At 64.9% G+C, this 52,035-nt stretch carries 48 protein-coding genes and 4 pseudogenes; 9 read left to right on the forward strand and 43 right to left on the reverse strand.

Annotated elements, in window-relative coordinates:
* Positions 1-62 precede the first annotated feature (62 nt).
* The 25 genes and pseudogenes from AWC25_RS22965 to AWC25_RS23080 all read right to left on the reverse strand — a co-directional run.
* Positions 63-740 (reverse strand): annotated as a pseudogene (locus AWC25_RS22965) (DDE-type integrase/transposase/recombinase); the annotation flags it as partial.
* A gap of 400 nt (positions 741-1,140) precedes the next feature.
* Entirely contained in the window at positions 1,141-1,434 is a 294-nt protein-coding gene (locus tag AWC25_RS22970; protein ID WP_244899586.1) for a DUF732 domain-containing protein, read from the reverse strand.
* Positions 1,435-1,612: 178 nt separating this feature from the next.
* Positions 1,613-2,281 carry a hypothetical protein gene (locus AWC25_RS22975; RefSeq protein WP_142279007.1) on the reverse strand — a complete coding sequence of 223 codons (669 nt, stop codon included), beginning with the start codon at positions 2,279-2,281 and terminating at the stop codon, positions 1,613-1,615.
* Positions 2,282-2,325: 44 nt separating this feature from the next.
* Entirely contained in the window at positions 2,326-2,979 is a 654-nt protein-coding gene (locus AWC25_RS22980) for a mammalian cell entry protein (RefSeq protein WP_244899587.1), read from the reverse strand.
* The gene (locus AWC25_RS22985) at positions 2,946-4,379 is read right to left on the reverse strand and encodes an MCE family protein (protein ID WP_085167784.1); all 1,434 of its coding nucleotides are present in this window, start codon (positions 4,377-4,379) and stop codon (positions 2,946-2,948) included. The genes AWC25_RS22980 and AWC25_RS22985 overlap by 34 nt, the downstream gene beginning before the upstream one ends.
* A 1-nt stretch (position 4,380) precedes the next feature.
* On the reverse strand, positions 4,381-5,517 hold the full coding sequence (locus AWC25_RS22990) for an MCE family protein (protein ID WP_085167786.1): 1,137 nt from the start codon (positions 5,515-5,517) through the stop codon (positions 4,381-4,383).
* Positions 5,517-6,845, reverse strand: a complete 1,329-nt coding sequence (locus tag AWC25_RS22995) for an MCE family protein (protein WP_085167789.1) — start codon at positions 6,843-6,845, stop codon at positions 5,517-5,519. Before AWC25_RS22995 ends, AWC25_RS22990 begins: the two co-directional genes overlap by 1 nt.
* On the reverse strand, positions 6,842-8,203 hold the full coding sequence (locus tag AWC25_RS23000; RefSeq protein ID WP_085167791.1) for an MCE family protein: 1,362 nt from the start codon (positions 8,201-8,203) through the stop codon (positions 6,842-6,844). Before AWC25_RS23000 ends, AWC25_RS22995 begins: the two co-directional genes overlap by 4 nt.
* Positions 8,200-9,228, reverse strand: coding sequence for an MCE family protein (locus AWC25_RS23005; RefSeq protein WP_085167792.1), 1,029 nt, complete (start codon positions 9,226-9,228; stop codon positions 8,200-8,202). The genes AWC25_RS23000 and AWC25_RS23005 overlap by 4 nt, the downstream gene beginning before the upstream one ends.
* 23 nt (positions 9,229-9,251) lie before the next feature.
* Positions 9,252-10,706, reverse strand: a complete 1,455-nt coding sequence (locus tag AWC25_RS23010) for an MCE family protein (protein WP_085167793.1) — start codon at positions 10,704-10,706, stop codon at positions 9,252-9,254.
* Positions 10,707-10,709: 3 nt separating this feature from the next.
* Positions 10,710-11,564: an ABC transporter permease gene (locus AWC25_RS23015; RefSeq protein WP_085167794.1), complete on the reverse strand. Its 855-nt coding sequence runs from the start codon at positions 11,562-11,564 to the stop codon at positions 10,710-10,712.
* The gene (locus AWC25_RS23020; RefSeq protein WP_085167855.1) at positions 11,561-12,271 is read right to left on the reverse strand and encodes an MlaE family ABC transporter permease; all 711 of its coding nucleotides are present in this window, start codon (positions 12,269-12,271) and stop codon (positions 11,561-11,563) included. Before AWC25_RS23020 ends, AWC25_RS23015 begins: the two co-directional genes overlap by 4 nt.
* A gap of 599 nt (positions 12,272-12,870) precedes the next feature.
* Positions 12,871-13,461 (reverse strand): CAP domain-containing protein, encoded by a 591-nt coding sequence (locus AWC25_RS23025; RefSeq protein ID WP_372513604.1) that lies wholly within the window; start codon positions 13,459-13,461, stop codon positions 12,871-12,873.
* Positions 13,462-13,772: 311 nt separating this feature from the next.
* On the reverse strand, positions 13,773-14,615 hold the full coding sequence (locus AWC25_RS23030; RefSeq protein ID WP_085167796.1) for an alpha/beta hydrolase-fold protein: 843 nt from the start codon (positions 14,613-14,615) through the stop codon (positions 13,773-13,775).
* A gap of 78 nt (positions 14,616-14,693) precedes the next feature.
* Positions 14,694-14,804, reverse strand: a complete 111-nt coding sequence (locus AWC25_RS26705) for a hypothetical protein (protein ID WP_244899588.1) — start codon at positions 14,802-14,804, stop codon at positions 14,694-14,696.
* A gap of 417 nt (positions 14,805-15,221) precedes the next feature.
* Positions 15,222-16,196, reverse strand: coding sequence for a tetratricopeptide repeat protein (locus tag AWC25_RS23035; RefSeq protein ID WP_158089777.1), 975 nt, complete (start codon positions 16,194-16,196; stop codon positions 15,222-15,224).
* Positions 16,197-16,210: 14 nt separating this feature from the next.
* Positions 16,211-17,752, reverse strand: a complete 1,542-nt coding sequence (locus tag AWC25_RS23040; RefSeq protein WP_085167800.1) for a class I adenylate-forming enzyme family protein — start codon at positions 17,750-17,752, stop codon at positions 16,211-16,213.
* Positions 17,753-17,796: 44 nt separating this feature from the next.
* Entirely contained in the window at positions 17,797-18,201 is a 405-nt protein-coding gene (locus AWC25_RS23045) for an SCP2 sterol-binding domain-containing protein (RefSeq protein WP_085167802.1), read from the reverse strand.
* Positions 18,202-18,300: 99 nt separating this feature from the next.
* Complete coding sequence (locus AWC25_RS23050) at positions 18,301-19,533, reverse strand: cytochrome P450 (RefSeq protein WP_244899589.1); 1,233 nt, start codon at positions 19,531-19,533, stop codon at positions 18,301-18,303.
* Positions 19,534-19,582: 49 nt separating this feature from the next.
* Positions 19,583-20,413: a mycofactocin-coupled SDR family oxidoreductase gene (locus tag AWC25_RS23055; protein WP_085167806.1), complete on the reverse strand. Its 831-nt coding sequence runs from the start codon at positions 20,411-20,413 to the stop codon at positions 19,583-19,585.
* Positions 20,414-20,535: 122 nt separating this feature from the next.
* Entirely contained in the window at positions 20,536-21,543 is a 1,008-nt protein-coding gene (locus AWC25_RS23060) for an acyl-CoA dehydrogenase family protein (protein ID WP_244899594.1), read from the reverse strand.
* Positions 21,544-21,548: 5 nt separating this feature from the next.
* Positions 21,549-22,682, reverse strand: coding sequence for an acyl-CoA dehydrogenase family protein (locus AWC25_RS23065; protein ID WP_085167809.1), 1,134 nt, complete (start codon positions 22,680-22,682; stop codon positions 21,549-21,551).
* Positions 22,679-23,494: an enoyl-CoA hydratase/isomerase family protein gene (locus AWC25_RS23070; protein ID WP_085167811.1), complete on the reverse strand. Its 816-nt coding sequence runs from the start codon at positions 23,492-23,494 to the stop codon at positions 22,679-22,681. The genes AWC25_RS23065 and AWC25_RS23070 overlap by 4 nt, the downstream gene beginning before the upstream one ends.
* A 2-nt stretch (positions 23,495-23,496) precedes the next feature.
* Positions 23,497-24,660 carry an acyl-CoA dehydrogenase family protein gene (locus tag AWC25_RS23075; protein ID WP_085167813.1) on the reverse strand — a complete coding sequence of 388 codons (1,164 nt, stop codon included), beginning with the start codon at positions 24,658-24,660 and terminating at the stop codon, positions 23,497-23,499.
* Positions 24,661-24,797: 137 nt separating this feature from the next.
* Positions 24,798-25,496, reverse strand: a complete 699-nt coding sequence (locus AWC25_RS23080; protein ID WP_142279009.1) for a TetR/AcrR family transcriptional regulator — start codon at positions 25,494-25,496, stop codon at positions 24,798-24,800.
* Positions 25,497-25,631: 135 nt separating this feature from the next.
* Here AWC25_RS23080 and AWC25_RS23085 point away from each other — a divergent pair, with 135 nt between their 5' ends.
* Positions 25,632-26,441 (forward strand): alpha/beta fold hydrolase, encoded by an 810-nt coding sequence (locus AWC25_RS23085; protein WP_085167815.1) that lies wholly within the window; start codon positions 25,632-25,634, stop codon positions 26,439-26,441.
* A gap of 16 nt (positions 26,442-26,457) precedes the next feature.
* On the opposite strand, the gene AWC25_RS23090 is transcribed toward AWC25_RS23085, so the two are convergent.
* Both AWC25_RS23090 and AWC25_RS23095 read right to left on the reverse strand, forming a co-directional pair.
* A complete protein-coding gene (locus AWC25_RS23090) occupies positions 26,458-27,576 on the reverse strand; it encodes an acyl-CoA dehydrogenase family protein (RefSeq protein WP_085167859.1) in 1,119 nt (372 codons plus the stop codon).
* Positions 27,576-29,069: a carotenoid oxygenase family protein gene (locus AWC25_RS23095; protein ID WP_085167817.1), complete on the reverse strand. Its 1,494-nt coding sequence runs from the start codon at positions 29,067-29,069 to the stop codon at positions 27,576-27,578. The genes AWC25_RS23090 and AWC25_RS23095 overlap by 1 nt, the downstream gene beginning before the upstream one ends.
* A 380-nt stretch (positions 29,070-29,449) precedes the next feature.
* Here AWC25_RS23095 and AWC25_RS23100 point away from each other — a divergent pair, with 380 nt between their 5' ends.
* The 4 genes from AWC25_RS23100 (at position 29,450) to AWC25_RS23115 (ending at position 35,033) form a co-directional block, all read left to right on the forward strand.
* A complete protein-coding gene (locus AWC25_RS23100) occupies positions 29,450-31,276 on the forward strand; it encodes an AMP-dependent synthetase/ligase (RefSeq protein WP_085167819.1) in 1,827 nt (608 codons plus the stop codon).
* A 150-nt stretch (positions 31,277-31,426) separates the two neighbouring features.
* On the forward strand, positions 31,427-33,406 hold the full coding sequence (locus AWC25_RS23105; RefSeq protein WP_244899590.1) for a flavin-containing monooxygenase: 1,980 nt from the start codon (positions 31,427-31,429) through the stop codon (positions 33,404-33,406).
* Positions 33,403-34,143, forward strand: coding sequence for an enoyl-CoA hydratase/isomerase family protein (locus AWC25_RS23110; RefSeq protein ID WP_211281070.1), 741 nt, complete (start codon positions 33,403-33,405; stop codon positions 34,141-34,143). Before AWC25_RS23105 ends, AWC25_RS23110 begins: the two co-directional genes overlap by 4 nt.
* A 92-nt stretch (positions 34,144-34,235) precedes the next feature.
* Positions 34,236-35,033 (forward strand): enoyl-CoA hydratase/isomerase family protein, encoded by a 798-nt coding sequence (locus AWC25_RS23115; RefSeq protein ID WP_085167821.1) that lies wholly within the window; start codon positions 34,236-34,238, stop codon positions 35,031-35,033.
* Between the two features lie 27 nt (positions 35,034-35,060).
* On the opposite strand, the gene AWC25_RS23120 is transcribed toward AWC25_RS23115, so the two are convergent.
* The 8 genes from AWC25_RS23120 to AWC25_RS23155 form a co-directional block, all read right to left on the reverse strand.
* Positions 35,061-36,131: an acyl-CoA dehydrogenase family protein gene (locus tag AWC25_RS23120; protein WP_085167823.1), complete on the reverse strand. Its 1,071-nt coding sequence runs from the start codon at positions 36,129-36,131 to the stop codon at positions 35,061-35,063.
* Entirely contained in the window at positions 36,128-36,910 is a 783-nt protein-coding gene (locus AWC25_RS23125) for a crotonase/enoyl-CoA hydratase family protein (RefSeq protein ID WP_085167825.1), read from the reverse strand. The genes AWC25_RS23120 and AWC25_RS23125 overlap by 4 nt, the downstream gene beginning before the upstream one ends.
* A complete protein-coding gene (locus tag AWC25_RS23130) occupies positions 36,907-37,674 on the reverse strand; it encodes an SDR family NAD(P)-dependent oxidoreductase (protein ID WP_085167827.1) in 768 nt (255 codons plus the stop codon). The genes AWC25_RS23125 and AWC25_RS23130 overlap by 4 nt, the downstream gene beginning before the upstream one ends.
* A gap of 34 nt (positions 37,675-37,708) precedes the next feature.
* A complete protein-coding gene (locus AWC25_RS23135) occupies positions 37,709-38,905 on the reverse strand; it encodes a thiolase family protein (RefSeq protein WP_085167829.1) in 1,197 nt (398 codons plus the stop codon).
* A 96-nt stretch (positions 38,906-39,001) separates the two neighbouring features.
* Positions 39,002-39,388, reverse strand: coding sequence for a PaaI family thioesterase (locus tag AWC25_RS23140; protein WP_085167831.1), 387 nt, complete (start codon positions 39,386-39,388; stop codon positions 39,002-39,004).
* An 82-nt stretch (positions 39,389-39,470) separates the two neighbouring features.
* The gene (locus AWC25_RS23145; protein WP_085167833.1) at positions 39,471-40,616 is read right to left on the reverse strand and encodes a CaiB/BaiF CoA transferase family protein; all 1,146 of its coding nucleotides are present in this window, start codon (positions 40,614-40,616) and stop codon (positions 39,471-39,473) included.
* 1 nt (position 40,617) lies between these two features.
* Positions 40,618-41,007 (reverse strand): nuclear transport factor 2 family protein, encoded by a 390-nt coding sequence (locus tag AWC25_RS23150; protein ID WP_158089779.1) that lies wholly within the window; start codon positions 41,005-41,007, stop codon positions 40,618-40,620.
* Positions 41,008-41,044: 37 nt separating this feature from the next.
* On the reverse strand, positions 41,045-42,589 hold the full coding sequence (locus tag AWC25_RS23155; protein ID WP_142279010.1) for an aldehyde dehydrogenase family protein: 1,545 nt from the start codon (positions 42,587-42,589) through the stop codon (positions 41,045-41,047).
* Positions 42,590-42,858: 269 nt separating this feature from the next.
* Between AWC25_RS23155 and AWC25_RS23160 the strand changes: the two genes are divergently transcribed.
* Positions 42,859-43,434, forward strand: a complete 576-nt coding sequence (locus AWC25_RS23160; RefSeq protein WP_085167839.1) for a TetR/AcrR family transcriptional regulator — start codon at positions 42,859-42,861, stop codon at positions 43,432-43,434.
* On the opposite strand, the gene AWC25_RS23165 is transcribed toward AWC25_RS23160, so the two are convergent.
* Positions 43,431-44,603, reverse strand: coding sequence for an NAD(P)/FAD-dependent oxidoreductase (locus AWC25_RS23165; RefSeq protein ID WP_085167841.1), 1,173 nt, complete (start codon positions 44,601-44,603; stop codon positions 43,431-43,433). The two genes, AWC25_RS23160 and AWC25_RS23165, sit on opposite strands and share 4 nt — an antisense overlap.
* Positions 44,604-44,780: 177 nt before the next feature.
* On the opposite strand from AWC25_RS23165, the gene AWC25_RS23170 reads away from it, so the two are divergent.
* Both AWC25_RS23170 and AWC25_RS23175 read left to right on the forward strand, forming a co-directional pair.
* A complete protein-coding gene (locus AWC25_RS23170) occupies positions 44,781-44,975 on the forward strand; it encodes a ferredoxin (RefSeq protein WP_085167863.1) in 195 nt (64 codons plus the stop codon).
* Positions 44,975-45,163, forward strand: a complete 189-nt coding sequence (locus tag AWC25_RS23175; protein WP_085167843.1) for a hypothetical protein — start codon at positions 44,975-44,977, stop codon at positions 45,161-45,163. Before AWC25_RS23170 ends, AWC25_RS23175 begins: the two co-directional genes overlap by 1 nt.
* Before the next feature lie 114 nt (positions 45,164-45,277).
* On the opposite strand, the gene AWC25_RS23180 is transcribed toward AWC25_RS23175, so the two are convergent.
* The 7 genes and pseudogenes from AWC25_RS23180 to AWC25_RS27570 all read right to left on the reverse strand — a co-directional run.
* Positions 45,278-45,640, reverse strand: coding sequence for a cytochrome C oxidase subunit IV family protein (locus tag AWC25_RS23180; RefSeq protein WP_085167845.1), 363 nt, complete (start codon positions 45,638-45,640; stop codon positions 45,278-45,280).
* An 88-nt stretch (positions 45,641-45,728) separates the two neighbouring features.
* On the reverse strand, positions 45,729-46,163 hold the full coding sequence (locus AWC25_RS23185) for a cytochrome c oxidase subunit 3 (protein ID WP_142279011.1): 435 nt from the start codon (positions 46,161-46,163) through the stop codon (positions 45,729-45,731).
* Between the two features lie 96 nt (positions 46,164-46,259).
* A protein-coding gene (locus AWC25_RS23190) for an IS3 family transposase (protein WP_142279012.1) occupies positions 46,260-47,554 on the reverse strand; the annotation gives its coding sequence in 2 pieces (ribosomal slippage) (positions 46,260-47,281 and positions 47,281-47,554; 1,296 coding nt in all).
* Positions 47,555-47,775: 221 nt separating this feature from the next.
* Positions 47,776-47,988: pseudogene (locus AWC25_RS27565) on the reverse strand (alpha/beta hydrolase-fold protein); the annotation flags it as partial.
* A gap of 11 nt (positions 47,989-47,999) precedes the next feature.
* On the reverse strand, positions 48,000-48,773 hold the full coding sequence (locus AWC25_RS23200) for a hypothetical protein (RefSeq protein ID WP_142279013.1): 774 nt from the start codon (positions 48,771-48,773) through the stop codon (positions 48,000-48,002).
* A gap of 937 nt (positions 48,774-49,710) precedes the next feature.
* A complete protein-coding gene (locus AWC25_RS23210) occupies positions 49,711-50,964 on the reverse strand; it encodes an IS30 family transposase (RefSeq protein ID WP_425320236.1) in 1,254 nt (417 codons plus the stop codon).
* A 176-nt stretch (positions 50,965-51,140) separates the two neighbouring features.
* Positions 51,141-51,438: pseudogene (locus AWC25_RS27570) on the reverse strand (transposase); the annotation flags it as partial.
* A 211-nt stretch (positions 51,439-51,649) separates the two neighbouring features.
* Between AWC25_RS27570 and AWC25_RS23220 the strand changes: the two are divergent.
* Positions 51,650-51,961, forward strand: a pseudogene (locus tag AWC25_RS23220) (3-deoxy-7-phosphoheptulonate synthase); the annotation flags it as partial.
* Between the last annotated feature and the right edge of the window lie 74 nt (positions 51,962-52,035).

A 52,035-nucleotide genomic window follows, 5' to 3' on the forward strand; every position in this document is an offset into this window, starting at 1 on the left:
ATCGATTACGGTCAAGAACCGCACGAAAACGGCGTGTCGCAGTTGATCCAATATCACTATTAGCCGGTTAAGAGGGGATCGGCTCCGTGGCAGAAGTCGGGGCTAAATCCATAGTGGGAGGCGAATCGCACGTAATCCGGAGTGGGGACAACGACATTGGCGACGATACCGCCTTTGAGGCAGCCCATCCGGTCAGCCAGGATCTTGGCCGGAACCCCGCCGATCACCTCGAGCGCTTCGGCGATCATCGCTAGCGTGGTGGAGGCCTTCTCGTCGCGAGCGAAGCGCACGAACCGCCACCGCGAATACGCCAGCACTGCGCAGAACACCATCACCCCCGGTGCGGCTTGGGCCCAGTCCATCACCAGATACTCACCCGGTGACCACACCGCAGGACGGCGTTGATGCCGGTTAGCGTTGCGCCACAACACTTTCTGCTCGGCCACAAGCCGGCGGAAGTTGCGTGCCGAGCCCTGATAGCCGGCAGCGCGGGCGATCGGCAACATCCGTTTCGCCGACATCTTGCCGTTGGAGTTCTTCACTCGGGTGGCGACCAGCTCGGTGAACGCGTCAACATTGCGTGGTCGTGGTTCCCGCGCCGGCGGCCCACCGGCCTCGGCTCGCTCGATAACCCGCTTGACCGTTTTGTGGGTGGTGCCGCACAGTTCGGCCGCGCCGCGATAGGACCCGACCTGGTGATACGCAGAAATGATGTTCATACGCTCCCTTGCAGACTTCAATAGAGCTCCCTGGGCGGTGCAGTGACAGTTGGCGCTATCACCGTCACCGCCCAGGCCCTCAGCTCCCGGAAATGACACGACGAGCCCGCAAAGGAGTGGGGACTTCTACTTGGCCACCAGTGGGGACTTCCTACTGGCCACAGATGGGGACTTTCTCATGGCCATGGACACGTGGTCTGCGTGCTTCCGTGGTGCATCAGAACAAACGGCATCACCGTCCAAATGCCTTTCATCCACGGGTATTTCGGCTCCGCATACCGAATGCATCAGAACGCGCCATTGAGGTTCGTGTCGATCGCGTCGACCGACGCACCGTATCCGCAAGCTCATCGGTCGAGAGCCACCTCGTCAGCTGCGTTCAGTCCGCGGGCGGGCAAGTTTAGACAGCGTTCCTGACCGCCTACGAGGATGGTTGGTAGCCCGCCGCCGAGTTGCGTAATTGCCAGATCCGCGCCGGACAGAGAATCCCCACCGCGTTCGACACCACGTAATTGGCAGACTGTTCGTCGTTCGGGAAGACGTCACGCTTGGTATCCGCCATCACGTCGGCGTACGCGACGCCCCGAGTCACCTTGTCGCAGATACCCCAGCCGTATCCCAGGCCGTCGTTGTTCGGAAAATCGAAATGCCGCCGTACCGCGATGTTGTAGGTGTACTCGACCTCCGGAGCCGGAACCGCCTGAGCCACGGGCACAACGACTAAGCTTGTCGACACCGAGATGGCTGCCACGACGAGGGTGCGAAAACCGGATTTGGTCAAAGTTCAAGCCTCTCATGGCTGTCTTGCGCGAAGCCCTTCAACACCGATTTGGAAGCACGGAGGCGCGGAGCCTTCGCCGAAGTGGACCTCATGGCATCCTCTTTCGCGAATTTCAGACCGGCTCGAAATTCGCTATCAGCCAACGGTTATCGACCTTTTCCATCGTGAGACGGACGCTGGACGCGGTATCGGTGGGCGACGTGTTGCCGATGGTCGTCGTCTGATTGACGTAGGCGAGCACGATGACGTGCCGCGCGTCCGCTGAGACGGGAGCCGCAACGGGAACCGTGGCGACCGCGGCGATGCGCTTCTGCTGGGCCCCGGGAATGACCACCTCGTTGATGAGCTTCGTGTATTCGTCGCGAAAGCTGCCGGTGAGACGATTGCTGGCCGCCTTCAGGTCCTTGCCCACGGAGTTGGGTTGATACGACAGCATGGCGATGGTCGATTCCATTGCCGCAGAGGTGGCTTGCACCGCAGCGGTTTGTGAGTAGTTGTACGACTGAATCTGCCATTTCATGTAACCGGCGACCAGTGTGAGAACGAGCGCCGCGGCGGGAAGGACTCCGTATACCAGGATACTAGACCTCGAAACGCGCCCTCGCCGGCCGGCTTTCGGTGACCCGTCCTCCTTGTCGTTCAATCCGCCATCCGCAGGGTCTGCGGGTACCGCGGGGTCCGGTTCCCCGTCCCCGGACGGTGGCGTGTCTGCCACCGCGGTGGAATCCGGATCCATTGCTTCGATCGGCCGGACTTCATTGTCGTTGTCATTGTCGTGCATCGCATACTCCAAATCACCTCGGCGTGCAGCGAATAGCCGCCGGATCATGGTACGAACCGGACGTCGGATACCTTGGTCGAATCCCCCTGCTGCTCAACACCGATTTGCATGCGCCACCCCCGCGGCGTCGTATCGTTCGTGTTCGTACTCGTCATGGTCATCGACACGTTCACCAGTACTTTCGCCTTGTCGCCGTCCTCGGAAAGCAGCGCTGCCTCCGTCACCTTGCCAACCGACTTCGACTTCACCTTCTTGACGACCTCGGCGAACGACGCAGACCTCCGCTGGAAGTCGTCGTGGAAGACGCCCGTCGACGAATCGAGAACCCGTTGGATGTCGCTGTCGACGGTGGCGAAGTCGATCGTCGTCAGGTTTATCGCCCCCTGGCGCGCCGCCTCGACGAACTGACTCCTCTTCGCAGCAGCGTGGCGGTCCTCATAGGTCTGATAGCCCAACCACGCGACGAGGGATCCGATTGCCCCCACGATCCCCATGCCCGCCAGTGCAGCGATACGCAGGCGGGAGGGGCGAACGCTGCCATTTTCTCGTTCGGACCCGTCCTTTTCACCCCCAGCTGAGGTGAACTCGTCGAAATCCGCGGCCGACGACTGGGCGTCAGCACCGGTCAGGGCGACCCCGCCCTCCGGCAGCGCGCCTTCGACGCCTACTTCCCCGCAGGGACTAACATACTTTCCCACGTCTTACCTTCCGTGTGCTGTGCGAGATCGGCCTGTGTATAGACGTTTCCGTCGGGTCCGACGTAATTGCCGGTTGCCGGGTCGTATTGCGCGACGGCGAGCGGCGGCGGCGGTGCTTGAGGCGCCGGGGCGCCGGGTGGCATCTGCGGGATGCTCTGGCCCGTCGTAGTCGCGTTGGGATCTCCCTTCCAGTAATTGCCCTCGTTGAGCGGAACGTACTGCTCGTCGCTCTCGCACATGGTCACGGTCGGGGCGCGTTTACCCGGCCTGGTGATGCACGGGTAGTTCCGCGCGCCGCGGACGACGTTCGGAGCGTCCTGCGGTATCCGGCAATAGAGATCACCGTCGGGTCGGTCCGGGATGTTAACCGCGTCGGGGCTGAACTGCTGCTGCGCGGGCAGGAATCCTGTGGTGCAGCCCGGGGGGAGGTTGAGGTTCAGATTGAACGACACGTAGACGCCGGGCCGCGGGTTCTTGGAATCCTTATTGGCCACCTCGGCGCCCTGCACCTCGGAGATCAACTGAGGTTCCAGCACGAGCATTTGTTCGATCGCAGGTTGATACACCACCGCAACCTTTCCGACGCTCACCAGATTGGCCAGCAACACGGGCAGAGTGGGTTTAAGGCGCTCGACCAACTGGCGGGCCTGTTCGGCCCCGTTGCTGCCCTGCTGGATGAGGCCGGCCAGATCGCCGTCCTGCGTCTTGACCTGTTGCGAGAGGTCAGCCAAGTGCGACGCCCACCGTTGGATGGAATCAGCCGAATCGGCCTGAGAATCGAGAATTGGCCCGCTCTTGTCGATGAAATTCAACAAAGGGTCGAGGTTCTTCCTGGCATCGGTCGCGAGGGCGGTGGAGCCTTGCACGATGCGTGAGATCTCCGGTCCCAGACCACCGATGGCAGCGTAGCTCTCGTCGACAACGGTCTTGACGTTGTCTCGCGGAATGGCCTGTATGCCGCGGTTCGCGGCGTCGAGAAGCGAGTTGATCTGCGGCGGTTCGGTCGTACGGTCTTCCGGAATCACGTCGCCGTTCTTTAGCGGCGGACCGTCACCGCTGCGTGGCAGCAGGGCGACGTACTGCTCACCGATGGCGGACGTGCTGTGCACCTCGGCGACGAGGTTCGCGGGGATTTTTATACCCGATTTCAACGACAGCACGGCGTCGACGCCGTCGCGTGTCAGGCGCACGTCGGTGACCCGGCCGACTTCGGTGCCCCGGTAGGTCACGTTGCCTGATTTGTAGAGGCCACCGGCGCTCGGCAGCTTCACCGTTACCGTGTAGTACCCGATCCCGAACATCGCCGGCACGCGGATGTATCCGAACGCCATGATGGCGCCCGCAGTGATCGCGACGGCGGCGAATGCGGCGAGTTGCAATTTGATTCGTTTCGACAACATGTCAGTGCCCCTCCTGGTGGTAGGGAGCCACCAGGGGGTTCCCGGCCGTGTACGGACTCGGGAGCTGGCCGATCGTTCGTCCCCACTGCATCTCGAGTTCGGTGAGATTTCCCTCCCATCGGGTCCCGACGAGAAGGCCGTCGAGGCGGCTGAGTGTGAGATCGATGATGAAATCCGCGTTCACCGCGTTACCGCGGACGATCTTGTCGATGTTCTCCAGCGGGAAGGGCAGCGTGAGAAGGATGCTCAGCGCGCGAGTCAGGTCGGGCCCCGCGTCGGCGAGTGACTTGAACACCGGGCCGAGTTCCTTGATCTCGGCGACCAGGTTTTGCTTGGTCTTATTCACCGAGTCAGCGGTGATGGCGCTGAGCTTTCCGAATGCGTTTACCGCTTCGACGAGGTTCGCGCGCTGGTCGGACAGTACCTTCAGCGCATCCGGCAACGTGTGTAATGCCTTGTCCAGCACGGGTTTCTGATCGGCGAACTGCCCGACTAGATTGTTGAAACTCTGATTCGCCGCGATGATGTCGTTCGTCTGCTCGTTGAGTCGGCTCACGAACAGGTTGATCTGCTCAGTCAGACTGCGCAGCTCCTGCACCCGACCACCGAGGGCTTTCGCGAAAGCCACGTTGATGTCCTGAAGCTGCCCGATCCCCCCACCGTTGAGCAGTAGAGACACCGCGGCCAGCGTCTGGTCGGTGGTCGGGTAAGTCGCGCCGTTCGACAGTTTGATGAGCGATCCCTCGTGCAGTCGACCCTCTGGTGGTATGCCCGGCGTCGGCCCCAATTCGACGTGCAGGGAGCCGAGCAGACTCGTCTGCCCGATCTTCGCGGTGGCGTTGGCGGGGAGGTCGACGTTCCCGTTGAGCGTCATCGTGACCAGAGCGTGCCAGCCCTGCCTCTCGATCTTGGTGACCGTGCCGACATTGGCGTCGCCGACACGTACCCGGGAGTTGCGCTCGATCGTGCCGACATCGGGGAGTTGGGCCTGAATGGTGAAGGACCCGTCTCCACGCCCCTCCGTACCGGGCATCGGCAAGGAGTTCGGACCCTGCCACTGGCAACCGGTCACGGTGAAGCCGACCACCAGCAGTGACGCGGACACCCTGCGATGCAGACGCGTTCGATGACTGCGCATCACGATCCCCCGTCGGGGGGTAGCAGCATTCCGGGCAGTCCCGCGGCGGGGTTCGTCGTGGTCGTCTTAGATTGGTCGGCCGCGGGTGTCGCCGACGCGGGGTCCTGGGGTTTCGGCGCCGCGACCGAATCGCCCGGTGCTACAGGTGCGGCCGGAGGAACGAAGTCGGGGCGAAGCCACTGCTCGCTCCAGTCCATCTCGTTCGGGCGTGCCGAGGCTCCGACGAACAGGTTCTCTCCTAGGGGCGGGAAGTTGTACTGCCGGTTCTTGAAGATCGGCGTCAAGTACTGCACGCACAACTTCGCCGATCGCGAGGCACCCACGCGCGACGCTGCGGCGACCGAACCGCACAACAGCGACACCGGATCGGCAAAGTTGTTGACGGCGAGCGCTCCAGTGAGGGCACCCTGCGCGGGCTGGTACACGTTGGCGAAGTTCGCCGCCGCGTTCGGGAACACGTGCAGCGCCTGTTTGATGCCGGGCAGGCTGTCGTTCACCGACGTCGAAATAGACGCCAGCTCGTCCGTGGCAGTACCCAGCGCCTCGCGGTTCTCGCTGATGAACCGGGTGGCGTCGCCGACGACCGAGTTCAGATCGCGGATGGCGTTGCCGACCGCGTTGGGGTCGTCAGCCAGTAGTCCGGTGACCGCCGCCAGATTCCGATTCAGTTGGCTCAGCAGGGTGGAGCTGTTTTGCAACGCGGACACCACGAGCGAAAGGTTCTTGACCGTCAAGAACAGGTCGTCGCTGTGATCTCCGAGTGCGGACAGCGCCTTCGACAACTGGATGACCGTTTCCCTGATGTTGGCGCCTTGCCCTCGGAGATTGTCCGCGGCGGTATTGACGAACGCTCCGAGCGTGCTGACGCCGCCGGGCTGGGTCGGCTGCAGCGCTTCGGTCAACTTCTCGAGTTGCGCCCGTAGGTCGTCGTATTCGACCGGGACGGCGGTACGGTCCTCCGGAATCGTGGCGCCATCGGTCATCACCGGTCCGGAGGTGTAGGCGGGCGTGAGCTGAATGGTGCGCGCAGTGACGAGCTGCGGCGACACGATGGCGGCCTTCGCGGCGGCGGGGATCTTGTACCTGTCCTTCACCCAGAAGGTGACTTTGGCTCGAGTGGCCTGAGGCTCGATCGCGTCGATTCTCCCCACCGGGACTCCGAGGATCCGAACCTCGTCACCCGTGAACAGACCGTTGCTGTTGTCGAAGTAGGCGACGATGTGGGTGCGGTTGAGCTTGTCCATCGCGCCGAGCGCCACGGCTCCGCCGCAGACGAGCAGCAGCACCAAAGCGAGGGCCAAGCCGGCCTTTGCTCTTGTCGACTTCACGATCCGCCACTTCCGTTCTGCGCGTGGGGCTCATGGGCCGGTTCACCCGGAACGGGAACAAATACCGGCGTTGGGGTGGGTTCGGTCCTGGGCGCGCCCGCGGCGCCCGCCGCCGGTGGGCCAGGAGGGGGGCCGCCGGGGGCTGGTGCGGGCCCCGGGTCGCGATAGGGATAGCAGCCGGTGGGACCCGGAAGGGGTATTCCCGGCGGGCCGCATCCCTGGTCGCCCGGATTGCCGGTGATCGCGTCGGGGATGTTCAACCGGGGCTCGCCACCCTGACCCGTGCGCGGCATCGGCATCGGCAGCGGAGGTGTTCCCGGCTGACCCGTTTGCGGATCCGTCCGATCCGCCGGTGCAAGGACGTTCGGGTCGAGCCCGAGGTCGGAGAACGCGGCGTCGATGAAGGGCTGCACCAACTGGCCGGGGAGGTTGTCGAGGTAGGCCTTGAAGAACGGGCCCGATCCGACTGCTTCGCCGAGTGACATCGCGTACTGGTTCAGGTACTTGATCGCCAGCGTCAACCTGTCCTTGCGGTTGTCGACCAGGGTGAGAACACCGTTGAGCTTGTCGAGCGCGGGGCGCAACTGCTGTTCGTTCTCGCCGATGAAACTTTTAAGCTGTTGCGCGAACGCCGACAGATTGGACGAAATCTGTTGCAACGCGGAGCTTTGCGTTCGCAGCTTGGGCAACAGGGAGTTGGTGTCCGACACCAGCTTCGCGATCTCGTCGGCGCGCTCGGACAGCACGGCGGTGGACTTGCTGGCGTTGGCCAGCAGTTTACGCAGCTGTGCGTCGCGGTCACCGAGTGTCTGCGAGAACCGCGCGACACCCTGGACCGCATCGCGCAGCGCGGGCGGCGTGTCCCGGAAGGTGTTCGCCAGGGTCGACAGCGCGTCGGAGACCGAGTTGGTATTGAGCCCGTTGATCGTCTTGGATAAGTCGCCGAGCGCGTCAGGTAGCTGGTACGGGCTTCTGGTCCGCTCGAGCGGAATGGCGGACTTTAGTTCGCCGTCACCGCGTGGCGTCACCTCGAGCACTTTCGCTCCAAGCAGACTTTTGGTGCGCACGTTTGCTTCGGTCAGGTCGCCGAGGTGTACGTAATCGTCTACCTTGAAGGTGACTAGCACGCGGTCGCCGTCGAGATCGACCGAGTTCACCTTCCCGACACGGTATCCCGCCACCTGCACGGGCGCGCCGGCGCGTAACCCGCCGGCTTCGGCGAAGTAGGCGGAGTAATCGTTCTCCGAGTCGAAGCCGGGGAGACGGTCGTAGTTGAGTGCGACGGCCACTACCACGAGGGTGACCGAGATTCCGGCGAGACCTATGAGGAACCGGTTGCGTTCGGTGAAGGATTTCATTTCGGTGTGCACCGCCCCGTGTCCTGATTCACCAGTCTCACGTAGACCGGTTGGCCGCCCTTTCCGTTCAACTTCACCGAGAGCGAGCAGAGGTACTCCGGGATGAAGTCCCCGCGAGTGCCCAGTTTGGCGAGTGACCGGTAGGCGTCAGGCAGGGTGTTGAGCACACCGTCGATGTACTCGTGATCCGCGACGACGATCGACGACACCCGATCCGACTGCGCCACAACGCTTTTGAACGGTTCACGCGTCTGAGCGAGGAGATCGGCTATCGTCGCCGTGGCCGCGTTAGTATAGGCGACCGCGTTGGTGACGTCGGTCTTGCGTTCGGCGAGACTGCGAACGAGCGACGACAGCGAATCGACCGTCTTCGCTAGCTGACCGCTCTGGCCCCCGAACGACGCCAGCACCGTCTTGAGGTTTGTGATCACCTGCCCGAACAGATTGTCGCGATCCGCGAGTGTGTTGGTCGCGATCGCCGCTTGGCTCAAAAACGATCCGATCGTGGCGCCCTCACCCTGAAACGCCTCAATCAGTGCGGATGACAGTGTGTTGACCTGCTGCGGGTCGAGTGCCCGGAACAGCGGACGGAATCCGCCGAGCAGCGTGTCGAGATCGAGGGCCGGCTCGGTGTGGGACGCCGGAATGGTGCCGCCAGCGCGGAGTTTCGCGGTGTCGCCGGGTCCGTCGAGGAGTGCCATGTAGCGATCGCCAATTGGGTTCGCCCAGCGGATTGCGGCCTTGGATCCGCCGGTGAGGACGACCGAGGGATCCGTCGAGAACTCCACGACGGCTTTGGCGTGCTCGTCGATGGTGATGCGCTTGACCTGCCCCACCTCGACGCCGGCGATGCGAACGAAGTCGTCCACCTTCAAACCGCTGACGTCCGTGAACTCGGCCTTGTACAGGGTCTGGTCGCCGAATCTGTAGTTGGCGAAGATCGCCAGTAGGGCAAGGATCCCTACGACGCAGACCAGGACGAACGCCGTCAAGTTGACGACGACGCGTCGCAAGTTGTCGTGCACGATGTCTCAGCCTCTGTCGATGGTCAAGGAGCGGACAAAACGTCGGGCGGTGCGACCGGGCCGGGGACGGGCGCGGGTGCGGCTTGATCCGGGAGCGGCCCCGTCGGCGACGCCGGGTCCGGCGCTGCGGGGGCCGGCCCCGGTAGCGGACCGGGGGCTGGCGGCACGCCCGGCCAGAGCGGAACACCGCCCGGTCCGTAGAGCGGTGCGCCGTAGGGGGCGCCTCCGGGGTACGCGGGCGCGGGCCCGGGAGCGGGTCCACCCTCGTACCGGATCTTCGGCGGCTCCGGGATCGCCTTCGTCACGGGGAAGTAATTCGCCCAGCCGGGGAAACCGATGCCCGGGTTGGGCCTGACATCCAGGCCGGTACCGAAGCCCGTGTTGGTGACGAGGTAGGGCACGGGGAATTTTTTACTGGCGTCCGGAAGCGAGCCACAACCCGGCTGACCGCCCGGCCCGCCCTTCGCCGCGACGATCGGCAGATTGTCAGGATTGCGGTAGGGGTCGTCGCCCAACAGGACGGCGACGTCCTGGATAGCACCACGTCCGTTCCCGCCGAAATTCTGATACAACCCGTGGTCCAAAGCCCATTTCGCACCCGTGAAGAGGCACGTGAAGGAGGGGCTGTACTTGAGCAGCAGGTTGGTCGTGGGCTCGAGCGAGTTGATGCCTTCGATGAAGTTGGCTTGATTCGGTGCGAGCAGATCGGTGCCGGCGTTGGCGAAGCCGGTCGTGCTCAGTAGGAGCGCGTCGAGCGTTTTCGCGTTGTCGGTGATGGTCTTGCCGGTGGTGCTCGACGCGTCGAGGGTCTTGAGAATGTCTTGGGCCGCGGCGCTGTAAGCGTCGCTGAAACCTTTGAAGGACCGCCAGTCTCGATCCACGGTATCCATACGCGGGTTGATCTGCGCCAGAACTTGATTGGCGTCCGTGATGGCTTCACCCATGCGGTCGCCCTGTCCGCGAACACCGTCGGCCAAGGCGGTCAGCACCGAACTCAGCTTCCTCACATCGATCTGGTTGAGGAGACGCACCAGATTGTCGAAGACGGTGTTCACCTCGGTGGCGACGTTCTGCGAGTGCAGCACGGCGCCGGCCGACAACGGCTTGGGGCTCGGATGCGCGGGATAGATGAGGTCGACGTACTTGGCGCCGAAGGCGGTCGTCGCCAGGATCTGAGCGCCGACGTTTGCCGGGATGTAATTGATCTGGTCGGGGTAGATCTCGAGATTGAGGCGCACCGAACGCCCTCCGCCGGAGAAGCCGGCGACGCGGCCCACCTCGACGCCGCGAAGCATCACTCGCGAGCCCGATTCCATCACCAGACCGGCGCGATCCGAGGTCAACGTCACCGGGATGTAGTTGTGGAAGAACCCGGCGAATATCGCCACACACAGCAGCATCAGCGCGACGATCGTCGCGAACAGCGTGACTGTCCACCACAGGGGATGAATGCGCCCAACGCGCCTTACGTGTTCCATGCGTCACCCAGCGAGTCGGAAGTTGCCGGACTGGCCGTAGATGGCCAGCGAGAGGAAGAGCACGACGAATACGGCTGCGATCAGCGAGGTGCGGACCGCGCGGCCGACCGCCTCGCCGACGCCGGCCGGACCGCCGGTCGCGGTGAAGCCGTAGAAGGTGTGCACGATCATGATGACGACCGCCATCATGATCGCCTGGAAGAACGACCAGATGATGTCGGTGGGATTGAGGAACGTGTTGAAGTAGTGGTCGTAGACGCCGGACGACTGTCCGTAGATCGCGATGGTGCCGAATCGGGCGGCCCAAAAGGCGGACAGGATTGCGACGCAGTAGAGCGGGATGACCACGATCACCCCCGCGACCACGCGCGTCGATGCGAGGTAGGCGATCGAGCGAATACCCATAACCTCCAGGGCGTCGATCTCCTCGTTGATACGCATCGCGCCCAGCTGGGCTGTGGCGCCGGCTCCGATGGTCGCGGCCAGCGCGATTCCTGAGATCACGGGGGCGATGAGACGGACGTTGAAGTACGCCGATGCGAAGCCTGTGAGGGCTTCCACGCCGACGTCCGCGAACTGGTTGTACCCCTGCACCGCCACCAGTGCACCGGTCGACAGAGTCAGGAACCCGACGATGACCACGGTGCCCCCGATGACCGCCAATGCGCCGACACCGAGGCTCATCTGGGCGATCAGACGCACCAGCTCCACCTTGTAGTGGATGAATACGTCTTTAGTCGCCGCGAGCGTCCGGAAGTAGAACTGCGCTTGTGCGCCGATCCGCGTCATGCCGCCAAGCCAGTTCTGCATGAGGCGGTTTACGCGGGAATAGAGCTTACTGGGCGCGCTGGCCGTCATAGCGTGGCCTTGATGCCGACGGCGGACGCGATGATGTTGATGGCGAACAGCGCGACGAAGGTGAAGACGACGGTCTCGTTCACGGCGTTGCCGACGCCGGCCGGTCCACCGGCAACAGAGATGCCCTTGTAGCAGGCGATCAGCCCTGCGGCCAAGCCGAACAGCGCGGCTTTGATGAGAGAAATGATCACATCCGGCGCGCGCGTGATCGTCGTGAGACCACTGACGAAGGAACCGGGTGTCACGTGCTGGACGAATACTGAGAACACGAATCCTCCGACGAGACCGACGAGGATCACGACCGAGGACAGGAGCGTCGCGACGACGGTGGCCGCCAACACTCGCGGGACCACGAGTGACTGAATCGGGTTGACGCCCATCACCCGGAGTGCGTCCAGTTCCTCCCTGATGGTGCGCGCCCCGAGATCGGCGCACATCGCGGTGGCGCCGGCTCCAGCCACGACGAGCACGGTGACGACCGGGCCGATCTGCGTGACCGTGCCGTACGCGGCGCCGGTGCCGGAGAAGTCGGCCGCGCCGAACTCGAGCAGGAGGATGTTGAAGGTGAAGATGAGGAGCACGGTGAATGGGATGGCGAGCAGCAAGGTCGGCACGAGTGACACTCGCGCCACAAACCACGTCTGCAAAAGGCACTCACGCCACGCGAACGGGCGGCGAGGGATCAGCACCAGCGTGTCCCATGCCATGGCGAAGAATCCGCCGACCGCGCTGATGGGCTTGGCCGCCTTCGACGATGACGCCCACAGCAGGCCGCCATTGATTCTGCTGCCGAGTGACCGTTGGGCCAGCGGCGGAGCGTCGGCTTGAGTCATCGGGCACCTCGGCCGATCACTCGCCCGGGCCGATCGGACCCGAGGGAAGCGGCACACAGCGCTCGCGACGACTCTTGCCCCGACCCCCCACGCATCACTCTGGCAATGATGTTGCCTCTTGCAATCATCACGAATCCTCCGTCGTGTATGTGCCGTCAGGGGGCGTTGACTTGTTGAGCCGCTTGGCGTGGTGGGGCAGCCTGGGTCCCGCGTCATCCGTCTTATTAATACATGCCGTCTCAATATCCGAACGTAGACTAGAGGCGTCGGTCACACATTGTCAATGAATGCGGCTCCGACCACAGCCGGTCGCCAGCGACTTCCAATGACGGTGCAATGTCGACCCCCGAACGGCCGAACGTCTGCCGTCGCGTATCGGCGGAAAGAAGCCCGAAATCGGAGTCCGCGGAACGGTTCTCAGCGGGACAACCGCGCCGCGGACCGCTCACGACCGGACGATCACCGGGGTACCATCAGACACATTGTGCTCGTTGATTTCCGCGATCGCGTTCAGGACGCACAACGGAAACGTCCGAAAGGACAACACTGGTCGACGACGGCCGGGCCGGTGCACCGTATACGGCGACGACGACCGAACGATCGAGACTGTTCACCGACCACACCCCCATCTGCGTGTAGCAGCAGTCCCGTATGATCGAGATGGCGACCGGGTCGTAATACCACTGGTTCATGATCTCGATGCCGTTGATCGCCAGAGCGGGGTTGATGGCCACCGTTTGAGCGACTTCGCCTCGGTAGCCGGCCGCCTGAGCGCGCGATACTACGGTGGACCCGTCCGAGCCGAGATCGCCGCCGAGATCGCGGTTGTTCAGCACGTCGGTCGCGTGCCACTCCGCAGCGAGTTGCAACTGAGCGTTCTTTACGACGTTGTTCGTGCATCCGGCCTGGTGTTGAATCGTGTAGACATTGGCGACCACGCTGTTGTTCAACCGGGTGTTGTCGGCATGAGCGAATCCAGCTGTGGCTACGGCGATTGCAGCTGCAACCAAGACCGCTGTCGCATGGCCGGCGAAACTTCGCAGCTGACTTGCAGCCCTTCTCACGAGCGCGATCCCCTCCTTCGACGAACGGCGCCGCGACTGACGTTCGTGGAATCGGCCAACATTGTTGGCCTGATCGTCTCAAAATAATTTAGTGGCCGGCGTCGCATCTTGTCAACGGCGAACCTGCCGGCTCGAGTGCCCGTCACGGCCCGTCCCCCGAACCGACCGCGGTGACCGGCGTCCGTCGTGATCTGATGTCGTCGAGGATCAGCGTCAGCTCGTCCTCCAGATCTGCTGCATTCCAAACGATTTTGCCAAGGCCTCGACCTGAGTACCGGTGCCCATGCGAGGTCCACTCTGCTAGTCGTCGATCATCTCAGGGTCGCGGCGAGGTCACCGGCCATCGCCGCCAGCTGCGGTCCCCAGCTGGACCAGTCGTGCTGGCCCCCCGTTGGGAAGTCGAAGTGCGCGTTAGCTCCACCGACGTTTCGGTAGTGGACATAGAACGACTTATTACTCCCCTGTGCCTGGTCGCAGTAGCCGATCATCGCCGCGGGATCGCTGCATGTGAGCGTCGATGGACTGAAGATCCAGAGCCGAGTGTTGTTCTCCACCAGTAGTTGGGCGTGGACATCGGGGTCGTGCCACTTCCAGCGGCCGAGCTGCGCGGCACCCCACATCGCCTGCGTATTGACGCGCCCGAACTGCGCCATCCCCGCGGTGATCGCGCCGTTCATCCACGTCGCCGACGGGGTCATGAAACCCGACAGCGAGCCTGCGTAGCGGTAGCGGTCGGGGTGGAACGCCGCCAGCGTCACGGCCGCGGTGCCACCCTGCGAGGCGCCGACCACGCCGTGCCCGCCCGGCGCCAGGCCCTTGTTCGCCACCAGCCAGTTCGGCAGCTCGTCGGTGAGGAACGTCTCCCACTGCTTGCTGCCGTCGGCTTCCCAGTTGGTGTAGAGGCTAAACGCGCCGCCTGCCGGAGCCGCCACCGAGATGCCTTTGCCCGCCAGGGTATTGAGCGCACCCGCCCCGACCCAGTTACTGATACCGTCGCCGCCGTTGAACGCGTCGAGCAGCACGACCGCGTGCAGGCCGCCGCCCTGGAACGCCACGGGAATGTCGCGGCCCATCGCCGCAGACGGCACCCTCAGCATCTCGACGCCGTCCGCCCGTGCAGTGGGCGCTGACCAAAGACTCGCCGCGATGATCATTGCGAAGAGGACCCGCAGACCACATATCGCCCTCACGCGGACGTCCTTACGACGGGGTGTTTCGGCATCATGCACCTCTCAGTCGGGAGGGTAGGCGGGAGGCGGGTACACGCCGCGCAGGGCCCACGGCAGGAAAGAGAAGAAGTGTTCGATTTCGTCGCTGGCGTCGTAGTCGGGATTCGGATCCACGGCCGCACCTTCCCCTCGCATGAAATGGATCCCGCTGCAACGGCGAGCGCCGCACCGGCGCCGGGTCGTTCATTTGAGATTACGCGTGTCAAAACTAACACTTCGGACAGAGTCTACGCAACGGAATCATGATCACGGGCGCGGACGGGCAGGCATCACGTCAGGGCACTTTCGCATCGATCCGAAAGTCGCTCTAGCGGCTTTTATTTGACCGGCGCAGAATTACGAGATGCCTCGTCTCGAGAGGCTGCACCAGCCACGCCCTGACACTTACGGCGGGCGAGTACCGCTACGCCATCGAACGCCTGGTCGCGCTGCCGATCGAGTGTAAGCGTCTGCCCGACAATGTCGTAGCCGAACTCGCTCGTTCGGTGACCCAATCCGCGCGGTCGAGTTGACCCCGACCGAACACCCACGTTAGGTCGCGTCGCCGCGTCGGACGGCACGGGGCGTCGCCGTGGGCGAGCCGATGCGGCTCCGCTGCAGCCCCTGCAAGGCGGTGCGAGCCGGGCCGTGGCCCGCTGCAGCGGCCACGGCGAGCCACCGCTTTCCCTCGTGGACGTCGTTCTCGCCGCGGTTCAAGATGGCTACAGCCAGATGGAACGCCGCGCTCACCTGTCCGAGCTGTGCGGCGGTGCGCCAACAACGCTCGGCCTGCTCGAGGTCGTCTCGGTAGTAGTGCAACGCGCCGAGGTCGTGAAGTGCGTCGGCGTGACCGGTGCGGCCCGCGCGCACCCACCAATAGCGCGCGATTTCTACGGAGTCGGGCGAATCTTGCTGATAGGCGAGCGATCCCAGCAAGTGTTGCGCATCGGCGTGCCCTTGTTCGGCCGCTGCGAGCAACCAGTGCTTCACCGCCGCTGCCGATCCGCCCGTGCGGTCCTCCTGTCTCAGGACGTTCGCGTGATTGAATTGGGCGTCCGGATCCCCCGCCTCGGCGGCTTCGGCAAATAGCCTGCGTGCCTCGGTCCTGCTCTGTTCGTCGCCCCGGCCGTAGAGGAGGGCTCCAAGGCTTACGCGAGCACCCGGATGTCCGGCTTCCGAGGCGACGCGCCACCAGTATTCGGCCTCAGGATCTGCGCGCCGATCGAGGTTCGTGGCGAGATTGTGGGCGGCACCGCCGTGTCCCCTCTCAGCAGCCCGCCGCCACCACTGCTCGGCCTCGACCCGTGACGCGTCGTCGCCGGTCTCGTCGAGGAGGACGCCCAAATTGCACTGGGCTCCGACATGCCCGGAGACGGCGGCGGTGTGAAACCAGTGCTTTGCCGTTTCGCGGTCCTCGCAACAACCTCGTTCGGTGAGAAGGATCGCCAAATTGAACTGAGCGTCGACATCGCCGGAGATCGCTTCATCCCGCAACGCCTTGATCTCCCCCGGGCCGAGGGTTGGCAACGACTCGGGCTGTTCTAGCACGGTGTTGCCGTCTCCTCTTCGGCGTGCGAGAAACTCGACATCGCGGCGCGCAGCAGATCCTTCTGCACCTTGCCGGTGGAATTCCTTGGCACGTCACCGAATACGACGGTGCGGGGAACCTTGAAGTCGGCGATCCACTCCCGGCAGTGGTCGCGCAGTCGCTCCGCATCCACGTCGGAATCCGGCACCGTGGTCACCATGGCGACCACGGTGGCGCCCCACTCGGGGTGCGGCCGACCGATGACGGCGACGTCGGTGACATCAGGGTGTGAGGCGATGGCCTGCTCCACTTCGGCCGAGTAGACGTTACGTCCGCCGGTGATGATCACGTCCTTCAGACGGTCGACCAGCCGCAGCGAGCCGTCGGCACCGACCTCCATGAGGTCACCGGTGTGCAGCCACCCGTCTCGTACGGTGTCCGCCGTGGCCGAGGGCTGCCCCCAGTACCCCTTCATGACCGCCTCGCCCCGGAATACCAGCTCCCCCACTCCTCCCGGTTCGGTGTCCGTTCCGGCGGCGTCGATCACCCGCGCTTCCATGAAGGGCTGCGCCGTGTGCCCCGATGAGTCCGGCCGGGCCAGGATCTGGTCCATCGTGGAGTAGACGCCGGTGGGCCCGGCTTCGGTCTGACCGCACTGTTGGAACATCTGGACGTCCGGAAACGCGCCGAGCAGCTCCTCCGCCACGGCGGGCGGCATCGCAGCGGCACCAAATACGCCCACGCGCCATGACGACAGATCGCGCTGCCGATTCGAGCGATGGCGCAGCAACTGCTGGTACATGGTCGGAACACCGAACAGCCAGGTGACGCGATTCGCCTCGACGAGGTCCAGTGTGGTGGTTGGATCGAATCTTCCTGCGATGACGTGCGTTCCGCCGAGAAGGGTCGTCGCGTTGAGAAACGTGGTCCCGCCCGAGTGGTACATCGGCGTCAGGTGCAGGTACCGGTCACCGTCTCGCAGGCCGAGTGAGACGATCTGCGCCATGGCCGCCCACACGGCGCGATGGTGATCCAGCAGCACGCCTTTCGGCCGCCCGGTGGTGCCGGAGGTGTACAGGATGAACGCATCGTCGAATTCGTCGGCGAGATCGACCGTAAGCGTTTCGCCGCTGCCGTCGTCGAGGAGATCACCGGTGCCGTCGTCCCATCCGACGGCGCTTGGTCGTACCGACTCAATTGTGCTGCAGGCCGTTCGGGCCATGTCCGCGTGCGCTTCGTCGTGGGCGAGGACCGCCGCCCCGCTGTTCTCGAGGATGAAGCGGATCTCGGGAGGTGCCAGCCGGGTGTTCACCGGCACCATGATGAGGCCCAGCCGAGACCCGGCGTGGCACATGATGATGTACTCGGCGGAGTTGGAGCACAGCACCGCCAGGCGGTCGCCCTTGCGGAGCCCGTATCGGGACATCGAGCCCGCCGCAACCGCGATCGCGTGATCGAGCTCCGCCCAGGACCAGTGTCGGCAACCATCGAGCACGGCGTCGCGAGTGGGTACGCGCCGTCCGTTGCTCAGGGCGATGCCGCCGATCGTGGGCACTCGTCATCCCCTTCCAACAGCCAGCTGGACCGTCGCCCCGCGAATTAGACCAATCCGCTCTTGGCCGCGTGGCCGCGGTAGATCGGGTACGCCTTCTGGAGCGTGGGAAGTAGTCCCACCAGCTTGGTGACCTCGCCCTTCGGCTTCACTTTGCGACGAGCCAGGGCGCCCATCAGGTTGAGGTCGCCGAGCCAGAACTTGTGTCCGTCGTCCGCCGACATCGTCAACTCCACGGCGGCCTCCCCGTTCAGCGCCGTGTCACCGCTGACCACGGTCACAGGGTCGGACGTGCAGTCGACGAGGTAAGCGGCGGCGGGATCGGCGAACACGATCTTGAAACTCGTGTTCGCCGCGATGAACTTGTCCTTGAGTTTTGGATCCGAGGTGATCTCGGTGAGGAACGGGACGAAGATCCCGTCGGCTGCGGCGGCGTCGGCGAAGACTGGCATGGTTCGTCTTTCTGGTCGAATGGGGAGCACGGTCGTGCGTTCCGTGCCCGGGGGCCGGTGTGTGGGTTTGTCGTGGCCACACACCGGCCGGTCCGTGGGTCAGGCCGGCGTGACCGTGACGGGCAGCCGGTACACGCCGCGTGAGTAGGCGTCCCGGACGTATTCGATGTCGCCGTCGGGCTGGATGTCCTTCGTGCGTTGCAGAAGCTCCTCCATGAGGATTTTCATCTCCAGTGAAGCCACGTGCTTGCCCAGGCACTGGTGAGCCCCCTTGCCGAAACTCAGGTGGGGGTTCGGGTCGCGATCCAGTCGGAACGTGTTGGGATCGCCAAAGGCCTCTGGGTCGAAGTTGCCGGATGCGAACAGCATGCAGACGATCTCACCCTTGGGGATCGTCGTGCCGTGGAACTCGACGTCAGTCGTCGTGGTGCGAACGAGATGGGTGAAAGGCGATGCGATGCGCACCATTTCGGATATCGTCGTGCCGGGGATGTCGCTGCTGCGTTCGCGCAACCACGCCATCTGATCGCCGTCGCGCATCAGTTGGTGCATCCCGTGGCTCAGGGCTGTCCGAGTGCTCTCCGCGGCGCCCGAGGCGAGTACGGCGACGTTGCCCATCATTTCGTCCTCGGAAAGGGTCCTCTCTGAGATTGCCTGCACGATCTGGGTCATGACGTCGTCTGCCGGGCACTTGCCCTTGAATTCGGTCAACTCAATCGAGTACGCCATGAGATTGCCGATGGCCTCGATGACGTGGTCGAAGGACGGGGTGATGCGCGTATCGAAGGGAGCGGCGAACGTGTCGACCCATGAGAAGAACTTCTCGCGGTCCTCTCCGGGTACCCCCAGCACGTCTCCCAGTGCCTCCATGGGCATCGCGTGGGCGATGTCGGTGACGAAGTTGAAACTCCGCTTGTCCAGCGCCTTGTCGACGATCTCGCGTGCGTAGACGCGGAATTTTTCTTCGAGCTTGCGGACCACCTTCGGGGTGAAACCCTTACTGACGACCCCGCGCTGCCGTCGATGCTCATCGCCGGCGGCGCACAACATCGACGGCATGCCGCCGTTCTTCGGGTCGACGGGTGTGACCCGCCAGATGTTCACGAATCCCTCATCGGTAGCGAACGTCTCGGCGTCCTTGTCGACCCGGACAATGTCAGCGTGACGGCTCAGAACCCAGGCGCGCTCAACCAACAGCGGATCCGAGAACTCCTGGAGATAGACCGGCGCCTCGTTCCGCAGGTACTCGAACTGATCCAACGGCATTCCGAACGTCGTTGGATCACCGTTGGCGTAGGTCTCGGGGTCGAGCACCTTGACCTCGGGTCGCACACTTGTCACTTGTCTATCTCCTTGGCGGACAGAGGGATTGGTTGGTGGTCTACCGCTTGTTGGTGAAGCCGGCGTCGACGACGGTGGTTGTTCCCGTGACGTAGCGCGCGGCGTCGGACACCAAGTGCAGGATCGTGTTGGTGACGTCGATCGGATCAATCAGACCGTTCTCGACGGGCAGCGGATTCTGCAGGTTGCCGGCGATCTCCGGGAACTCCTGCACGAAGCGACCGAAGGCCTCGTTGGCGATCATCGGTGAGTTGACTCCGGTGGGGTGCACGGTGTTCACGCGGATGTTCTCGGGGGCCAGCGCGTTGGCCCAAGCCCGCATCAGACCCACGACGCCGTGCTTGGCCGCGATGTAACCCATAACGCCCGGGTTGCCGTCGGCCAGTCCGCCAACCAGTCCGGCCGTGGAGCTGGTGATGACGATCGATCCACCGCGCCCGCCCGCCCGGATGTGCGGGATGGCGTAGTTCACGGTGTCGAACACGCCGTTGAGCATGATGTCGATACCGGCGATGTAGGCACTGCGACGAAGTCGCTGCTCGCCGGTGATGGCCATGATCCCGGCGTTCGCGAGCACGATGTCGAGCCGACCAAAGAAGTCGACACCCTCCTGGATGAAGGCCTTCACCTCTTCGTGGTCGCGGACGTCGAGGGCCTTGGTGACGACCTTGCCTCCGGCCGCCTCGACCAGGCGGACCGTCTCGTTCAGATCGGCCTCCGACGCGAGCGGGTATTCGACATCGGGGTCGTCGTGGCAGATGTCGAAGCCGATGATGTTGGCGCCCTCGCGTGCCAGCGCCTCGGCGTGCGAACGGCCCTGTCCGCGGGCGACCCCCGAGATCAGCGCGACCTTACCTTCAACCCGTCCCATCTCAATTCCTTTCAGCCTTAAGGTCGCACCCGAAAACGTGGCGCGGTGAGAGAAAGCGCCATCGATTGGGTCGGGAGGCCATATTTAAAAGCCTTACCGTCTCAAAATAGTAGTGTCGTGCCTCACACGTTGTCAATCTCGACGGGGCCGGCTACCGCGGTCATCTCGTCCCACCACGTGCCCTCGTCGTTGGTCCGCGCCAGAGCGCCCAGCCGCTCGCTGACGACGTCTTCGTGCTCGTCGGCATCCCTCCAGGACCACAGGGCCTCGCTGTACCGGTGCAGGTTGTACTCCAGCGTGACCCCCACCGCGCCGTGCAGTTGGTGGGCAGTGCGGGCCACCCGGGTCGCCACGCCGGCCGCCGTGATGCGCGCTGAGGCGGCCGCGGTGGTCTGCAGCAGCGGACTGGTCGGGGCGCGGACGATTGCCTGCGCTCTTCTCAGGGCGGATTCACCGAACCGCGTCTGGATCGCCATGTCGGCGAGCGCAGCGGCTACTGCGGGGATCTTGATGAGCGGAGCACCGAATTGTTCGCGTTGCGCGACGTACCGCTTCGTCAGGTCGTACGCACCGCGGGCGCTACCGAGCAGGGCTGCGGCCCGAGCCAGACGCAGTCGCGTGCGAAGCGCGGCACCGCTCGTCTCGAGTCGGGTGGCGGCCGCGCCGTCGACGGACACGTCGTGCAGACTCTGTCCCGCCGGATTGGCCTCGTCGCCCTCGCGGATCGTGAGCAGGCTCGCGTCGAGCGACGCACTGGCGACGTCGTCACCGACGACGAGCAGTGCAGCCTCCTCCGCGTACGGGACCGCGCTCGCGGTGATCCGCGACGACGGCTCGGTGAGAACGTCACCGTCGACGACGGCGACGGTGCCGAACTCGTCGTCGACGAGGCGCCCCGTCGCCAGCACAGCGGTCGAGCCCTCGACGATCGGCGTGACGACGCCGTGGCGGGACAGCTCGGCGATCACGTGAAGCAGGTCCGCGAGTTCGCCGCCCGACCCTCCGTCCGCCTCGGCCAAAGCGATTCCGGTGAGGCCGAAGGCGGACAGTCGAGCCCACTGGTCACGTGGCGCCCGACCGTGTAGCTCGGGGGCGAGTCCGCCGATGAGGTCCGTCAGTTCCCGGTGCATTTCGCTCACGCGCGTGCCCCGCTCTTCGCGACGATCGACAGCAGGACATCGGACGCTCCGCCGCGGATGCTAAAGCCCGGCGACGCCATCAGCGCCGTCGAAAGCGGTCCCCGTCGTTGCACACCGAGGCCGACACGCCGACCGAACTCGATGACGTCGACCTCGAAGCGGGTCCCGAGGTACTTGAGACTGGCGGCCTCGGTCACCGGCGCCCGGCCTTCGTCGAGTGCCGCCGCGATCTCCCAGCACTGCTGGCGGAGTCCGCCGAGGCGGGCGATCAGTTCACCGAGTTCCCGATCGTGGCGGTCGTCACCAGCCTCACGCAGTTTGTCGACTGCGGCGATCAGCAGCGGATACGTAGTGAGAACCCGCTCGGGCCCGCCCCTTTCGAAGGACAACTGCTCGACCACTTGACGCCAGCCGTTCCCCTCCGTGCCGATCAGGCAGTGTTCGGGAACGAAGACATCGGTCAGGGTCACCTCGTTGAAGTGGTGTTCCCCCGACATGTCGACGATCGGTGAGATCTCCACGCCCGGCGAGTCCATCGCGAAGGCGAACTCGGACAACCCCTCGTGTTTACGTCCATCCGAGTTCGTTCTCGCCAGCAGATAACCGTGTGTCGCGCGGTGCGCGTTACTGGTCCACGTTTTGCGTCCGCTGACCGACCAGCCGCCGTTGACCCGCTTGGCGACCGTCCGCACGGCCGCCAGATCCGAGCCGGCTTCCGGCTCGCTCATTCCCAGACAGAAGACGTACGACGCGCTGGTGATCCCGGGCAGCAGTTCCTGCTGTAATTCCGGCGTCCCGTGACGCAGGACCGTCGGCCCGATCTGACGGTCGCCGATCCAGTGAGCCGCCACCGGCGCGCCCGCTCGTAACAGCTCCTCGGTGACCACCAGACGCGCTCGCGCGTCGCGGCTGGCGCCGCCGAAGCGCGTGGGCCAGGTGATCCCGATGAGTCCGATGTCGGCGAGTTCCTTCGAAAACTCGAGATCGAAAGATCGCAGCCAGCAATCACTTTGGGGCGTGTAGCGGCCCGCGTCACGCCAGCGGGAAGTCAGGTTGCGCACCTGATCGCGCAGAGACCTCAGGTCGGAGTCGGTGGAGACGACGCGCGCCGCGGCAACCGTGCTGCTCATCGTGCCGTGAACTTCGGTTGGCGACGCTCCGCGGCGGCGCGGATTCCCTCGGCGAAGTCGTCAGTGGCTCGCAACCGAGCCTGTTCGGCCCGTTCGTGCGCCGTGGCGCGCCGGACCGCCTCCGCGAGTCCGGCCCGCATTGTCGCGCGGATGCTGCGCACCGCGAGTGGGGCCGCCGAGCCGATCTCGGTCGCCAGACCGACCGCTGCGGAGCGGATCTGGTCGTCGTCGACGAATCTGTCGACGAGCCCGATGGCGTGGGCCTCTTCACCTTTCACCCTGCGGCCGGTCGTCAGCAGCTCCAGAGCGCGCTGTTGCCCGATGACGCGGGTCAGGGTCTCGGTGAGTCCGAATCCGTGATGCAGACCCAATCGGGAGAAGTTGGCGCTGAACCTCGACGACGGACCCGCCACCCGGAAGTCGGCGGCCAGAGCCAGACCGAGCCCTCCCCCGACCGCCGCACCCTGCACTGCCGCGACGATCGGCAGTTCAGACTCGAAGATACGGGCCCCCGCCTCGTACAGAGCCTTGGCGCCCTGGTCCGGGTCGATCTCGGCGGCTTCGGTGGTGCCAGCGAAGTCCGCTCCCGCGCAGAAGTGCTTTCCATGTGAAGCCAGTACGACCGTGCGCGCCTCGGTTTGAGTGATCAGGGTGTCGAGCGCGGCTGCGATTGCCTCGATCAACGAGACGTCGAAGAAGTTGTTCGGTGGTCGGCGGATCTCGACGACGGCGATCCCGTTGGTGAGCAGTTCGACGGCCAGGTCGTCAGCGCCGACCGACGGTGATTGTTGAAGTGGTGCTTCCGGAGACATCGTTACCTCAGACCGATTGTGCTGGAGATGATTTCACGCTGGATCTCGTTGGTGCCCGCGTAGATGGTGGGAGCGATGCTGTGACGGAGGTGCCGCTCCATGCCGAACTCGCTTGCGTAGCCGTACCCGCCCATCATCTGGACGCCCTCGATGGCGATCTTCTTGGCCACCTCGGTCATCTTCACCTTCGCCATGGACGTGCGACGGACGAACTCCGGTTCGACTGCCGACCCCGCCTCGGCCATCAGCACGGTGTCGTAGACCAGAGCCCGACCCGCTTCCAGGTCGATGGCGAGGTCGGCGATGCGGTGTCGCAGCGCTTGGAAGCTGCCGATCGTCTGGCCGAACTGCTTGCGTTGCTTGACGTAAGCCAGCAGGTCGTCGAACGTGCGTTGTGCCGATCCGAGCGCCTGAGCGGCGCACACCAACCGTTCTCCGTTGAGACCGGACCTCACCTGCTTCCAGGCCTGGCCCTCCTCACCGATTACCGACTCCGCGGGCACGACCACGTCGGTGAAGTAGAGGTCGTTGACCTCGCGTCCGCCCATGGTGTCGATGGGTTTGATGGTCAAGCCCGGAGCATCCGCGGGCACTTGCAGCATCGTCAGGCCGCTGTGGCGGGTTTCGCCGCGCCTAGTTCGCGTCACCACCAGGATCGACGCTGCGAACTGCGCGTCCGAACACCACGTCTTCTGTCCATTGATGACGTACTCGTCGCCGCGGCGCTCGGCGCGACACGAGATGTTCGCAGCGTCGGACCCCGCCTCGGGTTCGGAGATGCTGATCGACATCACCGATCCGGTGGAGATGGCCGCGAGCGTCTCCTTCTTCTGCTCCTCAGTGGCGAACTTCTTGAAGATGCCTGCGACGGTGTGCGAGGTTCCGGCTCCGTGAAGCGGCGCGAGACCGTAGAAGATCTCCTCGAACATGAGGCACTGTTCCACCAGGCCGCCACCGCTTCCTCCGTACTCCTCGGGAATGGAGACCGCCAGCAGGCCGGCATCGGCGAACCGTTGGTGTAGTTCAGGGTTGTGCAGTTCGCGGCCGTCGTCGGTGAGGGCGAGAAGCTTACTGTGCGAACCGACTTCGTGCTCGCAGAAAGCCCTCACCGCTTTCGCGTACTCGATCTGTTCGTCGCTGAAGCGCGACCACTGCCGACCTGCCATGGTCTCCGTCCTCTGGACCGTCCGCTGGGACGGTCGTTGGGCGCGGGTCGCATCGGACGCCCGCATAATTTGAGCCAAATCGTCTCAAATTGTAGACGTGACGCAGACGCCGGGTCAACGAGGCACGTGAACGGCGGTTAAGCGCGTTTGGCGCGTCGGCGGGTGGCCTTAGCCGGTTCTGCGTGCAGGACCAGATTGATCGCCGCCTCGGCGATGTCCGCGGTCGCTATTCCCTCGTTCGGCCTGTACCACCGTGACACCCAGATGCACTGGCCCAGGATGAGTCGAGTCGCAGCCACGGGATGCGAGTGGGCGAGCACGCCCTCGTCCATCGCCTCCTGCACGCAGGTAGTCCACATGGCCTCGTACTTGCGGCTCCATGAGTGCCACCGCTTGAACACGTCCGACGGGAGACCGATGCCGCCGAAGAAGACGGGCAGGTATCTGCGCATGCGGACCGCCGCGTCCACCTGCAGTTCGATGAGTTGCGCCAGCTTGGCGCGGATCGGCTGATCGGAGTCGACCACCGCCGTGGCCATCTCGGTGAGTTCTTTCGTGCTGCGCTCGAACAGCACGCCGAGAAGGTGCTCCTTGGTGGGCACGGTGCGATAGAGGGTGGCTCGCGACACGTCGAGCTTCTTGGCGGCGCCGACGATCGAAACGGCGTCCATTCCCCCCTCGACGAACAACCCGGCGACCGCGTCGGCGACGAGGTCGAGGTCGATCTCGGTCTTGGGTCGACCCCGCGGCCGACGGTGTTCGTCGGCGGCCTCGATCAGATCCTTCTGCGAGGTCTTCGGTACCGACTTGGCCCGGCGATTGCCCCGAGGCGCCATGAGTGCACTCCATCTGCCGACCGTGTTATGTGCGACGCGGCATCCCGAATATACGGGTCGGCACCACCCGGCGCCGACATAATGGACGTGTCCGCGACCGCGTGAACGGCGGTTCACGTCCGTTACAATGCCCGCATGCCGTACGTCACCGCACAGGATGGGGTTCGACTTTTCGTCCAGGATGTCGGCGAGGGGGTGCCGGTGGTTCTCGTCGCCGGTTTCGGACTCAGTCACCAGGTTTGGGATCGACAGGTGCGCGTTCTGGGCGGACGTCATCGCGTCATCTGCGTCGACCAGCGCGGGCACGGCTCGTCCGATAAGCCGTGGAACGGGTACACGATCGAACAGCTCGCCGACGACCTGCTGCTGGCGTGTGATCAACTGGACGTGCAGTCCGCGGCACTGGTCGGCTGGTCTCTCGGCGGGCAGGTCGCCTTCCGCGCGGCCGCGGGGGACGACCGCAATCGCTTCTCACGCCTGGTATTGGTCGGCTCCAACGCCGTCCGCGCTTCCCGCAGTGAGGATTTCCCGTTCGGCGCCCCCCCTGAGTCGGTTGAACCGGTACTGCTGCGCGATGAATACGCCGATCGGATCAGCGCACGCCGGCAGACGATTCTGTCCGGGTTTCACAGGGAACCTACAACGGAACTCCTGAACTGGTTGTGCTCGCTGTCGATGGTCATGCCCTCGTGGGCGGCGGCACCGCTCTACGGCTCGATGTTGAACACCGACCTGATGGAGAAGATCACGGACGTGAATCTGCCTGTGCTGCAGGTGATCGGCGCTAACGATCCGGTGCATTCGGTTCGGGGTGCGCGCTGGTTAAACGCTGCGCTCCGCGATTCGACTCTGATCGAACTGCCCGATTGCGGTCATTACCCGATGTTCGAGGCTCCCGACGCGTTCGACACGGCGCTGCTCGACTTCGTTCTCGCAACCGCGTGATCCGCGGTGGAGGCGATCACAGATCCATCGACTGCGCCACGAGGACTCTCATGATCTCGCTGGAACCGCCGAAGATGCGGGTGACTCGGCCGTCGAGCAGACTTTGACCGACGAAGGAATCCGTTCGGAGGGCGTCCGTTCCGAGGACGTCGACGCAGCGCTGCGTGACGCGCCCCTGTAACTCCGTGCAGAAGAGCTTGGCGACGGCAGCGTCGGCCGGCGTCAGTTCGTCGGCTTCGTGGGCCGCGATCGATTCGTCGATGAGTGCCTGGCCCGCCGCGACCTCGGCGTGCGAACTGGCCATAGCGAATTTCACTCGCTGCCCAGGCTTGTGCGCGATCTGAGCGGTGGCGCGGTCGAGCACAGCCACAGCAGCGGCCTGGGCGCTTACTGCGATCGATAACCGCTCCTGTGCGAGATTCGACGTCAGATAACCGAATCCGGCGTCCTGCTCGCCGAGCAGGTTGTCCCTGGGAACCCGCATCTGTGAGAACAACAATTCGGCGAGGTCCTGGCTGTGCAATCCGAGTTTGTCCAGTTTGCGACCGCGAGTGAAGCCGGGGGTGTCCGCCTCGACGACCAGGAGGCTGATTCCGTTGCGGCCGGCGTCGGGTGTGGTCTTGACCGCCAGCACGATGAGGTCGGCCGCTGCGCCGTTCGAGATGAACGTCTTCGCGCCGTCGACGACGTAGTGGTCGCCGTCCAACTGCGCTCGCGTGGTCATCGACTTGAGGTCCGAACCGGCGCCGGGCTCGGACAGGGCGAGTGCGACGACGGCCTCCCCCGCGGTGAGTCGCGGTACCCAACGGGCGATCTGCTCCGCGCTGCCGAATCTCAGGAAGTAGGGCATGCAGATGTCGGTGTGCACCCGGACCCCGCCGAGGGCGAGCCCGGCGCGTTGAGCCTCCTCCGAGACGACGGCGCTGTGCCGGAAGGTCGAGTGCGCGAGCCCTCCCCACTCCTTGGGTACTCCGATGCCGAGGATGCCGGCTCGCGCAGCGCCCCTCCAGAATTCACGCGGTGGACGGCCGTCCATCGCCCAGTCCGCGTACTGCGGTACGACCTCCTCGTCGAAGAATCGACGGACGACGGCCCGGAACCTTTCGTGTTCGGCGCCGAAAAGCGTGCGCCGCATCAGCGGAAGTCTTTCCAGTGACCGTGCGGTGTCCACCCGAGCGCGAATGGGAGATCGATTCGGCAGACTGGGCCCTGGGTGATGTCGTGGGTGTCGAAGATCTGGAATTGGCCACGCTTTTCAGCCCACCATGACACGGGGACGATGAGGTACCCGTCCCCCTCGGGAGCGTCCGGTGTGCGCGGCGCGAAGGTTGCCTCGAGGACTGCGGCGGGTTGATCCGTCCTGATGACGTATTCCGCATCGGACAGGGTCTTCATGTCGGTCGCCACCAGACTGTTCATCGACATGCCCGATCGCTTGTTGACGCCGCCGATTTGGTAGCCCCATCGGTAACCCTTGCCGTAGAAGCGCTCGTCCACCTTCGGAAGTTCGCAGGGCCGGTCTGACAGCTGCTCGGATTTCGCGGCCCCGGTCCGGAGGTCGATCGTCCAGCGACCGAGGCTGCTTTTGGCGATGCTGAAGAAGAGCTTGACGTCGTCGCCCTCGGCGAAATCTTGCTCGAACGGGAACGGGGGTCGATTGAAGATCGGCGCATCCAGCGTCAACCGGTCTCCATCCACGTTCGCGGACATGGTGTGCATTACGTACTGCGGCTCGAGGTCGGTTTCGATCCACCGGACCGGAGCGTGCGGGTCGTGTCGCGGAATGAGTCCGATGACCACCGGGAGCTCGGGATTCCACCCGAAGATACTCAGGTTGTTGGCGATCCGCTGACGATCGACGACGAACGGCTGGAACGGCATCACCATGTACTCGGGTGTGAGCCAGATGTCGTGCGCCACCGAGTTGTAAGGCGCGTCGTGCAGTTCGCGCGTGTGGACCGTGCCGTCGGGATCGACGATGTGGACGGTGACGTACGGTTTGATGTCCCGGTAGACCCAGCCGTAGAGGGTGCCGGTGTCGTGATCCCACTTCGGGTGCGCGCTGAACGTCGCGTCACCGTACGCCGCCGGATCGTGTATCCCCGGTGAAAGCGCGGGCGACCAGGGCACGATGCCCTTGGTGTCCAACGTGATTGGGTCGATTTCGATCGGCGGGCCACCGACCTCGCCGGAGGCCACCAGGCCGCCGGCGAACGGGAAGATGTTGATGTTGTTGGTGCCCTGCGGCACGCCCGCGTTATAGCAGTCGCGCTTCACCTCGCCGTAGCCGAGATTGCGCCAATCGCTCCAGACCCCGTCCGTCCATTCGAACATGCCCTGCTGATGACGTTCCTCGAGCAGGTACTTGGGAGTTCGGATCCAGCGGTTGCGGAAGTCGGCCCGCCCATTCTCGAAAACCAGGCCCTGCACCATTCCGTCCATCGACAGCAGGGCGTTGGTGCCCTGCTTCGTCGGGCGCTTCCAGGTGGGTCCCGTGCGGTACGCTCCACCGCACAGATCGCGGGGGATTTCACCTTCGCTGACGATGCACTCCTCGACGGTCGCCTCGAAGCGCATTGGCGCGAATGGGCCTTTGAAGGCGGTCTCGTTCGGCAACGGATAACCCATGCCACTCCTCCTCGTTCTGGATGCGGCGGTGCCGCAGAACACCTGGTACGAACTTTAGCAACTGACCGGCTCTAAAGTAAACCAACGATAATTTATTCAACGGCGGCACAACGTGCGGCGCATCGACAAGATAGCGAAATCCCATGTCATTTGCGGTTATTTCCTGAGGTGGCGAGCGCGCACAACGCTCGAAACAGAGGTAAACCGACGTTAATCCACGGAGGAGTCCGCGGGTGCGAGGTGCGGCGTTGACACCGATTGTCTGGCCGGACGATACTATTGAGACGGCTCGGCTCGTAAAGCGGGACTGCAAGCCGTTTCGAGCGGAAGGCCACGCGTCCGTCGGGCATCCGTGTGCCGCAGTGCAGGAGAGGTGACAGATGGCAGAACTGGTCGGCGTCTCAACCGCAACGAGTTCAGCCCCACCGGTGCAGGCGCCGACGGTGGTCGAGGCGTTCCAGCGCGTCGTGGCGCAGCGGCCCGACGCCGTCGCGCTCCGCACGATCAGCGACGGTGTCGTTCTGACCTGGCGTCAGCTCGGCGACCAGGTGGAGCGAATCGCTCGCGGGCTGGCCGCCAACGGCATCGGCCGGAGTGACACCGTTGCACTGCTGTTACCGAACACGATCGAGTGTCACGCCATCGACTATGCGGCGATGCACCTCGGCGCGATCCCGTTCGCGATATTCAACAGCTCGTCACCGGAGCAGATCGCGGCGCAGCTCGAGAAATCCGATGCCAAACTGATCGTGACGGACACGAGTTCCCTCGGTCGGGTGCGCGCAGCGGTGCAGGCCGCCCCCGCTGTTCGGGTGGTGACAGTCGATCCGTGCGACGACCCGGACGTACTTACCCTTTCAGCCGTCATCCGGAGCGGCGACGCCGTCGACTTCGACTTCGACGCGGTCTGGCGCGCTGTGCGACCCGACGATCTGGTGACCATCATCTTCACCTCCGGCACCACCGGGTCGCCGAAGGCCGCCCAGTGGTCGCACCGGACCGTGATGGATGCCCAGCGCGCCATGGACGCTGGAATCCCCGTGACCAGAACGGCGGTGGTGTCCTTCCTTCCGCTCGCCCACGCGGGCGGCCGATTGACATCCCATTACATGGCGCTGTCGTACGGCTCAGCGATCACGGCGTGCCCGAGCATGGCGGACGCGGGAGCGCACATCGCCGATGCCAGACCCGACGCCCTGCTCTCGGTGCCGCGGGTCTTCGAAAAGCTGCAGGTGGCCATCGAGGGTGCGATCGAAACCTTGGACGACCCAGCTAGGGCGACGGCGCGCCGCGTACTGGACATCGGTCGGCGGCTCGCCCGTGAGACCGACGAGGCCATCGCGGACCACTTGCACGCCGCGGAACGCGAACGCCTCGAGCACGAACATCGTGCGGCGCTACCGGTCATGGCTCCCGTGCTCGCGCGGTTCGGACTCGACAGACTGCGGTCGGCCATCGTCGGTGGCGCACCGGCTGCCGCGGAACTGATCTACTTCTTCCGCGCCATCGGTGTCCCGCTCATGGAGGCGTACGGCTCGAGCGAAGCCGCGCTAGCCATCTTCAACCGCGTCGACCAGTACAAGAGCGGCACCGCGGGAATACCGCTGCCCGGCGTCGAAGTCCGCACCGCAGCCGACGGTGAACTCCTCATCAGGTCGAGTTTCAACTTCGTCGACTACCGAGGACAACCCGAGGAAACCGCGGCCGCGCTGGACGCCGATGGCTGGCTGCACACCGGTGACCTCGCCGAGATCGACGACGAAGGCTTCGTTAAGATCGTCGATCGCAAGAAGGAGCTGATCATCAGCTCGTCGGGGAAGAACATGTCGGCGGCCAACATCGAGTCGGCAATCCGGGGCGAGGACTCCCTCATCGGTCAGGTCGTAGCGATCGGCGACGGTCGGAAGTTCGTGTCCGCGCTTATCACCCTGGATCCGGAAGCGGCAGCCCGCGCCGCCCGGGCCCACCAGATTGCGAGCGACGATCTCGACGCGCTCGCCGCCCACAGCGAAATCCGACGCGCCATCGACGACGCGGTGTGGCGCGGGAACGCCCGCCTGTCGGGACCCGAACAGGTCAAGAAGTACGTCCTGCTGCCAATGTCATGGTCGTTCGACGGTGACGAACTGACCCCCACCGGCAAATTGAAGCGTCGCGCGATCGCCACGAAGTACGCCGCACACATCGAAAAGCTCTACGAGGACTAGACGTTGACGCAAAGTCCAATTCCGCGCTCTCGTACGCTTTACTATTGAGACGGATCGGCTCATAATTAGATCTTGCAAGGGTGGCGTCGCACCCGTTGCAGGAGTCGCTGAGCGAGTACTCCGCCGTTGAACTTCGAGAGGATCCGAACAGTGTCCAATGAGACATCGAGCGACGCCATCGTCGAATCGACCGCGTCGGCGGAAGTCGAACGCTTGAGGGAAGCGCTCGCATCGGCCAACATCCCCACACTGCTCATGGTATTGGTCCAACTCACCGGTGAAAAATGTTGGCTGGCAGCGCCGTTCGCACCGTCGCACGCTCAGGGGCTCGACGACAACGACGACGGTGGACTCGCGCTGGAAGTGCAGCAGCAGATCCGCGAGGCGACGCTGAAGGCAGTGCTGGCGTACCGCGCGGGCGAGTTGGAGCCGATCGAACCTGAACCCGCTGAAGTCGCTCGAATGCTGTCGGTCGCCCTGGCCGAGGAGGTTCCGCTCGAGTACGGCCCGCTCCTCGCCGAGGAGCTCGGCACGAAGAGCCGAGACGTCGAACTGACTGCTCCGGTTCCCGATGGCTTCGAAGTGGTCATCATCGGGGCCGGCCTGTCCGGCATCTGCGCGGCGATCAACCTCCGTCGAGCCGGCGTGCCGTTCACCATCCTCGAGAAGAACGCAGGCGTCGGCGGCACGTGGCTAGAGAACCGGTATCCCGGGGTCGGTGTGGACACGCCCAGTCATCTGTACTCGTTCTCCTTCGCCAAGAACACCAAGTGGTCGCGCTACTTTGCGAAGGGAAACGAGGTCTTCGACTACCTCGAATCGCTCGTCGACCAGCATGACATCCGGCGCGACATCCGCTTCGAGACGGAAGTCGAACGGGCAGAGTTCGACGAGGACGAGGCGCAGTGGCTCATTCGGACGACACACGCCGGAGACCGCGACACGGTGCGCGCGACCGTGTTGATCTCCGCCGTCGGCATGGTCAACAGGCCGTCGATTCCCGACATCCCCGGCATCGACGACTTCGCCGGACCGGTCATGCACACCGCGGCGTGGGACACGCGTACCTCGGTCAACGGCCGACGCGTCGCGGTCATCGGCACCGGTGCGAGCGCGATGCAACTCGTCCCGTCCATCGTCGACGACGCCGAGCACGTGACAATCTTTCAGCGGTCCAAGCAGTGGGCACTGCCCCACCCGAACTACCACCGGGACGTCAGTCCCGAGGTTCGGCTTCTCATGGACGAAATCCCCTTCTACATCGGGTGGTACAGACTCCGTTCCTTCTGGAACTTCAGCGACCGCCTCCACGCGACGATTCAAGTGGACCCCGCGTGGCCGCATTCCGATCGCTCGGTCAACGCGAGCAACGAGCGACACCGAAAATTCCTGACGCGCTACATCACCGAACAACTTGAAGGGCGAGACGATCTCATTGAGGCGTGCGTTCCCGACTACCCGCCGTACGGCAAGCGCCCGCTGATCGACAACGGATGGTTCAAGATGCTCCTGCGCGATGATGTCGAACTCGTCGACGACGGCGTCGCCTCCATCGGCACAAACGACATCACCTCAACTGCGGGCCGACGCTATCCGGCAGACGTCCTGGTGATGGCGACCGGTTTCAAGACGCTCCAAATGCTGTACCCGATGGACATCCGCGGTCGAGGCGGCAAAGCGCTCCGCGGGCAGATGTGGGACGCCGACGACGCGCGCGCCTATCTCGGCATCACCGTGCCCGACTATCCCAACTTCTTCATCCTAAATGGGCCGAACACCAATGCCGGCCACGGCGGCAGCGCCATCCACAGCACCGAATTCCAGGTCCGGTACCTGCTCCAGGCGCTCAACTATATGTTCACGCAGCGGGTGAGAACCCTCGAGCCGGCACGCTCATCCTATGACGAATACAACCGCGAGCTCGATGCCGCGCTCGCGCTAACGGTGTGGGCGCACCCGGGTATGACGACCTACTACCGGAACGCCGCAGGCCGCATCGTCATCACCAGCCCGTGGAAGTATCTCGAATACTGGTCCAGGACACTGGAATTCGACCCCACGAAGTTCAAGGTCGAATTCGACGCCGAGGGCGAAGTCGCTTCCAGCGGATCGTCCCGGTCTGTCCGATGACCTCCCAACCACCCGCCGTCGACCTCGAACGCGCCGATCTTGTCCTCTGGGAGCTAGCGCGGACGGGGGTCGCGATGGTACAGCTCAACAGGCCCGATTCCCTGAACGCGCTGTCCCCCGACATGATGGCGGCGTTGTGGGCCACTCTGGAGCGTCTGAATGACGACCCGGCCGTCCGGGTCGTCGTCATCGCCGGGCACGACCGGGCCTTCCTCGCCAGCGCCGACATCCGTTCGATGCAGCACCGTCCGCTGCACGACGTACTCACCTCGCACACGGCGAGATTCTGGTTCCAGCTGGCCACACTCGAGGTGGTATTGGTGGCGGCCGTGTCGGGAGCAGCGTTCGGCGGCGGCTGCGAACTCGCGCTGGCCTGCGACCTCGTCGTCGCGTCCGAGACCGCGCGGTTCGCCCAAGCGGAGATCAAGGTCGGAATCATGCCGGGCGGCGGCGGAACGCAGCGCCTGGCGAGGGTCATCGGCAAGCATCGAGCCATGGAGATGGTGTTGACGGGAGAACCCGTCGACGCCGACGAGGCGCACCGGCTCGGACTCGTCAACCGCGTTGCTCCCACCGACCGCTGGCGAGAGGAAGCGCTGAATCTGGCCGCGAAGGTCCCCGACGGGCCGCCGGTGGCCATACGCAACGCGAAACGCGCTGTGCAGCAGGCCGAGGAGACGACCATGAGCGCCGGGATGGCTGCCGAGCCTGTTCGAAGTGACGTTCGGAACGAGTGATCGCGCTGAGGGGATGACCAGCTTCGTCGAGCGCCGAGCACCACGATGGCGCGGACAGTGATCCCTTCGACTACCACTACCGAGGATTCGGCATGACGAAAACACCACGTCCCGTACTGACGACGACCCGTCACGGTGCGGTCTGCGAGATCAACCTCGCGCGCCCCGAATTGCACAATCGAGTCGACGCCGAACTGCATGTCCAATTGACGGCGACTCTGCGGCGCATCGCCGACGACCGCTCCATCGGGTCGGTCATTCTCACATCGCAAGGCACGACGTTCTCCGCGGGCGGCGACTTCGAGTTGATGCGCGTGGCCCACGACGACCCCGGCGAGCGGCGCACCATCATCGAAGACGGCGTGCGGCTACTCCAAGCCCTGCACGGCATCGCACAGCCCGTGGTGGCCGCGGTGCAGGGACCGGCGATCGGCTTGGGTGCCACAATCGCGCTCTCTTGCGACGCGGTGGTGGCGGGGCCTTCGGCGTCGTTCGCCGATTCCCACGTGGCCGTCGGATTGGCCGCCGGCGACGGCGGCTGCCTGGTCTGGCCGGCCACCGCTGGCATGATCCGCGCCCGCCGCCATCTGCTCACCGGCGATCCGATCGACCGCGATACCGCGTACGCGCTAGGAATGGTCACAGACCTGGTGGACACCACCGAGGGCGTCGGACCCGCGGCGCTCGCGCTGGCTACTCGCATCGCCGCGTTACCGCCTCTCGCGGTACAGAACACCAAGCGTGCGCTCAATGTCGTCACACGACTCCGAGCGTCGGAGATCGTCGATATCGCCTTCGCTCTCGAATCGGAGACACTCGCCAGCGATGACCTCCTGGAGGGCATCGCCGCTTTACGAGAGAGCCGCACGGGGCGCTTCATCGGCCGCTAATCCGTTGCCGTTCCCGGCTTTCCGCGGCTACAGGCCCACGTGCTCGGTCAGCAGCTGTTCGATTCGACCGCCAGACAACGACGTCGTCGTGAGTGCCGCAGCATCCGCATAGCACTGCGCAATCGGATACTCGCGCATGTATCCGTATCCACCGTGGATCTGAAGGCCGACATCGGTGTTGTGCCGGTGCGCCGCGGCAGCGACCAGACGCGCAGCGGCCGCGCGAGCGGGATCCCGCTCCCCGGCTGGGATCGCGGCTGCGTGCGCCAGATCGGAGACCGCGATCGTGTTGGCGACGGCGGCGCCGACGACGGAGCGGGTGTTCTCGAAACTCGCCAACGGACGACCGAAGACCTTCCGCGCCCCGGCGTACTGCACCGCGAGTTCGAGCGCATAACGACTGGCACCGGCGTGCACCACTGCCGCCCACGCGTCGACGGCTGAGACGAATTCCCGTACACCCGGCGTGTCGTCGCGCGGTCGGTCGTCCGTCACGGTCACTTCTACACCGGGCGCCTCGTCTACACCGAGGAAGTCCTTGACGTGCACGACGGTGCCGGCGATGCGCGTGTCGGTCAGCGCCACGTGGCCGGTCGGCGGTGCGGGGGTCATGAGCAGCGTGGCGACCTCCGTGCCGGGTCCGCCGCTCAGGGCCCGGCCCCCCGCATCGACCGCATTGTCGGTGACGGCTGCGACCGCCCGTCCGGCGATCAGTTCGGGAAGCCAGAGAGCCTGCTGTTGCGGATCGCCGAACCGTCCGAGGTGCGGTATGCAGACTCCGACGTGCATCGCCAATATCGACGCCAAGCCGACGAAACCCTGGCGGTTGCACTCGTCGACCAGTACGGCGGTGAATCGAGGATCCTCGACGCCGGCCCCTCCGAACCGCTCGGACGCACCGAAACCAAGGAATCCGTATTCACCGGCGGCGATGAACAACTCGGCGGGCAAGTGACGAGCAGCGCGCCAGCCGCGGTAGTGGGGAGCCACCTCACGATCCAGGAAGTCGCGGACGCTCTCACGGAAGGCAGCGTGGTCATCGGCGAGTCGCACCGTGGCGGATTGGAATACCCCGACCACCCCCATGACGGCGGTCACGCGTCGCGCCAAACCGGCGGTCGCTTCTCGACGAAGGCGAGAGCACCCTCGGCGGCGTCGGCCGACTCGCGCACCGGGTCGGTGTACTCGCGTTGACGCGTGAAGGCGACGTCGGGAGACCAGTGCGCGGACGCCATGGCCACCGCCTTGGCCGCCCGCACCGCCATCGGCGCGTTCGCAGCGATGATGCCGGCGAGCGACAGCGCGTGTTCGAGTGAACGGCCCGGCTCCACCACGTGATTGACCAGGCCCAGCCGCTGGGCGTGCTCGGCGGTGATCGGACTCCCGGTCATGATCATCTCCAACGCCGCCGAGTGGGGAACGCGTCGCGGCAGGCGCACCACTCCCCCGGCCGTGGCCACGAGCCCGCGACGGACCTCCGGCAGCCCTAACGTGGCGTCCGCAGCTGCGACGATGATGTCCGCCGCGAGTGCGATCTCCAGACCACCGCCGAGGGCGGGCCCCTCGACCGCGGCGATGGTCGGCTTGAGGGGAGGGTTCTCCACGATGCCGAATGCGCCTCGCGACGCGGTGATCGGACGTTCATCGGTCGCGGTGAGTGCCTTCAAATCCATTCCTGCCGAGAAGATCCCGTTGCGGCCGGTCAGTACTATGACACGAACCTCCGGATCTGCGTCCAATCGGTCCAGGTGCTCGGCGATGGCGTCCGCGGTGGGTTTGTCGATCGCGTTGCGGACGTGCGGGCGATTGATCGCCACCGTCCCTACATGGTCGTGCACCGAGAGTTCGACGGGCGGCGCGGTCTGCGAGGCGGTCACCGCGGGGCCATCCGGATCGCTCCGTCGATCCTGATTGTCTCGCCGTTCAGCATGCCGTTGTCGATGATCGCGGCGGCGAGCTTGGCGTACTCGGCGGGGTCCCCGAGCCGGCTCGGGTGGGGAACCGTCGCGGCCAACGACTCGCGCACCGGCTCGGACAGCCGGGCGAGCAGGGGGGTGTCGAACGTGCCCGGAGCGATTGTGTTGACGCGCAAGGCTTTACTGGCCAGATCGCGTGCCGCGACGATCGTCATGCCGACCACTCCCGCCTTGGACGACGCATAGGGGATCTGGCCGATCTGCCCCTCGAATGCCGCGACGGAGGCCGTCAAAATCACCACCCCGCGGTCCCCGTCGAGGGGCTCGTTGCCCACCATGCGTGCCGCGGCCAGCCTGAGCACGTTGAACGACCCGATCAGGTTCGTGGTGACGATCTCGGAGTAGAGCTCCAGCGAGCCCGGCTCGCCGTCCTTGCCGACGACGCGCACCGGGCCGCCCCGGCCCGCGCAGTGGACTACCGCACGGAGTGGGCCTTGCGACTCTGCCTCGTCGAACACCTGGTTCAGGCCCTCGGTGTCGCGCACGTCCGCCGGCACGAATACGGCGCGGTCACCGAGCTCGGCGGCCACCTCCGTGCCCGCCGACGTGGGGAGGTCGGCGATCACGATGCGGGCGGCGCCGTCGTCGAGCAATCGCCGCGCCGTGGCGAGCCCGAGTCCCGAGGCGGCACCGGTGACGACAGCGCAGATGCCGTCGATTCTCATGGAACGTCCCTTCGGTAGATGGTCTGGCGTTCGGCTAGAGGCGTTCGATAACGGTGGCGTTGGCCATTCCGCCGGCCTCGCACATCGTTTGGAGCCCGTACCTGCCGCCGGTCTGCTCGAGCCCGTACAGCATCGTCGTCAGAAGTCGCGCGCCCGAGGCCCCCAGCGGGTGCCCGAGCGCGATGGCACCGCCGCGCGGATTCAGCCGGGCCTCGTCTGCGTCGAAATGGTGGCGCCAGGCCATCGGAACGGGCGCGAACGCCTCGTTGACCTCGTAGTGATCGATGTCGCCGATGGCGAGACCAGCGCGCGACAGCACCTTCTCAGTCGCGGGGATCGGTCCCGTGAGCATGGTGATGGGATCGTCGCCGGCGACGGCGAAAGCATGGAACCGCGCTCGTGGGGTCAAGCCGAGTTCGGCGGCTTTGGCTTCGCTCATGATGAGCACCGCGGCGGCGCCGTCGGTGAGCTGGGATGAATTGCCTGCGGTGATCTTCCAGCGGATCTCGGGGAACCGCTCGCTCATTTCTGCCGTCTCGAAGGACGGGCGCAGCGACTCAAGCGAATCAGCGCTGGTTTGCGGCCTGATCGTCTCGTCGGAGTCGACGTGCCGCCGCTCCTCGCCGTCCTCGACATGCACGCCGACAATCTCGGACTTGAAGTCCGACGCCGCGGCTCGGGCGTGCGATCGGGCCGAGTACTCGTCGAGATCGCGGCGCGTGAAACCCCAACGCGCAGCGATGAGCTCGGCGGAGACACCCTGCGGTACCAGCCCGGGCGCATAGCGGGTGGCGACGGTGGGCCCGAAGGGATCCTGTCCGATGCGAGCGCTTCCCATCGGGATCCGGCTCATCGACTCCACGCCGCTGGCTATCACGATGTCGTAGGCACCGGCGATGACGCCCTGTGCGGCGAAGTCGGCGGCCTGCTGAGACGATCCGCACGCACGGTGCACAGTCGTGCTGGGCACGTGCTCGGGGAGTCCGGCCGCCAGCCAGGCCCACCGCCCGACCGGGCCGGACTGCTCCCCGACCTGGCTGACACAGCCGGTGATGACGTCGTCGACGAGACCCGGGTCGAAGTCGTTGCGCGCCAGCAGCTGAGTGAAGACCTGGCCCAGCAACTCCACCGGGTGCAGAGTCGACAAGGCCCCGCCGGGCTTGTCTCCCTTGGCGGCCTTCCCCTTGGCCATGGGCGAGCGGACCGCGTCCACGATCACCGCGGTATTCATGACTGTCTCCGTTCATCTTTCGCGGAACGCCCAAGTAGTTTTTGAGCCTTTGTATCTCAGAATAGGTTTTCAGCAGGAGTCGTGTCAACGAGCCGGTCACGTGAAGCGCCGCGGCGACATCGTGCCCTGGCCCTGTGCGCAGACGGTGGCGCCGAGTTCGGCGTACACGTCGACGTCGACGGATATGATGCTCGTTCCCGAACGCAGTACCCGGCCCTCCAGTCTGAGCGGCGGGACCGCCGGCGACAGGAACTGCACGTGCAGAGCCGCGGTCACCGGTACGTGTCCGGGGGTCAGGACCGTCATCGCGGTGACGCCCATCATCTGGTCGATCGCGGCGGCGACCAGGCCTCCATGGCAGGCGCCGTTAGGGTTCACTTCGATCGTCGAGTGCTCGAGCGTCGCCACAACGCCATCGGATGTGATGCGGGTGAAGGCCAGACCGTACGCACGGGAACCGGTCAGCTGCCGAGCCCACGAGATCCAGGCGTCGGAGTCCGCCGCTCCGTAGGGGCTCGCTCCTCGAGGATCTCGGACGAGGCGACCGGCCGACTGAACGCGTCCGTCACGTCCGGGCGCGCGCCGGCCGGCTCAGCCGCTGATCCACCTGCTCCGGCGTGAGCCCGAAGGCCGACAGCGCCTCCTCCGGGGACGGCGTCCGGGCGGAGTCGGCGCGATCGAAGCGCGGGGCGGGGGTCGGCATCATGCCGAAGTCGGTCGGCACGAAGCTCTTCCGCGCCAAGTTGTGCGGGTGGTGCGCGGCTTCGGTCAGGTCGAGCACGGGCGTCGTGCAGGCGTCGGCGTGCTCGAGCAGCGCCGTCCACTCGTCACGGGATCTGGTGCGGAAGCGCTCGGCGAAGGCGCGCCTATAGTCCGGCCAGCGGTCGCGTTCCCATTGCGGGAAGTCGTCGGGATGCAGCGCCAGGCCGTCGAGCAGTGCCGCGTAGAACTGGGGTTCTATCGCTCCGACCGCGACATACCGGCCGTCCGCGGTCTCGTAGACGTCGTAGAACGGCGCACCGCTGTCGAGGATGTTGGTGCCGCGCGGACCCCATGACCCCGCGTTCGCGAAACCAAAGATGACACTGGCCAATTGAGCCACGCCGTCGACCATCGCCGCGTCCACCACTTGGCCGACGCCAGTGCGCTGAGCCTGCAGCAGCGCCGCCAACATCCCGGTGACGAGCAGCATTCCCCCGCCGCCGTAGTCACCGAGCAGGTTGATCGGCGCCAAGGGCGGTTCACCACGACGGCCGATTGCGCTCAGCACCCCTGAGATCGCCGCGTAGTTGATGTCGTGCCCCGGCACGCGGGCCAGGGGTCCCGACTGGCCGTATCCGGTCATCCGCCCGTAGACGAGCTTCGCATTGCGCGCGTGGACGGCGGCCGGCCCGATCCCCAGCCTCTCCATCACACCCGGCCGAAACCCCTCGATGAGCCCGTCGGCGCCGTCGAAGAGGCACAGGGCGAAGTCGAGGTCCGCCGGATCCTTGAGATCGATCGGCAGGCCCGGCCGGCCACGATGGTCGGAACCCGAACCCGCGATGTCGACCGGCGATCGCTGGCCGGCGCGATGCAGGCGCACGATGGTCGCGCCGAGATCGGCCAGCATAGTGCCCGCGAACGGGCCGGGGCCGATGCTGCCGAATTCTACAATTTTAATGCCCGAAAGGGGTGCCACGGTGTCCTCGAGTCGAAGGTCGGCGGTGATGTCAGCGGCCCATCAGAGCGGAAGTGTCCCAGTAGTAGGCGGTGACCGACCTCGCCCCTCCGGAATCGAACACCCACCACTCGATCGCGGATGTCGTTGCACCCAAGGACAATTCGAGAACTGCGAACACGTGCACGGTCCCGTCGCCGGGCGCCACGTGTGTTTCCCGCAGCTGCAGGCCCCGCACCTGCGATGCCGCCGCCCGCATGAATCTGGCGATTCCCGCCGCGCCTTCGATGACGCCGCCCCCCGGTAACGACTCCGGCCGGCTCAGAGTGGCGTCGTCGTTGAAGTGCTCGACCACGAGCTCGGCAGCCGCGTCCGCCTCACCTCGGCTCAGTGCGGCGTAGAAGTCCGTTACCACTGCGGCAGGATCTCGCGTGGTGCTCACTGTCAAGTTCCCTTCGTTAGGCGATGTGTCGGGTCAATCAGCGTTTCGGGCCACGTAGGCGGCGGCGCATGTCGCGGGCGCCCAGTAGCGATACCGCGCGTTCCTGAAGAGCGCCGAGACGGCTGGTATGCGGATACCAGAAGATTTCACTCTTCATCTCCACCAGATCGGAGACGATCGCCTGTGGCCTCGTGTATTTGACGACCCCGTTTGCACCTGCGCGCGCGCCCACGCCCGAGGTGATCCATCCCGCCTGGGGAATCGGGAACTGGAAGACGTTCATCATCACGCTGTTGATGTTGACCGCGCCGACATTCAAACGTCGGGCCACCGCACGCGCCTTCGCCTGGTCCTTCGACCACACGCTGGCCGATAGGCCGTATGTCGAGTCGTTCGCCAGCCGTACCGCTTCGTCGCTGTCGGCCACACGCATCACCGGCAGAGTGGGACCGAACGTCTCCTCGCGCATGCATGCCATGTCGTTGCCCACGTCGACGAGCACGGTGGCCTCGTAGACGTTCCCGTCCCCCGTTCGTTTGCCTCCGGTGAGCGTCCGCGCGCCGGCGGCCCTAGCTTCCTCGACGTGACGTTCGACGATGCGGATTTGCTCCTCGGTGGCCAGCGCGCCGAAGTCCGTGGCGTATCTGCCCGGTCGGTCCATTCCGGCCCTCAGGTTGAGGGTCTTCGCGACGAGGCGGTCGAGGAACTGGTCGTAGACGACGGACTCCACGTACACCCGTTCCACGGCGGTGCAGGACTGCCCGGCGTTGAAGAACGCCCCCCAGACCGCGCCGTTGGTCGCTCGTTCGATGTCGGCGTCGGCCAGCACGATCATCGCGTCCTTACCTCCCAACTCGAGGCTGGCCGGGATGAGTCGCTCACCGGCGCGGGCACCGACCTTGCGCCCCGTCGCCGTCGACCCGGTGAACTGCACCATGTCGACCGCGTCAACCACTGCTGCGCCGGCCGCACCTGCCCCAGTGACGGCTTCGAGTACGTCAGGCGCGCCGATCTGATTCCAACCCTCGACCGCCGCGATCCACGACAAGGGCGTGAGCTCCGAGGGCTTGGACAGCACGGCACACCCCGCCATCAACGCCGCGGGACAGTCCAGCATGGGCATGGCCAGCGGGTAGTTCCACGGAGTGATCAGACCGACCAGCGGGTACGCGCGATGGCTGACGGTGAGACGTTTGAGCCGGTTGGCGATGCCCGCCGGACTCGGATGATCATCCCGTAGCTGTCTGGCGGCCACCTTCACGTTGTAGTTGATCGCCTCGACCGCGGCGAGGGCCTCTATGGTCGCGTCCCCCCAGGACTTCCCGCCCTCGGCCTGAACCGTCTCGAGGAGTTCGAGACGGTTGTCCAGGATCCAATCGCGCCACCGCCCGAGCCACTTCCCGCGACCCTGGGAGCCGAGCGCCTCCCACTCGGGTTGCGCTGCGCGCAGTCGCTCGGCCACCGCCGCCACGTCGTCGGCTGTCTGGACGGGGATGCTGCCAACCACGCGGCCATCAGCCGGGCAGGTGACCGGGATGACGTTCGCCGGTGCCGACTGGGTGACCTGGTTCGAAATTGCCATCGCACTATGCCTTTTCGTCGGTGTCATGATGTGAACTCGCAACCTCGTCGGCGAGCGGCTCCCAGGCGCGAATCTACCGCTGAGCGATCACTTTCGCAAACAGCGGTTCACCTACACGTGGACGCGGCAGGAGATGCAATGTCCCCACTGCTAGGGCATTCCAGCGCTCGATGGTGAATCGGAGTAAACCGACGTTAATCTCTGCCCGCTGGCACAGGCGCGCGCCGGCGTGGCGCCTGCTCAAGGTCCCTGGCAGGTAAGCTCGCAGAGTGTCAAGAGACATTGAGATCCTCCACGCCGCTGCGGAGTTGTTCTTCGACAGGGGATACGCCAGCGTCGGAGTGGACGACATCGGAGGGCAGATCGGGACGACGGGCCCCTCTATCTACCGCTACTTTCGCGGAAAGGCGGAGATCTTGGCCGCACTGTTCGATCAGGCCATTGACGGCGTGCTCTCGGCGACGGGATCCCGCGGCCTCGCCCCCGCCGACGAACTCGAGCACCGGGTGCGTGCGCACGCGGGATTCGTGGTGGATCACCACAAGCTCGCGTCGGTGTGGATAAGGGAGGGCCGCCACCTGTCCGACGCCGACCGCCGTCGGCTCCGCCGTCGAGAGAACGCTTACATCGCCCAGTGGGTCGCGTGCATCGGCGCGGCGATTCCCGGCCTCGACGAGCCCATCGCCGAAACCGCAGCTCTCACTGCGATAGGCACCTTGAACTGCGTGTCCAACTGGCCGGCGGTTGCTACCGAACGGGCGGGAGTGGCCGACTACCTCGCCGATTTCGTCCTGCGGGGCCTGACCCTTCACTGCGGTACGACGCACGGGGATCGGTCCCACTAGACCGCAGCCGCAGACAGCCTGCGGGTGTAGTCGATGAATCGCCGGTTCCTGTTCACCGTGACGGCTGCCACCACCTCGCCGCCGCGCCGCCCCTCGACCACCATCGCCGGCCGCTCAGCGTCGCCGGACTCCTCCACGACCTCGAACGCGTCCGCTCGTCCGAGGTATCCCGCCGCCTTGATCTTGAGGTCGTACTGATCCGACCAGAACGTCGGTGTGGCGTGCGGGGTCCGGCGGTCCGCGGGGTCCTCGGCGAGCAGGTTGTGCGCGGCGATTTCGGCCGTTTCCCGCGCATTGGTCCAGTGCTCGACGCACGCGAGTGCACCATCGACGAAGCGCGGGAACGCCGCGACGTCACCGACGGCGAGGATGTCGTCGCGTCCAACGGCGTAAAGGTGCGCATCGCACACCACGGCGCCGCCAGCGAGCCTCAGTCCCGACTCGGTCAGCCACCCGGTATTCGGTACGGAGCCCAGTCCGAGCAGGACGACGTCGGCCGGCAACAGCTCGCCGTCGTCGAGGACCACCGTGCTGATCCGTCCCGCGGTCTCGATCAACTGGGACACTCCTCGCCCGAATCGCGTTCGCACACCTCGGCTTCGGTGATACTCCGCGGCGAATTCGCCGACTTGAGGTCCGAGAGCGGCCATGGGCAGCGGCGCGAGATCCACCAGGGTGACGTTTCGGACCTCGAGTTGACGCAGGGTGGCCGCCACTTCACAGCCGACGAAGCCCGCCCCGATGACGACGAAGGTGGCCGCCGGGTCGATTTCGGCGCGGAACGCCGCGCTGTCTTCGAGCGTGCGGATCACGTGAACGCCACCCGGTACGGGTGCGGGCCGTCTGCGCGCGGCACGCCCCGTGGCGATGACCAGGCGGTCGAAGCCCACGCGTGACCCGCCGGCGAGCTCCACCTCGCGGGCCGCGAGATCCAGCGATCGCGCCGGAGCGCCGAGACGCCAGGAGACGTCGAGGTCGTCGACGGGATAGAACAGTTCCTCAGGCGAGATGGCGCCACTGAGAAGCTGCTTGGACAGCGGCGGTCGGTCGTACGGGCCGATCGCCTCGTCCCCGATGACCGTCAGTGAACCGGCGTACCCCAGCTTGCGCAGGGCCGCCGCGACCCGGTGTCCGGCGAGACCTGCACCCACGACGACGACGTCTTCCACGGCTTCCCTCGTTGATCGGCGGGCGTTCTGCCCGCGCTGTTACGCCATGCTGTCATACGATCCGATTTTTTGCGACGATCAGTTTCTAAATTATTGATCATCGGGCCATGTCGTCTCTAAACTGGTGTTGCCGAGCGATGAACGCGTACGCCCACTGGTACAGCTGAGGAGATGGTGATGAAGATCCGATTGGATGAGCGACTCTGCGCCGTGCATGGCGAATGCGTGATCGAAGCGCCGGAGATCTTCGATCTCGGAGACGACGACGACACGGCGATCATCCTGCAGGACAGTCCATCCGAGAGTTACCGGGTTGCCGTCGAGCGCGCCGCCGCCGCGTGCCCGGTGGGCGCCATAACGATCATTGACTGATGGGAAGTCCGGCGGAGGTTGCCGATCAACTCCGCCCGTGGATCACCGGAGGAACGACCTACATCGCGCCGAGCGACCTCGCATCCGCGGTCTTCGACGTCGACGACCAGGAGGCCGTGCTCGCCCGGAACGTCGAACTCGCTCGGTGCGTCAGGAGCGCCGATGCCGGCGCCGACGGCGGTCGATGACGGGATTCGCCGACTGCCTGCGCGGCTGACCGCGGAGCGGACGCCGCAGCGCACCGGCCGTAAGGATCGGATCCGTTGAGACCAAGCGCCGCGCGTTGTAGAACGCGTCAGCATTCACAACCCGGACTCTCGGCGGGACCGACGGCGATGCGGGGACGACGAGCGACCGGGCAGGGCTGCAGAACCGGTTGAGCGGGAGTGGTCAGGCAGCAGGTACATGCCCGTCAACAGGCCGAGCAGCAGCACGGTGTATCCCTCGAACCGCCCGCGCAGCGACCAGGGCGCGTCCTTCAGTTCCATGAAATATAGACCGACGACGCGGATCTTGAAGATCGCGACCACGATGATGACGAGGCTCGCCGGAACATGGTTGTCGCCGCCGAAGCCGTGTTGAGTGCCAAGCGCCCACGAGATGACCGTCAGGACGACGAGGAGGGTCCAGCCGACTGGGGCCGGCGTCCGCACGAGTGATGACATGTCACCTAACCAAGAAGAGTAGGGGGAAGATCATGATCCACAGGAGATCGACGACGTGCCAGAAACATGCCGCCCTCGAAGAACGCGATCAGCGTACGGCTGGGGCGGGCTTACGCGCGAAGCGCGACAACACTGTCAACACGGTCAAACCGATGAGCACGTGGACCAGGTGCGACCCCTTCAGCACGAAGTAGTACATGTAGAAATGGTTGGTGGTCGGGGTGATTCCCGCATGCACCTTCTGCGTGTACTCGACGAGCTTCACCACCACGAAGCACGTGCCGACGAGCACACCGGCGATCGTGAGCCTGGACGCGAGGTGCTGCCAACGCGGGTCCTTCAACGCGCGCGTCGCGAACACCACGATGATCGAACTGGTGAGCAGTATGAGTGTGTTGATCGCACCGAACGAACGGTTCAAGTGATCCTGCGACGAGGCGAAGAGGTCGCGTTCTGGTCCGCGCGCGTGCAGGTACACCACGAACAGCACCGTGAACACCAACATGTCTCCGAAGAGGAGCACCCATACACCGGCTTCACCGGGAATGTGACGAGGGCGCCCAACAGAGCCTGGTCGGCCGCGCAGGCGTTCGTCGTCGAGAGTGAACCATCCCGAGTTTCATGCACCCTCGGGGTTCTGTGAGTCGGCCGGTTGGTCGGTCACGAGTTGAGAATAGTAGCGGGTCTCGGCTTCGGCGGGTGGGATGCGTCCGAGGCGGTGCATGAGGCGCTGCTGGTTGTACCAGGCGACGTAGTCGGCGGTGATGTACTCGACGTTGCCCACGATGTTGAGCTTGCCGCGGCGGAACGGGGAGTCGGCTCGGACGCACTCGTTTTTGTAGAGCCCGATCGTGGTCTCGGCCAACGCGTTATCGTAGGCGTCACCGACGCTACCGACCGACGGTCGGATCTCCGAAAGACTCAGTGTATCACCGAATCTCACGCTCGTATATTGCGTCCCAGCATCGCTGTGGTGGATCGCACCGTCGATCGGATGCCCCTGGCGGCGGCGTAGTGCGGCGGCCTGACGGATGGCCGATTCGACGAAGCGGGTGTGCTTGGAGGCCGACGCCTCCCACCCCAGGATGGCTCCCGCATAAGCGTCGATGACAAACGCGACATAGACGAAGATCCCGGTCACCAACTTCACGTAGGTGAAGTCAGCCACGAGCAGCAGGTTGGGAGCGGGCACGCCGAACTGGCGGTCCACCAGATCCGGTGGCCGCACCGCCTCCGGGTCCGGGATCGTGGTGCGCACCTTTTTGCAGCGTCGCACGCCCCGCCAGCCATTTTTACGCATCAGCCGTTCCACCGTGGACTTGGCCACCGGGATGCCCTCGCGCTGCAGATGGGCCCACATCTTCAGCGACCCGTACAGCGACTCCGGTTTGCGGCGGCCCTGCTCGTCGGGCTCGTAGCAGCCGGCCAGGATCTGCGTGATCGTGGCATCCCACAGGGCCCGTTTCGAGGGCGCCCGCGTAGCCCAGGCATGAAACGTTCTCGGGGCGATCGGCATCCCGTGCTCGCAGAGCACGCGGCAGATCGGAGCGACCCCGAAACGGTCCCTGTTCTTGGCGATGAACTCGCAGACCGTGGCTGTCAGCGGCGGTTGCGCGGGTCGCTCTCCCGCACGAAGAAACTCGTTGCCGCCTTGAGGATTTCGATGGTCTGCTCCAGCTCGGCGTTACGGCGCTTGAGCGCGCGGATCTCCGCCGCAGCGTCACTGGACACACCGTCGCGCTCACCCTCGTCGACCTGATGCCGACGGATCCAACTTCGCAGCGTCTCGGCGGTCATCCCCAGCCGCTGAGACACCGCAGTGATCGCCGCCCACTCGCTCGGATAGTCATCACGATGATCCAGCACCAGACGCACAGCCCTGGCCCGGGTCTCCGGGTCGTACTTGCTCGCCACGACATGCACCTTCCCAAGAAGAGAGGTGCGCATCAAACGCGGGACGGTTCAGCCCGCCGACTTCCCAAATATTGAGCGTAGACCTGACGATTGCTTCCCTCTGCGATCTCCGGGCAGCCGATCATCGCGGCGGGTTCGCTGGCCGTAGTGCTGACTGGTCCGAAGACCCACAATCGCGTGTTGTTGTCCGCCAGCAGCCTGAGATGCATGTACGGCGAGTGCTATTTCCACCGGCCCAGTTGCGGCGCACCCCACATATTGTTGGTGTCGACACCGCCGAACTGTTGAAGGGTGGCGAGTATCGCGCCGTCCACGCCCGTGCGTTCTGGCGCAAGAAATCCTGACATCGATCCGGCGTAACAAAATCGGTCGGGGTAGGACGCCGCCAAAGCCATTGCGGCATAACCTCCTTGCGAGGCGCCTACGACGGCGCGCCCGCCGGGGGCTAGGGCGTGGAACCGTGGACTGCCGCTGGCATCTGTTCAGGGAACTGGGCCATTGCGGCGATTCGTGGCAGCAAGTTGCAGAGCAGATAACCGGCGACGATGAGTTCGAGGGCGATCGTTCCGGCGCCAATGATGTGCGCAGCGACTGGACCCACGTCCGAGTTGATCGCAGCTATGGTAGGCCAGCTGACCGTGGCGTAGAGGCCGAACTGCGATCCCGGCACTATCACGGGGATCAGCCAGAGCATCGCTTTGTTGCCTGTCGCGCAAACCGAGAGCGCTGCCGCGGCGGCGGCCAAAGGCATTGCGCCGTTGACGAAAATCATCCAGGCAGGCAGCCGCCAGAAGTCGGAAAAGAACGGGTTATGGTCGCCGTGGTAGGCGTAGAGCGTCACGACGTGGCTGAGCGGGACCTCGATGAAAATGTCGATCGCGACGATCGCCCAGTAGATCTGCCACATCGCTCGCGCGCCACCGCCGGCTCGGAGCCGATCGATTGCGAATAGGGACGCGCCGCCGACGAACCAGGTGTACGTGCCCAGCTGCCACAGCGGTACGTGGATGCCGAAAATCGTTATGAGGCGCCATTGACCGCCTTCGCTGGCGTACCACAGCAATGAGAATCGATCGGCGGCGGGCTCGAAGCTCGCGGCGCATAGCATCCCACCGATGATCACCAGGATTCGAAAGCGCAACTCGATGCCGCGACGTCCGCGCAACAGGTACCAGGTCGTTGCGGCGGCCACAGTGAACATGATGGCCGTCATGACCACCTGGGCAGGATAATCGACGACTTGGTCGACTGGCGCGTAACTAGGCGGCGCCATGGGACCGTCGCTCCTGGACTGAGAGTCGGCAAGCGGCGCTTGTCATCACGCGGTCTGGGGGTAGCACTGCACTCTCCAAATTCCGAACAAGCGAAGCGGGTGCCCGATTTAGGGCTTCAGCGTCTCAAAATATCGTCTAGGAGCGGCCGATGTCAACTGCGTAGGACACGAGATTCGAGGTTGTTTCTGACCGAGCCGTCCGCTTGCCCGGCCGCGACGTGGCCCGCGAGTTCCGCCTGGTACTCGGCGATAAGAGCGTCGAACCAGCTGGAAAAGTTCTGCAACGCGGCGGGAGTCTCGAAGGTGAGAACGATCGCGGTTCGGCGCGGACGCGTCCCGACCGGGTCCGTGCCGACAAGGCCTATTCGAGTCGAGCGACCCGCGCCCAGTTACGTCGGCGCCGCATCGTTGCGGTGATTCCTGAGCCCGCAGATCGATTCGCTCACCGCAAACGACGGGCTCGCGCGGCGGACGGCCACCGGCCTTCGATGCGCAGGACTACAAGGGCCGCAATGTCATTGAGCGCAGCATCAATGTCGTCAAGCAATGGCGCGGCCTGGCCACCCGCTATGACAAACTCGCCATCGTCTACCGCGCCGCCGCCGTGCTCAGGCCAATCGCCATCTGGCTAGCCCATTTATCGGACACACCCTAGGCCCTTGTTGGCTGTGAGCCAGTCGGGCACACCACGTCACCGTCCGCTGATCGGAAGGAAATGACCGCGGTGTTTAGATCGGCAGTAACGTCGGCAGACATGGCAGGCGGTTCTTACTAGCAGCGCAACAAGCTGCAATTGACGTACTGCCACGCCTGGGCCCTTAAGGGGCTCTTCGTGTCCGCGGCACGTGAATTCTGACCCCGGCGCGGCAGGGGTGGGTTCGAGTCAACGTCGCAACATCGGCGGATCTTCTGAGGCTAGTAGCGCGGCGAATAGATCGGCGGGACAACGGTCTTGCAGGACCATGCGGGGGCGGTTGTTGAGTTCGTCCTCGACTTCCATTGGGTGCCCCGGCGAATGGTTGGTCAGGGTGACGCCCTTGGGGAAGTAGTCGCGCAGCAGTCCGTTGGTGTTCTCGTTACTGCCGCGCTGCCACGGTGATCGGGAGTCACAGAAATAGACGGGCGCGCCGAGCTTGTCAGCGGTGGCAAGGTGACGTGCCATCTCGGTGCCCTGGTCCCAGGTGATCGACCGGAGCAGCGCCGGCGGTAGACCCTGCATGCGGAGCACTAAGGCGGCGTGCAACGAGTCGGAGTCAGCGCGCGGCAGATGTACCAGTCGCAGCATCCGAGTCTGGCGCTCAACCAGCGTGCCGATCGCTGAAAGGTGGTTGTCGCCGATGATGAGATCGCCCTCCCAATGTCCTGCCTGCGACCGGTCGATGGGGGGGAACGGTCGATCATGGATGGTCAGCATTGGCTGCTGAAACCGCGGTCTCCGGCGTTGCTGGCACTGGTGTGCCCGGCGATGGTCCCGGCCGGTACGCAACGGTGACCGACGGTGTGGCGCCAGCCGCGAGGGGCGCAAGAACCGCGAATTCGGCTGATAGACGGCCTGATAGATGCTCTCGTGGCACAACCGCATCGATGGATCGTCAGGAAAACGCAAACGCAGATAGCGGCTAATCTGCTGTGGGCTCCATCGCCGGCCGAGCAACTCGGTGACCACGGCGCTGAGGAGGTCGTTGGTGTCGACGCGGCGTCGATGGTGACGAGCTCGACGCGCGGTGGCACGCCGATGGGCATCGAAGGGCTGATAGTCGCGGCCAGCCACGCCGTTGCGGCGCAACTCCCGCGGAATCGTCGACGGCGCTCGGCCGAGTCGATCGCCGATCACGCGCAAGCTCAACCCAGACCGGCGCAGGTCGGCGATCTCGATTCGCTCCTCCTGGGAGAGGTAGCGTGGGCTGATCTCGCGGACCGTTAGTCGATCCAGGGGCGGGACGGACCCGACCTCGATGCCGTTGCGGTAGGTCTTGTAACCACGTGTCCAGTTCGTCGCCGCTGACCGAGAGACACCGACTTCGCGGGCCGCGGCGCGCCCGCTCCACCCGCGAGCCCGCAACTCCATGAACCGCTGACGTTTGGCCGATTGCGGACGGCGCCCCGGCCCCTTCTTCACCCGACGAGACGATGTCAACACAACCTCCAGAATTTAGAGAAGTGTTGCGACGACGCCTCGAAACCACCCTGCCGCCAGGGGGTCAATTTTCAGCCGCCGCCGACACATGCCACCCCACTCGATGTGAATCCTCTCGACCTGGATTCTCACAGTATCGGGGACAACGTAGGTGAGCGCCTCGAACAGCCCCCAACTCAACGAGAATAGCCGTCACGCTGCTCTGAGAGCGTTTGGCTCGTAGGTGGTTTGGCGCGCAGCGGTGCCCAGATGACGTTGATGCGGCGTCTGGCCAGGGCTAGGCCTGGATGGCGTTGGCCACCAGCTCGTTTCGCTCGTAGAACGCCCGGGATTCGGGTTTGTCCGCAGGCTGTTGTCGGCGGCCATGTAGCAAACGCGCAGGAGACGACGGTTGTATCTGCGTGGGCGTTTCACGTTGCCGGTGATGCGGCCGGTGTCGTGCGGAACCGGTGCGAGTCCGGCGACGCTGGCCAGTGTGGTATGGTCAGCGCCGTGAACGTTGTCGTGCGCATGTATTGGCGCTTTACCTTGGCTCCGGGTGGGGCCGCGGCTGGAGCGTTTGGCTAAGCGCACGACTAGCACCCGGAGCCCAAGCAGTGACCACAAGGTCGCTGCTTTTCGTTTTTTCAGGGCATCCGGAACCAATGGGCGTGCCCTGAGACCATCACAGGAAGGCACACCCACGATGTCGATCGCCAACCGTACGTCAGGCATTATCAACACCGCCGATCTTCGGATCGTGGCATTCCGAGACATCCCGGCTCCCAACGTGATCCGTACTGAACTTCCGTTGACGCCGGCGCGCGCTGCGGCTGTCCAGCGGGATCGTGACCAGATCGCTGCGATCCTGGCCGGTCGCGATGATCGACTGCTGGTAGTGGTGGGTCCGTGCTCGGTGCACGATCCGATCGCGGCGCTGGACTACGCTCGTCGACTCGTGGCATTGGTCGCCGAGCACGGTGATCAATTGAAAATCGTGATGCGGGTTTACTTCGATGTCAGCGGTCACGTAATTCCCCAGGTCTGAGGGGTTGTCCGTCACGTAATTCCCCACCCGCCGTCACGTAATTG

Source organism: Mycobacterium sherrisii, assembly GCF_002102355.1.
GTDB classification, from domain to species: Bacteria; Actinomycetota; Actinomycetes; order Mycobacteriales; family Mycobacteriaceae; genus Mycobacterium; species Mycobacterium sherrisii.

What these genes read in the sequence shown, in the direction of transcription:
- AWC25_RS23175 (WP_085167843.1), top strand. Translation starts at nt 44,975, where the DNA reads ATGGGAAGTCCGGCGGAGGTTGCCGATCAACTCCGCCCGTGGATCACC.
- AWC25_RS23115 (WP_085167821.1), top strand. Translation starts at nt 34,236, where the DNA reads ATGACGAAAACACCACGTCCCGTACTGACGACGACCCGTCACGGTGCG.
- AWC25_RS23015 (WP_085167794.1), bottom strand. Translation starts at nt 11,564, where the DNA reads ATGACGGCCAGCGCGCCCAGTAAGCTCTATTCCCGCGTAAACCGCCTC.
- AWC25_RS23080 (WP_142279009.1), bottom strand. Translation starts at nt 25,496, where the DNA reads ATGGCGCCTCGGGGCAATCGCCGGGCCAAGTCGGTACCGAAGACCTCG.
- AWC25_RS23065 (WP_085167809.1), bottom strand. Translation starts at nt 22,682, where the DNA reads ATGAGCAGCACGGTTGCCGCGGCGCGCGTCGTCTCCACCGACTCCGAC.
- AWC25_RS22985 (WP_085167784.1), bottom strand. Translation starts at nt 4,379, where the DNA reads ATGTTGTCGAAACGAATCAAATTGCAACTCGCCGCATTCGCCGCCGTC.
- AWC25_RS23060 (WP_244899594.1), bottom strand. Translation starts at nt 21,543, where the DNA reads ATGCACCGGGAACTGACGGACCTCATCGGCGGACTCGCCCCCGAGCTA.
- AWC25_RS22975 (WP_142279007.1), bottom strand. Translation starts at nt 2,281, where the DNA reads ATGCACGACAATGACAACGACAATGAAGTCCGGCCGATCGAAGCAATG.
- AWC25_RS23030 (WP_085167796.1), bottom strand. Translation starts at nt 14,615, where the DNA reads ATGATCATCGCGGCGAGTCTTTGGTCAGCGCCCACTGCACGGGCGGAC.
- AWC25_RS23155 (WP_142279010.1), bottom strand. Translation starts at nt 42,589, where the DNA reads ATGGCAATTTCGAACCAGGTCACCCAGTCGGCACCGGCGAACGTCATC.
- AWC25_RS23090 (WP_085167859.1), bottom strand. Translation starts at nt 27,576, where the DNA reads ATGCGGCGCACGCTTTTCGGCGCCGAACACGAAAGGTTCCGGGCCGTC.
- AWC25_RS23010 (WP_085167793.1), bottom strand. Translation starts at nt 10,706, where the DNA reads ATGGAACACGTAAGGCGCGTTGGGCGCATTCATCCCCTGTGGTGGACA.
- AWC25_RS23170 (WP_085167863.1), top strand. Translation starts at nt 44,781, where the DNA reads ATGAAGATCCGATTGGATGAGCGACTCTGCGCCGTGCATGGCGAATGC.
- AWC25_RS23075 (WP_085167813.1), bottom strand. Translation starts at nt 24,660, where the DNA reads ATGGCAGGTCGGCAGTGGTCGCGCTTCAGCGACGAACAGATCGAGTAC.
- AWC25_RS23135 (WP_085167829.1), bottom strand. Translation starts at nt 38,905, where the DNA reads ATGAATACCGCGGTGATCGTGGACGCGGTCCGCTCGCCCATGGCCAAG.
- AWC25_RS23110 (WP_211281070.1), top strand. Translation starts at nt 33,403, where the DNA reads ATGACCTCCCAACCACCCGCCGTCGACCTCGAACGCGCCGATCTTGTC.
- AWC25_RS23045 (WP_085167802.1), bottom strand. Translation starts at nt 18,201, where the DNA reads ATGCCAGTCTTCGCCGACGCCGCCGCAGCCGACGGGATCTTCGTCCCG.
- AWC25_RS23000 (WP_085167791.1), bottom strand. Translation starts at nt 8,203, where the DNA reads ATGAAATCCTTCACCGAACGCAACCGGTTCCTCATAGGTCTCGCCGGA.
- AWC25_RS23085 (WP_085167815.1), top strand. Translation starts at nt 25,632, where the DNA reads ATGCCGTACGTCACCGCACAGGATGGGGTTCGACTTTTCGTCCAGGAT.
- AWC25_RS23130 (WP_085167827.1), bottom strand. Translation starts at nt 37,674, where the DNA reads ATGAGAATCGACGGCATCTGCGCTGTCGTCACCGGTGCCGCCTCGGGA.
- AWC25_RS23020 (WP_085167855.1), bottom strand. Translation starts at nt 12,271, where the DNA reads ATGGCATGGGACACGCTGGTGCTGATCCCTCGCCGCCCGTTCGCGTGG.
- AWC25_RS23055 (WP_085167806.1), bottom strand. Translation starts at nt 20,413, where the DNA reads ATGGGACGGGTTGAAGGTAAGGTCGCGCTGATCTCGGGGGTCGCCCGC.
- AWC25_RS23100 (WP_085167819.1), top strand. Translation starts at nt 29,450, where the DNA reads ATGGCAGAACTGGTCGGCGTCTCAACCGCAACGAGTTCAGCCCCACCG.
- AWC25_RS22990 (WP_085167786.1), bottom strand. Translation starts at nt 5,517, where the DNA reads ATGCGCAGTCATCGAACGCGTCTGCATCGCAGGGTGTCCGCGTCACTG.
- AWC25_RS23095 (WP_085167817.1), bottom strand. Translation starts at nt 29,069, where the DNA reads ATGGGTTATCCGTTGCCGAACGAGACCGCCTTCAAAGGCCCATTCGCG.
- AWC25_RS23180 (WP_085167845.1), bottom strand. Translation starts at nt 45,640, where the DNA reads ATGTCATCACTCGTGCGGACGCCGGCCCCAGTCGGCTGGACCCTCCTC.
- AWC25_RS23070 (WP_085167811.1), bottom strand. Translation starts at nt 23,494, where the DNA reads ATGTCTCCGGAAGCACCACTTCAACAATCACCGTCGGTCGGCGCTGAC.